This window comes from Salinarimonas ramus, from assembly GCF_014645695.1.
In the GTDB taxonomy this organism is placed as follows: Bacteria; Pseudomonadota; Alphaproteobacteria; order Rhizobiales; family Beijerinckiaceae; genus Salinarimonas; species Salinarimonas ramus.
The window spans coordinates 277,406-333,476 of record NZ_BMMF01000003.1 but is presented as its reverse complement, the minus strand read 5'-3'; the positions used below and the strand labels follow the sequence as shown (position 1 = coordinate 333,476).

The 56,071-nt window shown below is 70.3% G+C and carries 54 protein-coding genes and 1 tRNA gene (2 of these 55 cut by a window edge); 34 read left to right on the top strand and 21 right to left on the bottom strand.

What is annotated here, in order from left to right; translation table 11 throughout:
* The 6 genes from sdhC to IEX89_RS06105 form a co-directional block, all read left to right on the top strand.
* Positions 1–310 carry the 3' portion of a succinate dehydrogenase, cytochrome b556 subunit gene (sdhC, locus tag IEX89_RS06130; RefSeq protein WP_188910708.1) on the top strand. The gene continues 98 nt to the left of window position 1, outside the view, so 310 of the gene's 408 nt are visible here — the last part of the coding sequence; its start codon lies beyond the left edge, outside the window; the stop codon is at positions 308–310.
* 12 nt (positions 311–322) lie between these two features.
* Positions 323–721, top strand: a complete 399-nt coding sequence (gene sdhD / locus IEX89_RS06125; protein ID WP_188910706.1) for a succinate dehydrogenase, hydrophobic membrane anchor protein — start codon at positions 323–325, stop codon at positions 719–721.
* 16 nt (positions 722–737) lie between these two features.
* Positions 738–2,579, top strand: coding sequence for a succinate dehydrogenase flavoprotein subunit (sdhA, locus tag IEX89_RS06120; protein ID WP_188910704.1), 1,842 nt, complete (start codon positions 738–740; stop codon positions 2,577–2,579).
* A 49-nt stretch (positions 2,580–2,628) separates the two neighbouring features.
* Entirely contained in the window at positions 2,629–2,928 is a 300-nt protein-coding gene (locus IEX89_RS06115) for a virulence factor (protein ID WP_188910702.1), read from the top strand.
* A 3-nt stretch (positions 2,929–2,931) separates the two neighbouring features.
* Entirely contained in the window at positions 2,932–3,714 is a 783-nt protein-coding gene (locus tag IEX89_RS06110) for a succinate dehydrogenase iron-sulfur subunit (RefSeq protein WP_188910700.1), read from the top strand.
* Positions 3,715–3,886: 172 nt separating this feature from the next.
* Positions 3,887–4,486, top strand: a complete 600-nt coding sequence (locus tag IEX89_RS06105; protein WP_188910685.1) for an AprI/Inh family metalloprotease inhibitor — start codon at positions 3,887–3,889, stop codon at positions 4,484–4,486.
* A gap of 15 nt (positions 4,487–4,501) precedes the next feature.
* Here IEX89_RS06105 and IEX89_RS06100 read toward each other — a convergent pair whose 3' ends face one another.
* Positions 4,502–6,244, bottom strand: a complete 1,743-nt coding sequence (locus IEX89_RS06100; protein WP_188910683.1) for a sensor histidine kinase — start codon at positions 6,242–6,244, stop codon at positions 4,502–4,504.
* A gap of 194 nt (positions 6,245–6,438) precedes the next feature.
* Here IEX89_RS06100 and IEX89_RS06095 point away from each other — a divergent pair, with 194 nt between their 5' ends.
* On the top strand, positions 6,439–6,951 hold the full coding sequence (locus tag IEX89_RS06095) for a 2'-5' RNA ligase family protein (RefSeq protein WP_188911004.1): 513 nt from the start codon (positions 6,439–6,441) through the stop codon (positions 6,949–6,951).
* A 24-nt stretch (positions 6,952–6,975) separates the two neighbouring features.
* On the opposite strand, the gene mltG is transcribed toward IEX89_RS06095, so the two are convergent.
* From mltG to IEX89_RS06055, 8 genes are all read right to left on the bottom strand, one after another.
* Entirely contained in the window at positions 6,976–8,496 is a 1,521-nt protein-coding gene (mltG, locus tag IEX89_RS06090) for an endolytic transglycosylase MltG (RefSeq protein ID WP_188910681.1), read from the bottom strand.
* Positions 8,497–8,609: 113 nt separating this feature from the next.
* The gene (fabF, locus tag IEX89_RS06085; RefSeq protein ID WP_188911002.1) at positions 8,610–9,872 is read right to left on the bottom strand and encodes a beta-ketoacyl-ACP synthase II; all 1,263 of its coding nucleotides are present in this window, start codon (positions 9,870–9,872) and stop codon (positions 8,610–8,612) included.
* Between the two features lie 65 nt (positions 9,873–9,937).
* Positions 9,938–10,174: an acyl carrier protein gene (locus IEX89_RS06080; protein ID WP_188910679.1), complete on the bottom strand. Its 237-nt coding sequence runs from the start codon at positions 10,172–10,174 to the stop codon at positions 9,938–9,940.
* 323 nt (positions 10,175–10,497) lie between these two features.
* Positions 10,498–11,235 (bottom strand): 3-oxoacyl-[acyl-carrier-protein] reductase, encoded by a 738-nt coding sequence (gene fabG, locus IEX89_RS06075; RefSeq protein ID WP_188910677.1) that lies wholly within the window; start codon positions 11,233–11,235, stop codon positions 10,498–10,500.
* A gap of 11 nt (positions 11,236–11,246) precedes the next feature.
* Entirely contained in the window at positions 11,247–12,191 is a 945-nt protein-coding gene (fabD, locus tag IEX89_RS06070; RefSeq protein ID WP_188910675.1) for an ACP S-malonyltransferase, read from the bottom strand.
* A 318-nt stretch (positions 12,192–12,509) separates the two neighbouring features.
* A complete protein-coding gene (locus IEX89_RS06065; protein WP_188910673.1) occupies positions 12,510–13,418 on the bottom strand; it encodes a flagellin N-terminal helical domain-containing protein in 909 nt (302 codons plus the stop codon).
* 185 nt (positions 13,419–13,603) lie between these two features.
* Positions 13,604–14,731, bottom strand: coding sequence for a DegT/DnrJ/EryC1/StrS family aminotransferase (locus IEX89_RS06060; protein ID WP_188910671.1), 1,128 nt, complete (start codon positions 14,729–14,731; stop codon positions 13,604–13,606).
* A 28-nt stretch (positions 14,732–14,759) separates the two neighbouring features.
* Positions 14,760–15,770, bottom strand: a complete 1,011-nt coding sequence (locus IEX89_RS06055; protein WP_188910669.1) for a Gfo/Idh/MocA family protein — start codon at positions 15,768–15,770, stop codon at positions 14,760–14,762.
* 174 nt (positions 15,771–15,944) lie between these two features.
* On the opposite strand from IEX89_RS06055, the gene IEX89_RS06050 reads away from it, so the two are divergent.
* A complete protein-coding gene (locus tag IEX89_RS06050) occupies positions 15,945–16,484 on the top strand; it encodes a DinB family protein (protein WP_188910667.1) in 540 nt (179 codons plus the stop codon).
* A gap of 37 nt (positions 16,485–16,521) precedes the next feature.
* On the opposite strand, the gene IEX89_RS06045 is transcribed toward IEX89_RS06050, so the two are convergent.
* Positions 16,522–16,737: a hypothetical protein gene (locus IEX89_RS06045; RefSeq protein WP_188910665.1), complete on the bottom strand. Its 216-nt coding sequence runs from the start codon at positions 16,735–16,737 to the stop codon at positions 16,522–16,524.
* A 170-nt stretch (positions 16,738–16,907) separates the two neighbouring features.
* Between IEX89_RS06045 and IEX89_RS06040 the strand changes: the two genes are divergently transcribed.
* Positions 16,908–18,797: an ABC-F family ATP-binding cassette domain-containing protein gene (locus IEX89_RS06040; RefSeq protein WP_188910663.1), complete on the top strand. Its 1,890-nt coding sequence runs from the start codon at positions 16,908–16,910 to the stop codon at positions 18,795–18,797.
* Positions 18,798–18,900: 103 nt separating this feature from the next.
* Here IEX89_RS06040 and rnr read toward each other — a convergent pair whose 3' ends face one another.
* Positions 18,901–21,264: a ribonuclease R gene (gene rnr, locus IEX89_RS06035; protein ID WP_188910661.1), complete on the bottom strand. Its 2,364-nt coding sequence runs from the start codon at positions 21,262–21,264 to the stop codon at positions 18,901–18,903.
* A 193-nt stretch (positions 21,265–21,457) separates the two neighbouring features.
* On the opposite strand from rnr, the gene IEX89_RS06030 reads away from it, so the two are divergent.
* On the top strand, positions 21,458–23,179 hold the full coding sequence (locus IEX89_RS06030) for an AMP-binding protein (RefSeq protein ID WP_188910659.1): 1,722 nt from the start codon (positions 21,458–21,460) through the stop codon (positions 23,177–23,179).
* A 106-nt stretch (positions 23,180–23,285) separates the two neighbouring features.
* Here IEX89_RS06030 and IEX89_RS06025 read toward each other — a convergent pair whose 3' ends face one another.
* From IEX89_RS06025 to IEX89_RS06005, 5 genes are all read right to left on the bottom strand, one after another.
* Positions 23,286–23,996: a helix-turn-helix domain-containing protein gene (locus IEX89_RS06025; protein ID WP_210317583.1), complete on the bottom strand. Its 711-nt coding sequence runs from the start codon at positions 23,994–23,996 to the stop codon at positions 23,286–23,288.
* 188 nt (positions 23,997–24,184) lie between these two features.
* Entirely contained in the window at positions 24,185–24,523 is a 339-nt protein-coding gene (locus tag IEX89_RS06020) for a response regulator (protein WP_188910657.1), read from the bottom strand.
* A gap of 327 nt (positions 24,524–24,850) precedes the next feature.
* Complete coding sequence (locus IEX89_RS06015; RefSeq protein WP_188910655.1) at positions 24,851–25,471, bottom strand: response regulator transcription factor; 621 nt, start codon at positions 25,469–25,471, stop codon at positions 24,851–24,853.
* On the bottom strand, positions 25,468–26,739 hold the full coding sequence (locus IEX89_RS06010) for a two-component system sensor histidine kinase NtrB (protein ID WP_188910653.1): 1,272 nt from the start codon (positions 26,737–26,739) through the stop codon (positions 25,468–25,470). The genes IEX89_RS06015 and IEX89_RS06010 overlap by 4 nt, the downstream gene beginning before the upstream one ends.
* A 136-nt stretch (positions 26,740–26,875) precedes the next feature.
* Positions 26,876–28,051: a pyridoxal phosphate-dependent aminotransferase gene (locus IEX89_RS06005; RefSeq protein WP_188910651.1), complete on the bottom strand. Its 1,176-nt coding sequence runs from the start codon at positions 28,049–28,051 to the stop codon at positions 26,876–26,878.
* A 323-nt stretch (positions 28,052–28,374) separates the two neighbouring features.
* Between IEX89_RS06005 and IEX89_RS06000 the strand changes: the two genes are divergently transcribed.
* The 7 genes from IEX89_RS06000 to IEX89_RS05970 all read left to right on the top strand — a co-directional run bounded on the left by IEX89_RS06000 (position 28,375) and on the right by IEX89_RS05970 (position 36,195).
* Positions 28,375–29,388 (top strand): thiamine pyrophosphate-dependent dehydrogenase E1 component subunit alpha, encoded by a 1,014-nt coding sequence (locus IEX89_RS06000; protein WP_188910649.1) that lies wholly within the window; start codon positions 28,375–28,377, stop codon positions 29,386–29,388.
* Positions 29,389–30,381 carry an alpha-ketoacid dehydrogenase subunit beta gene (locus tag IEX89_RS05995; protein WP_188910647.1) on the top strand — a complete coding sequence of 331 codons (993 nt, stop codon included), beginning with the start codon at positions 29,389–29,391 and terminating at the stop codon, positions 30,379–30,381.
* Between the two features lie 39 nt (positions 30,382–30,420).
* Positions 30,421–31,449, top strand: a complete 1,029-nt coding sequence (locus tag IEX89_RS05990; RefSeq protein WP_188910645.1) for a DctP family TRAP transporter solute-binding subunit — start codon at positions 30,421–30,423, stop codon at positions 31,447–31,449.
* 207 nt (positions 31,450–31,656) lie between these two features.
* On the top strand, positions 31,657–32,196 hold the full coding sequence (locus tag IEX89_RS05985) for a TRAP transporter small permease (RefSeq protein ID WP_188910643.1): 540 nt from the start codon (positions 31,657–31,659) through the stop codon (positions 32,194–32,196).
* Positions 32,196–33,494, top strand: a complete 1,299-nt coding sequence (locus IEX89_RS05980; RefSeq protein WP_188910641.1) for a TRAP transporter large permease — start codon at positions 32,196–32,198, stop codon at positions 33,492–33,494. Before IEX89_RS05985 ends, IEX89_RS05980 begins: the two co-directional genes overlap by 1 nt.
* Positions 33,495–33,671: 177 nt before the next feature.
* Positions 33,672–35,393: a thiamine pyrophosphate-binding protein gene (locus tag IEX89_RS05975; RefSeq protein WP_188910639.1), complete on the top strand. Its 1,722-nt coding sequence runs from the start codon at positions 33,672–33,674 to the stop codon at positions 35,391–35,393.
* The gene (locus tag IEX89_RS05970) at positions 35,383–36,195 is read left to right on the top strand and encodes a hypothetical protein (protein ID WP_188910637.1); all 813 of its coding nucleotides are present in this window, start codon (positions 35,383–35,385) and stop codon (positions 36,193–36,195) included. The genes IEX89_RS05975 and IEX89_RS05970 overlap by 11 nt, the downstream gene beginning before the upstream one ends.
* A 21-nt stretch (positions 36,196–36,216) precedes the next feature.
* Here IEX89_RS05970 and IEX89_RS05965 read toward each other — a convergent pair whose 3' ends face one another.
* Positions 36,217–37,185, bottom strand: coding sequence for a LysR substrate-binding domain-containing protein (locus IEX89_RS05965; protein WP_188910635.1), 969 nt, complete (start codon positions 37,183–37,185; stop codon positions 36,217–36,219).
* Between the two features lie 232 nt (positions 37,186–37,417).
* On the opposite strand from IEX89_RS05965, the gene IEX89_RS05960 reads away from it, so the two are divergent.
* The 11 genes from IEX89_RS05960 to IEX89_RS05910 all read left to right on the top strand — a co-directional run bounded on the left by IEX89_RS05960 (position 37,418) and on the right by IEX89_RS05910 (position 47,851).
* Positions 37,418–38,365, top strand: a complete 948-nt coding sequence (locus tag IEX89_RS05960; protein WP_188910633.1) for a DMT family transporter — start codon at positions 37,418–37,420, stop codon at positions 38,363–38,365.
* 160 nt (positions 38,366–38,525) lie between these two features.
* Positions 38,526–38,978 (top strand): cupin domain-containing protein, encoded by a 453-nt coding sequence (locus tag IEX89_RS05955; protein ID WP_188910631.1) that lies wholly within the window; start codon positions 38,526–38,528, stop codon positions 38,976–38,978.
* Positions 38,979–39,007: 29 nt separating this feature from the next.
* Entirely contained in the window at positions 39,008–40,528 is a 1,521-nt protein-coding gene (locus tag IEX89_RS05950) for an acyl CoA:acetate/3-ketoacid CoA transferase (RefSeq protein ID WP_188910629.1), read from the top strand.
* A gap of 184 nt (positions 40,529–40,712) precedes the next feature.
* Positions 40,713–41,303, top strand: a complete 591-nt coding sequence (locus tag IEX89_RS05945) for an FAD/NAD(P)-binding protein (protein ID WP_188910627.1) — start codon at positions 40,713–40,715, stop codon at positions 41,301–41,303.
* Positions 41,304–41,680: 377 nt separating this feature from the next.
* Complete coding sequence (proS, locus tag IEX89_RS05940) at positions 41,681–43,006, top strand: proline--tRNA ligase (protein ID WP_188910625.1); 1,326 nt, start codon at positions 41,681–41,683, stop codon at positions 43,004–43,006.
* Positions 43,007–43,020: 14 nt separating this feature from the next.
* The gene (locus tag IEX89_RS05935; RefSeq protein ID WP_188910623.1) at positions 43,021–44,289 is read left to right on the top strand and encodes a lipoprotein-releasing ABC transporter permease subunit; all 1,269 of its coding nucleotides are present in this window, start codon (positions 43,021–43,023) and stop codon (positions 44,287–44,289) included.
* 29 nt (positions 44,290–44,318) lie between these two features.
* Positions 44,319–45,065 carry an ABC transporter ATP-binding protein gene (locus IEX89_RS05930; protein WP_188910998.1) on the top strand — a complete coding sequence of 249 codons (747 nt, stop codon included), beginning with the start codon at positions 44,319–44,321 and terminating at the stop codon, positions 45,063–45,065.
* 227 nt (positions 45,066–45,292) lie between these two features.
* Positions 45,293–45,430 (top strand): hypothetical protein, encoded by a 138-nt coding sequence (locus IEX89_RS05925; protein ID WP_188910621.1) that lies wholly within the window; start codon positions 45,293–45,295, stop codon positions 45,428–45,430.
* Between the two features lie 84 nt (positions 45,431–45,514).
* Positions 45,515–45,730, top strand: a complete 216-nt coding sequence (locus IEX89_RS05920) for a hypothetical protein (protein ID WP_188910619.1) — start codon at positions 45,515–45,517, stop codon at positions 45,728–45,730.
* A 156-nt stretch (positions 45,731–45,886) separates the two neighbouring features.
* Positions 45,887–45,962, top strand: a tRNA-Phe gene (locus IEX89_RS05915).
* 491 nt (positions 45,963–46,453) lie between these two features.
* Positions 46,454–47,851 (top strand): VWA domain-containing protein, encoded by a 1,398-nt coding sequence (locus tag IEX89_RS05910; RefSeq protein ID WP_188910617.1) that lies wholly within the window; start codon positions 46,454–46,456, stop codon positions 47,849–47,851.
* An 80-nt stretch (positions 47,852–47,931) separates the two neighbouring features.
* Here the strand turns inward: IEX89_RS05910 and IEX89_RS05905 are convergent, their stop codons facing one another.
* On the bottom strand, positions 47,932–49,230 hold the full coding sequence (locus IEX89_RS05905) for a PQQ-dependent sugar dehydrogenase (protein WP_188910615.1): 1,299 nt from the start codon (positions 49,228–49,230) through the stop codon (positions 47,932–47,934).
* Between the two features lie 211 nt (positions 49,231–49,441).
* Here IEX89_RS05905 and IEX89_RS05900 point away from each other — a divergent pair, with 211 nt between their 5' ends.
* From IEX89_RS05900 to IEX89_RS05880, 5 genes are all read left to right on the top strand, one after another.
* The gene (locus tag IEX89_RS05900) at positions 49,442–50,470 is read left to right on the top strand and encodes an ABC transporter substrate-binding protein (protein ID WP_188910613.1); all 1,029 of its coding nucleotides are present in this window, start codon (positions 49,442–49,444) and stop codon (positions 50,468–50,470) included.
* A gap of 14 nt (positions 50,471–50,484) precedes the next feature.
* A complete protein-coding gene (locus IEX89_RS05895) occupies positions 50,485–51,252 on the top strand; it encodes an ABC transporter ATP-binding protein (RefSeq protein WP_188910611.1) in 768 nt (255 codons plus the stop codon).
* Entirely contained in the window at positions 51,245–52,069 is an 825-nt protein-coding gene (locus IEX89_RS05890; RefSeq protein WP_188910608.1) for an ABC transporter permease, read from the top strand. Before IEX89_RS05895 ends, IEX89_RS05890 begins: the two co-directional genes overlap by 8 nt.
* A gap of 117 nt (positions 52,070–52,186) precedes the next feature.
* A complete protein-coding gene (locus IEX89_RS05885) occupies positions 52,187–53,863 on the top strand; it encodes a fumarate hydratase (protein WP_188910606.1) in 1,677 nt (558 codons plus the stop codon).
* A gap of 9 nt (positions 53,864–53,872) precedes the next feature.
* Positions 53,873–54,310 (top strand): acyl-CoA thioesterase, encoded by a 438-nt coding sequence (locus IEX89_RS05880; protein ID WP_188910604.1) that lies wholly within the window; start codon positions 53,873–53,875, stop codon positions 54,308–54,310.
* 37 nt (positions 54,311–54,347) lie between these two features.
* Here the strand turns inward: IEX89_RS05880 and IEX89_RS05875 are convergent, their stop codons facing one another.
* Positions 54,348–54,614 (bottom strand): hypothetical protein, encoded by a 267-nt coding sequence (locus IEX89_RS05875; RefSeq protein WP_188910602.1) that lies wholly within the window; start codon positions 54,612–54,614, stop codon positions 54,348–54,350.
* The gene (locus tag IEX89_RS05870; RefSeq protein ID WP_188910600.1) at positions 54,611–55,123 is read right to left on the bottom strand and encodes a hypothetical protein; all 513 of its coding nucleotides are present in this window, start codon (positions 55,121–55,123) and stop codon (positions 54,611–54,613) included. Before IEX89_RS05870 ends, IEX89_RS05875 begins: the two co-directional genes overlap by 4 nt.
* Before the next feature lie 220 nt (positions 55,124–55,343).
* On the opposite strand from IEX89_RS05870, the gene IEX89_RS05865 reads away from it, so the two are divergent.
* Positions 55,344–55,538 (top strand): hypothetical protein, encoded by a 195-nt coding sequence (locus IEX89_RS05865; RefSeq protein ID WP_188911021.1) that lies wholly within the window; start codon positions 55,344–55,346, stop codon positions 55,536–55,538.
* 48 nt (positions 55,539–55,586) lie between these two features.
* On the opposite strand, the gene IEX89_RS05860 is transcribed toward IEX89_RS05865, so the two are convergent.
* Positions 55,587–56,071, bottom strand: the final stretch of a protein-coding gene (locus tag IEX89_RS05860) for a M20 family metallopeptidase (RefSeq protein WP_188910598.1). 922 nt of this gene lie beyond the right edge of the window; only the last 485 of its 1,407 coding nucleotides appear in the window; its start codon lies beyond the right edge, outside the window — the gene reads right to left on this strand; the stop codon is at positions 55,587–55,589.

Below are 56,071 nucleotides of genomic sequence, written 5' to 3'. Positions count from 1 at the left end.
CCACCGCGCGACGGCGATCGTGCTCTACGTCGGCACGGTGTTCCTCGCGTTCTGGTTCGTGTCGCTGGCCTCCGGGCCCGAGTCCTACGCCTCCGCCGCCTGGTTCTTCGGCTCGCCCATCGGATATCTGCTGCTCTTCGCCTACACCTGGGCCCTGATGCACCACATGCTCGGCGGCGTGCGCCACTTCGTGTGGGATTTCGGCCAGGGCTTCGAGCCCTCGCAGCGCTTCCTGCTCGCCAAGCTCACCCTCGTCGGCTCGATCTCGCTGACGCTGGTGATCTGGCTCGTCGCCCTGATCGCGCGCTGAGGAGGAGACCCGATGGCCACGCGCAACTCCATCCGCACCCCGCTCGCCCGCGCCAAGGGTCTCGGCGCCTCCGGCGGGGGCACCGACCATTTCTGGCATCATCGCATCACGGCGGTGTCGAACCTGCTCCTGGTGCTGCCCTTCGTGGTGATCGTGGCGCTCGTGGCGGGCCAGCCCTACGCCGAGGCGGTCGCGATCGTGTCGCACCCCCTTGCCGCGATCCTGCTCGCGCTCTTCGTCATATCGGTCACGGTCCACATGCGGCTGGGCATGCAGATCGTCATCGAGGACTACGTGCACGGCAAGGGCGCGAAGATCGCCGCCGTGATCGCGAACACGTTCTTCGCGATCGTCATCGGCGCGGCGAGCCTCTTCGCGATCGCGAAGGTCAGCTTCGGCCCCTTGCTCTGAGGGAGTATACGAGACAATGGCGAACGACGCTTCCCCCGCGGCCGACGGCGCCGCTCCGTCCGTCAACGGCGCGGCCTATCCGATCACGGACCACACGTTCGACGTGGTGGTCGTCGGCGCCGGCGGCGCGGGTCTGCGCGCGACGGTCGGCTGCTCGCAGGCGGGCCTGCGCACGGCCTGCGTGACCAAGGTCTTCCCCACGCGCTCGCACACGGTGGCGGCGCAGGGCGGCATCTCCGCCGCGCTCGGCAACATGGGCGAGGACGATTGGCGCTGGCACATGTACGACACCGTGAAGGGGTCGGACTGGCTCGGCGACCAGGACGCCATCGAGTACCTGTGCCGGCACGCGCCCGCCGCCGTCTACGAGCTCGAGCATTGGGGCGTGCCCTTCTCGCGGACCGAGGCCGGCAAGATCTACCAGCGGCCCTTCGGCGGCATGACGACCCGCTTCGGCGAGGGCACCGCCCAGCGCACCTGCGCCGCCGCCGACCGCACGGGCCACGCCATCCTGCACACGCTCTACGGCGCGGCGCTGAAGAACGACACGAACTTCTTCATCGAGTACTTCGCCATCGACCTGATCATGGACGAGGAAGGGCGCTGCCGCGGCATCGTCGCCCTCGACATGACGACGGGCACGATCCACCGCTTCCGCGCCCAGATGGTGATCCTCGCCACCGGCGGGTACGGCCGCGCCTATTTCTCGGCGACGTCCGCCCATACCTGCACCGGCGACGGCAACGCCATGGTGCTGCGCGCCGGCCTGCCCCTGCAGGACATGGAATTCGTGCAGTTCCACCCCACCGGCATCTACGGCGCGGGCTGCCTGATCACCGAGGGCGCGCGCGGCGAGGGCGGCTACCTGACGAATTCCGAGGGAGAGCGCTTCATGGAGCGCTACGCACCCTCCGCGAAGGACCTCGCCTCGCGCGACGTCGTCTCGCGCGCCATGACGATGGAGATCCGCGGCGGTCGCGGCGTCGGCAAGGAGGGGGACCACATCCACCTCCACCTCGACCACCTCGATCCGAAGATCCTCCACGAGCGCCTTCCGGGCATCTCGGAGAGCGCCAAGATCTTCGCCGGCGTCGACGTGACGAAGGAGCCGATCCCGGTCCTGCCGACCGTGCACTACAACATGGGCGGCATCCCGACGAACTTCTACGGCGAGGTGCTGACCAAGAAGAACGGCGATCCGGATTCGGTGGTGCCGGGCCTGATGGCCATCGGCGAGGCGGCCTGCGTCTCCGTCCACGGCGCCAACCGGCTCGGCTCGAACTCGCTGATCGACCTCGTCGTCTTCGGCCGCGCGGCGGGCCTGCGCTGCGCCGAGATCGTCAAGGCCGGCGAGAGCCAGGCGCCGCTGCCGGCGGGCTCCGCCGACAAGGCGCTTTCGCGCCTCGACCGCTTCCGCAACGCCAACGGCGCGACGCCAACCGCCGAGCTGCGCCTGCAGATGCAGAAGACCATGCAGAACAATTGCGCGGTCTTCCGCACCGGCGAGGTGCTCGACGAGGGCAAGTCGCTGATCCACGAGGTCTGGGGCGGCATCGGGGACGTGTCCACCAAGGACCGCTCGCTGATCTTCAACACCGACCTGATCGAGACGCTCGAGTTCGACAACCTGATCACCCAGGCGGTGGTGACGATGGAATCGGCCGCGAACCGCACCGAATCCCGCGGCGCCCACGCCCGCGAGGATCATCCGGATCGCGACGACAAGGAGTGGATGAAGCACACTCTCGCCTGGTGCGACGAGGGCAAGGGCCAGGTCACGATCGACTACCGCCCGGTCCACACCTACACGCTCTCGAACGAGATCGAGTACATCGCGCCGAAGGCGCGGGTGTACTGAGGACATGACGGTGGCCGGGATCGGGCACAATCGCAGACGCGGAGGCAGCATGTACGCGATCGTGTTCGATCTCGACCAACAAATGCTCAGCGAGCTTTACCACGGCAACAATGCGAACAATGCTTATGCGGACATACGGCGCTTTCTTACTGCAAGAGGCTTCGAATGGAAGCAGGGCAGCACCTATTTCGGTGACGATACCGTAGATGCAGTTCGTTGCGTGACCGTCGTCCAGAAGCTCGCGAAGAAGTATGATTGGTTCACGCCGGCCGTCCGGGACATCAGGATGCTGCGGATCGAGGAGAACAACGATCTGAAGATCGCCCTCGAAGATGAAGACGCGGAGTAACACGTGGCCGAATTCTCCCTCCCCAAGAACTCCCAGTATCGCGAGGGCAAGGTCTGGCCGAAGCCCGTCGACGGGAAGCGGCTGCAGGAGTTCCGGATCTATCGCTGGAACCCCGACGAGACCGAGAACCCGCGCATCGACACCTACTACGTCGACCGCGAGGATTGCGGGCCGATGGTTCTCGACGCCCTCATCTGGATCAAGAACAAGGTCGACCCGACGCTGACCTTCCGGCGCTCGTGCCGCGAGGGCATCTGCGGCTCGTGCGCCATGAACATCCAGGGGCAGAACACCATCGCCTGCACCCGCGGCATCGACGAATGCGGCTCGGGCGCGGTGAAGATCTATCCCCTGCCGCACATGCCGGTGCTGAAGGACCTCGTTCCCGACCTGACGCAGTTCTTCGCCCAGCATGCCTCGGTGGAGCCCTGGCTGCAGACGCAGACCCCCGCGCCGGAGGCCGAGTGGCGCCAGACGCCGGAGGATCGCGTCCAGCTCGACGGGCTCTACGAGTGCATCCTGTGCGCCTGCTGCACCACGGCCTGTCCGTCCTATTGGTGGAACGGCGATCGCTTCCTCGGCCCCGCGGCGCTGCTGCACGCCTATCGCTGGCTCGCCGACAGCCGCGACGAGATGACGGGCGAGCGCCTCGACAAGCTGGAAGACCCCTTCAAGCTCTATCGCTGCCACACCATCATGAACTGCGCCAACGCCTGCCCGAAGGGGCTCAACCCCGCCAAGGCCATCGCCGAGGTCAAGAAGATGATGGTGACGCGCCACGTCTGAGGCGTCACCCTCGCGAAAGAGGAACTCGGCCGCGTGGGCGAACCCTGCGCGGCCGTTGCCGTTTCCCGAACCGCCACATTCGTGCTTCACTCTCTCGCAACCAAGATCGGCTAGGACGATGAACCTCGACCCACGGCGCGAAATCCGCGCCCTCGAGCCCCGGATGGACCCGATGACGTCGCAGAAAGCCACCCGCCTCGTCCTCCGTACGACGGTGATCGCCGCGAGCGTGCTGGCGCTCGCCGCCTGCCAGTCCTCGCGCTTCGCAGGAGGGAGCCCGCAGCCGGCGGTCGCCGCCTCACCCGGAATCATCACGACGACGCCTCTGGAGCCTGGGCTCGCCGCGCCCACCGGCGTCGTCGAGGCGGAGCCGCTCGCGCCCCCGCCGCTCGACAGCACGCAGATCGTCGCGACCGACCAGATCGTGTCGGACGTCCCCACGTCCCCGCAGGTCGCCGCGATCCAGACGCCGACCCAGGCGGCACCGCGGGTGTCGCGCACGACCTTCGTGGGCACCTGGCGGGCCAGCGAGCCGGGCGGCGGCTCCTGCCGCGTGACCCTGTCCTCGACGCCCTCGCTCGATCTCTACCGCGCCTCGAGCGCCGGCTGCCAGAACGAGGATCTCGGCCGCGTCTCGGCCTGGGATCTGCGGGGCGACCAGATCTATCTCTACCGTCAGGGCGGTGCCGTGGCGGCGCGGCTCAGCGCCAGCCCCGGCTCGATGTCGGGCGCGCTCTCGCGCTCCGGCGCCCCGGTCGCGCTCGCCCGCTGAGGGCGAGCCGTCCCTTCAGCCCGGGGAGGGCGACGTCGCGACGTCGCCCGTGTCCCTGCCGGTGCCGTGGGCCGTCGTCTCCCGCGGAGCCGACGCCTGGCGCGCCGCGGCCGCGGTGAAGCGCACGGCGAAGCTCGTCCAGCCGCCTTCCGATTCGATCTCCAGCGAACCGCCCGCCTGGTCCGCCATGGCAGCCACCATGCGCAAGCCGAAGCCCGTCGCCGTGCGCGGCGTGAAGCCCGCCGGGAGCGGCGGGCCCTGGTTGCGGATCGTCAGGCGCCAGGCCGTGTCGTCCGGCGCGAGGATCACCTCGACGTCCTCACCGCCGCCGTGCTTCACCGCGTTGGTGAGGAGCTCGTTCGCCGCGAGCGCGATGGGCATCGCCGTCTCGGCGTCGAGGACGAGGGGCATGGCGGTGACGACGCAGCGCGAGCCCTCCGGCATCAGGCCGCCCTCGACGCTCGTGCACAGCTCTTCGAGCAGGCGCGCGAAGTCGACCGAGCCCCCGCTGCTCCCCGAGCGGTGGAGATTGCGATAGGCCGCCGCCATCGCACGCACGCGCCCCGCCGCTTCGTCGAGCTCGCGGCGCGCGGTCTCGTCGCCGACGCTCTTGCGCTGGAGCGTCATCAGCGAGCCCAAGACCTGGAGATTGTTCATCGTGCGATGGGCGAGCTCGCGCAGCAGCATCTCCTTGCGCCCGAGCGTCGCCTGGAGGTCCTCCGCCAGCGCGTCGAAGGCGCGCCCGAGAGCCGCGATCTCGCCGCGGCCCGTGAGACCCGATCGCGCGTCGAGATCGCCCGCGCGCCACCGCTCCGCCGTGTCGAGGACCCGCTGCACCGGGCGACGCACGGCGCGCTGCGCCACGAGCCAGGCGGCGGCCGCGGCGACGATGCCGGCGAGCAGCATGACGAGGAGGCCGCGCCAGTTCGCCTGGTCGAGGATGGCGTAGGCCTCGTCGCGGCTGACGCCGATGCCGACGTAGAACGAGCCGAGATTGGCCGCCGGCGGCACGTAGCCGAGGATGCGCGGCACGCCGTCGACCGTCTCCGTCACGTCCGCCGTGCCCGGCGCGGCGTCGTCGAGGAGGGCGAGGAGGGCCGGCGTCATGCGCTGGCCGGTATAGGCGTCGTTGTCGGGATGACGCAGCAGGATCGTGCCCTCGCGATCGGCGACGCGCGTCGCGTGATCGGAGTTCCAGCGTCCGCGGTCCAGCCGCTCGCCCAGGGCGGCGAGGTCGATCGCCGTGATGATGGCGCCTTGGAAGCGGCCGAGGTCGTCCTGAATGGGGCTGGCGAAATGCACGACCGGCACGCCGGTCGAGCGGCCGACCGCCCAGGTCCCGATGGCGAACTCCCCCGTGCGGCGCGCCTCGCGAAAATAGTCGCGGTCGGCGACCGAATAGCTCGATAGGTCTTCCGGCTGGTGGACACCGTCGCAGACGAGCCGACCCGCCCGGTCGGCGACGAGGACGTTGTTCAGCAGCGCATCGCCGGCGACGACCCGATCGAGGATCCCCGAGCAGGACTCGCCGTCGCCCTCTCGGATCGCGGGAATCTCGACGAGGACGCTCTGCACCTGCCGGATGCCGTCGACGATCTGCGACAGCTCTCCCGAGAGGAACCGGACCTGGTGGAGCGCCTCGGCGCGGACATCCGCCTCCTGGTCGCGATAGAGCCCGCGCTGAGCCAGGGCGAGCGCGGCAATGAGCGGAAGGATCGCGGCGAGGACCAGCGCGGCGAGGCGCGCAGCGAGAGACATCGTTCTTCTTTCGGCGGACGCGAGCGATCCGCACGGGCCGCGCAGGTGCACAGCCGGCATTCACATCGTAGGCCTATTTGCCGCCCCTCGATAGGGGTGCCCCAGAATTGCCCCAAGATGGGCGGTGCGAGGCAGTGGGAGGCGGTGCGAGGCAGCGCCTTGCCCCGGGGGAGGCGCGCTCCAGCTTGCAAGGCATGGACCCGCTGATCCTCACCCTCGCCCTCGACGAGGCCTCCTTCGCGCGCTTCGACGGGGAGCGACACGCCCACTTCCCGCGAGAGCGCAATCTCATCCCCGCGCACGTGACGCTCTTCCACAAGCTGCCGGGCGAGGAGGAGACGGCGATCGCAGCCGTCCTCACGGAGGTCGCCGGGGGGCGCGGGCCGCTGCTCCTCGCCTGCACGGGCGTGCGCTTCCTCGGTCGTGGCGTCGCCTACGTCCTGGAGGGGGGCGGGTACGGCGCCCTGCGCGGCGAGCTCGCGCTCCGCTTCGCGCCCTGGCTCGGCGCGCAGGACAAGCAGGCGATCCGCCCGCACGTGACGATCCAGAACAAGGTCACGCCGCAGCGCGCCAGGGACCTCGCCGCGCGGCTCGAGGCGCGCTTCGAGCCCTTTCCCGTGAGCGGGGAGGGGCTCCTGCTCTGGCGCTATCGCGGCGGGCCCTGGGAGCCGGCGGGGCGTTTCGACTTCAACGGCGGCGCCGCTTGAAACCGACGCCCGACCCGAAAACGCTCACAGAGACGGGCGCGGGGGCGGCAGCGGCACGCCGCTGGCCGGCGCAGCGCTCGACGTGACGGCACCGTCTTCGCCGAAAGCCGGCAGGTCGGGGACGACCTGCGTGTTGGTGAGGTCGAAGGTCGTGTTCGCCAGAGGATCGAGGGGCGTGCCCTCGGAGGCGTCGATCGTACCCCGCACGGGTACGAGGGCGGCCGCGTTCGGCGTCGCGCCGGGAACGCCGCCGCTCGGCAGGCTGCCGGGTGCAGCACCGCCGGGAAGCGCTCCGCCGGGAAGCGCGCCACCGGGAAGCGCGCCGCTTTGGGGCGCCTCGTCGGGGATGTCCTCCGGATCGACCATGTCGGTTTCGCCCGAGCCGCGGCTCGCCTCGATCTCGCGCCAGCGCGAGACCGCGCGGCGGTGCTCGTCGTAGGTCTCGGAGAAGGCGTGGCCGCCGGTTCCGTCCGCGACGAAGAACAGGTCGTTCGTGCGCGAGGGGTTCGCCACCGCCTCCATGGCCGCGCGGCCGGGATTGGCGATGGGGGTCGGCGGCAGGCCGTCGATGACGTAGGTGTTGTAGGGCGTCGGCTCGCGGATCTCGGTGCGCAGGATGCCGCGACCCAGCGTGCCGCGCCCGCCCACGAGGCCGTAGACGATGGTCGGGTCGGATTGCAGGCGCATGCCCTGGCGTAGGCGGTTGATGAACACGCCGGCGACCCGCGGCCGCTCGTCGGCGCGCCCGGTCTCCTTCTCGACGATGGAGGCGAGGATCACGAGCTCGTCCGGCGTCTCCAGCGGCAGCCCCTCGGCGCGGCGCGCCCAGATCTCGGCGAGCGCGCGCTCCTGCGCCCGGCTCATGATCTCGACGACCTGCGCGCGGGTGGTGCCGCGCTCGAACTTGTAGGTGTCGGGCATCAGCGAGCCCTCGGGCGGGATCGTCTCGATCTCGCCCGTGAGCACCTCGTCGCGGCGCAGGCGCTCGACGATCTGCAGGCTGGTGAGGCCCTCCGGGATCGTCACCTGGTGGAGGACGGCGCGGCCTTCGGTCAGCGTGTCGATGGCATCGGCGATCGAGACGTTGGCGCGAAAGGCGAACTCGCCGGCCTTGAGGTTCGCCTGCTCGCGGTTGAGCACCGCGTAGAGCTGGAACAGCAGCGGCTGGGTGATGACCCTCTCGCGCTCGAGAATACGCGCGATTCCGCTCATCCCCGTGCCCTGCGGGATGGCGACGACGGTGTCGGCCTGGAGCGGGCCCGGCTGGTTCGCCTGGCGCGCCAGCACGACGAGGCCGACGAGCGCGATCAGCGCCACGACGGCGAGCATGCTGAACAGGCCCGACAGGGTAGACAGCAGGCCGCCGCGCGGGCGGCTCAGGCGCCGCGGCGGGGGAGGCGAGGCCATCTCGGGCTTGATCGCCTCGTGCGGGCTCTTGGGCGCGAGGCGCGGGGCCTCGCTCGTGCCGGCGTGCGGCGGCGCGTCGGGCGTCGCCGCTTGATCTTGTTGCCGATCCTGGCGCGTGTCTCTGCTGCGACCGAACATGGCTCACGTCTGGCGAAGGGGGCTGCGGGAGCCTCGCGGCGACCGCTGCCCGAACTGACCCAGCAATATGGCGAAAACGCGTGCCGTCGCGCCGGAAGCGCTCGTCGCGCGCGTCAGGAGACGCGCGCGAAGACCAGGGACGCGTTCGTGCCGCCGAAGCCGAACGAGTTCGAGAGAGCCACGTCGATCCGCTTCTCCTTGGCCGTATGCGGCACGAGGTCGATGGCGGTCTCGACGGACGGATTGTCGAGGTTGAGCGTCGGCGGCACCTTGCCGTCGCGCATCGCGAGGATCGAGAAGATCGCCTCGATGGCGCCGGCGGCTCCGAGCAGATGACCCGTGGCCGACTTCGTCGAGGACATGGTGAGGCCCGATGCCGCATCGCCCATCAGCCGCTCCACCGCGCCGAGCTCGATCTCGTCGCCGAGCGGCGTCGAGGTGCCGTGAGCGTTGACGTAGTCGAGGGCGGAGGGCTCGAGGCCCGCGCGCTTCAGCGCGGCCTTCATGCAGCGATAGGCGCCGTCCCCGTCCTCGGAGGGCGAGGTGATGTGGAAGGCGTCGCCCGAGAGGCCGTAGCCGACCACCTCCGCGTAGATCTTCGCGCCGCGGGCCTTGGCGTGCTCGTACTCCTCGAGCACGACGACGCCCGAGCCCTCGCCCATGACGAAGCCGTCGCGGTCCTTGTCGTAGGGACGCGAGGCGCGCGCGGGCTCGTCGTTGAAATGCGTGGATAGGGCACGGCAGGCCGCGAAGCCGGCGATGGAGATGCGGCTGATCGGCGATTCGGTGCCGCCGGCCACCATCACGTCGGCATCGCCGAGCGCGATCAGGCGGGCGGCGTCGCCGATGGCGTGCGCGCCCGTGGAGCAGGCGGTGACCACGGAGTGATTCGGGCCCTTGAGCCCGTGCTCGATGGACACGTAGCCGGAGGCGAGATTGATCAGGCGCCCGGGGATGAAGAACGGCGAGATCCGCCGCGGCCCCTTGTCGCGCAGGACGAGCGCCGTGTCGGCGATGCCCTCGATGCCGCCGATGCCCGAGCCGATCAGCACGCCGGAGGCGGCCTGATCCTCGTAGCTCTCGGGATGCCAGCCGGCATCGTCGAGCGCCTGCTTGGCGGCGGCCATGGCGTAGACGATGAAGTGGTCGACCTTGCGCTGGTCCTTGGGATCCATCCAGGCGTCGGGATCGAACGTGCCGTCCGAGCCGTCGCCCCGCGGAATCCGGCAGGCGATCCGGCAGGGGAGATCGTCGACCTGGAACGTGTCGATGCGGGACGCACCGCTGCGTCCGGCGAGAAGGCGTGCCCAGGTCTCTTCCACGCCGCATGCGAGCGGGGTGACCATGCCCAGGCCGGTGACGACGACGCGACGCATCTTCATGACGAGAATCGAGGGACGCGCCCGGGGCCCCGCTCGCGCGGAGCCCGGGCGCGGGCCCCTCAGCCGGCGTTCTTCTCGAGGAACTTGATGGCGTCGCCGACCGTGACGATCGTCTCGGCGGCGTCGTCCGGGATCTCGACGTTGAACTCTTCCTCGAACGCCATCACGAGCTCGACGGTGTCGAGGCTGTCGGCGCCGAGGTCATCGATGAAGTTCGCGTTCTCGGTCACCTTGTCCGCTTCCACGCCCAGGTGCTCGACCACGATCTTCTTCACGCGCTCAGCGATGTCACTCATCGTTCGTGTCCTCGTATCCACTCGTCGATCTGCGGCGGGCGGTGAAGAGGGGCCGCCCCCGCGGGGATGTCCGGTGCGCGCGGCGTATCGCCGGGGTGATCGTGCCGACCTGGACGCGTGCTGCAAAAGCCTCATTCGCGTCCGCGGTCAAGCCCCCCAGAGAAGCCGACGACCAAATCGTCGAAGCCGGCGACCAAATTGTCGCGGATTTCGTAACACACGGCTCGCGCCGTGGCGAGAGCCGCGCAGGGCCCGTACGCACCCATTCGCCGCGTCGTCCCCGCGATTTAACGGGTGTGTCGCCGGCGCCACCTGGGCGGGCGTCAGAGCATGGCCATGCCGCCGTTGATGTGCAGCGTGTGACCGGTCACGTAGCCGGCTTCCTCGGAGGCGAGGTAGACGATCGCCGCCGCGATCTCCTCGCCGCGCCCCAGCCGTCCCGCGGGCACGGTCTCGAGGATGGCGGCGCGTTGCTTCTCGTTGAGCGCGTCGGTCATGGGCGATTCGATGAAGCCCGGCGCCACCGCGTTGACGGTGATGCCGCGGCTCGCGACCTCCGCCGCGAGCGCCTTCGACATGCCCACGAGCCCCGCCTTCGAGGCCGCGTAGTTGCCCTGGCCGGCATTGCCGGTGGCGCCGACGACGGAGGAGACGTTGACGATACGCCCGTAGCGGCGGCGCATCATGCCCTTCACCGCCGCGCGGGAGAGGCGGAAGGCGGCGGTGAGGTTCACCGCGAGCACCGTGTCCCAATCCTCGTCCTTGAGGCGCATGAACAGGCCGTCCTTGGTGATGCCGGCATTGTTCACGAGAATGTCGAGCCCGCCCATGGCGGCCTCGGCCGCGGGCACCAGCGCCTCGACGGAGGCCTTGTCGGCGAGGTTCGCCTCCTCGACGTGGACGCGCTCGCCGAGCTCGCCCGCGAGCGCATCGAGCGCCGCGCGGCGCGTGCCGGAGATCGTCACGGTGGCGCCCTGGGCGTGCAGCGCGCGGGCGATGGCGCCGCCGAGGCCGCCGGTCGCGCCGGTGACGAGGGCCTTGCGGCCGGTCAGATCGAACATGGTCGGGTTCCTCAGCTGAAATCGGCCGTGACGGCCGCGACGTCGTCCGGCGTGCCCACGGCGCGCGCCTGCGCGCCCGACGCGATGCGCTTGACGAGGCCGGAGAGCACCTTGCCCGCGCCCACCTCGTAGAACGCGTCCGCGCCCGCGCCGGCCATGAAGGCCACCGATTCGCGCCAGCGCACCGTGCCGGTCACCTGGGCGACGAGTGCCTCGCGGATCGCCTGCGGGTCGGCGATGGGCGCCGCCGTCACGTTGGCGACGACGGGCGCGCGCGGTGCGTTCACGACGACGTCGGCGAGCGCGGCGCGCATGGCCTCCGCCGCCGGCGCCATGAGCGCGCAGTGGAAGGGCGCGGAGACCGGCAGCAGCACGGCGCGCTTCACGCCCTTGGCCTGCGCCACCGCGATCGCCCGCTCGATCGCCGGCTTGTGGCCGGACAGGACCACCTGCCCGCCGCCATTGTCGTTGGCGACGTCGCAGACTTGGCCCTCCGACGCCTCGCGGGCGATCTCGGCCGCCTGCTCGATCTCGACGCCGATGAGAGCCGCCATGGCGCCTTCGCCCACGGGGACGGCCGCCTGCATGGCGTCGCCGCGAATGCGCAGGAGCCGCGCGGTGTCGGCGACGGAGAGGGCGCCCGCCGCCGCGAGGGCGGAATACTCGCCCAGCGAATGGCCCGCGAGGAAGGCGACGTCGCGCGAGAGGTCGAGCCCGGCCTCGGCTTCCAGCACGCGCAAAGCCGCGAGGCTCGTCGCCATGAGCGCGGGCTGGGCGTTGGCGGTGAGCGTCAGCGTCTCGATCGGGCCCTCGAACATCAGGCCGGAGAGGTCCTGCGAGAGCGCCGCGTCCACTTCCTCGAACACGGCACGCGCCTGCGGGAAGGCCTCGGCGAGCGCCTTGCCCATGCCGACGGCCTGGCTGCCCTGTCCTGGAAACACGAGTGCGCGGCTCATGGACGCTCCTTCCCCCGACGACGACGTTCTCGAGAACGGCCTGCGGCTTCGCAAAGGGCGGGGCGGGTGTCAAGCGAGCGAGGGAAGGAGCTTGCGTTCGCAGGTTGCTGATCGCTCTCGGAGGAGGCATGCTGATGGCGCGCGTGACACGGTGAACCTCCAGGCCGTGGCTGGCCGGCTCGTCCGGACATGCATGATGCGGGTGTCGTGGAGTCCCCGCCGCGCACCGTCTTTCGAAACGAAACAGACCCCGCTCCCGAAGGAGCGGGGTCCGGCGGGCCCCCGGGAGGGGACCGGTCCCGATAGCCGGGCCGCCGATCAGCGGAACAGCGAGAGGATGTTCTGGCTGTTGGAGTTCGCGATCGTGAGCGCCTGGATGCCCAGCTGCTGCTGCGTCTGCAGCGCCTGCAGGCGGGTCGATTCCGCGTTCATGTCCGCGTCCACCAGCTGTCCCACGCCGCGATCGATCGAGTCCATCAGGGCCTTCACGAAGTCCTGCTGGAGGCCGATACGGTTCTTGATCGCGCCGAGGTTGGTGGCCGCGTCCGTGATCTGGCCGAGGGCTGCGTCCACTTCCGAGATGTAGGTCTCGAGCGTGGTCAGGTCGGCCGGAGCATCGGTGAGCGCGGAGATGTCGATGGTGGCGACCGACTGGCCGCTGCCGCCGACGGTGTCGAGGATGCCGGACTGGTCGGCGTCGTCGTAGAGCTCGATCGAGGTCAGATCGATGGAGATCGTATCCACCGCAACCGCACCGCCGGCACGCGAGAACGAGGCGACGATCGTCTTGGTGGTGTTGTAGGCCGGGTCGCTGGAGTCGTAGGCGAGCCAGTTCTCGCCGTTGAACACCGCCGAATCGGCCGTGTTGCGCAGCTGCGACTGCAGCTCGCCGATCTCGCTCTGGATCTTGCCGCGATCGACGCCGGGCGTACGCGCGGCGACGAGCTTGGCCTTGATCTCGGAGACGACGTCCACGGTCGCGTTGAGAGCGGTGTACATGGTGTCCACCGTCGCGGCGCCGAGGCCCAGAGCGTCCTGGACGGCGCTGAGCGCCTTGTTGTCCGAACGCATCGTGGTCGCGATCGACCAGTACGCGGCGTTGTCCGCCGCGGACGACACGCGCATGCCGGTGGCGATGCGGTTCTGCGTGGCGTCCATCTTCTTGTTCGTCGCGGTGAGGGTCTGGAGGGCCGTCATCGCGGACGAGTTGGTGAGCAGGCTCGACATGTGATGTCCCTTTCGGAAGTTCGATGAAGAGGGACATCCCGGGCTTGCACCGGGATGACGGAGCGGCGTCATGCCTCGGAGCTCTCGGGTTCACGCTCCGTCCGTCATGAGAAGGATCGTCGCCCCGCGAGCTTGCGCGGGGCTTGCGCCGATGCCGGGATCGGCGAAAGCCCGATCTCGCGCCGTCAGAGCGCGGCGCGCACCGCCTCGATCACCCGGTCCTGCGTCGCCTCGTCGAGATAGGCGTGCATGGGCAGGCTCACGACCTCGCGGGCGAGCCGCTCGGAGACCGGCACGCCGTTGCCGGCGCTGGGGAAGCGGGCGTAGGCCGGCTGCTGGTTCAGGGGCTTGGGATAGTGCACGGCGGTGGGCACGCCGCGCTCCTGCAGGGCGGCGCGGAAGCCGTCGCGGGCGTCGGGCGCGATGCGCAGCGTGTATTGCGCCCAGACGGAGGGCTCCTCCTCCGAGATCGCGGGCGTGCGCGCGACGCCCGAGAGGCCTTCGTTGTAGCGGGCGGCCACGCGGCGGCGCGCGGCGATCTCGTCGGGGAAGATCTTGAGCTTCTCCACCAGGATCGCGGCCTGCATGGCGTCGAGCCGGCCGTTCATGCCGATCTCGACATGGTCGTAGGCGGCCGCGCCCATGCCGTGCATGCGCATGGAGATGACGGTCGTGGCCAGCGCCTCGTCGTCGGTGAAGAGCGCGCCCGCGTCGCCGTACGCGCCCAGCGGCTTGGATGGAAAGAAGCTCGTCGCGGTGGCGAGCCCGATCGTGCCGACCGTGCGGCCCTTGTAGGTCGTCCCGAAGCTCTGCGCGGCGTCCGTGAGGAGCCACATCCCGGCATCCGCGACGATGGGCTCGATGCGGTCGTAATCGGCAGGGCGGCCGTAGAGGTCCACCGCGATGACGCCCACGGGGCGCAGGTTCATGGCGCGCGCGGTCTCGATGCCGCGCACGAGGCTGTCGGGGGAGAGGTTGAACGTCTCCTCCTCCACGTCGCAGAAGATCGGCGTCGCGCCGAGCCAGACCACGACCTCCGCCGTCGCGGCGAAGGTGAAGGCCGGCACCAGGATCGCGTCGCCGGGGCGCACGCCCTTGGCCATGAGCACGAGCGCCAGCGCGTCCGTGCCGCTGGCCACGCCCAACGCGTAGCGCGCGCCGGTGAACTCGCGCAGGGCACTCTCGAAGGCGTCCACCTCGCGGCCGAGGATGAAGCCGCAATGGTCCATGACGCGGGCCACCGCCTCGTCGAGGGCGGGGCCGAGCCGCCGGCGCTGGGCCGGCAGGTCGATGAAGGGGATCGGGTTCGTCATCTCTCGCCGGGGAGCGGGGTGTTTCGCGTCAGGCGCTGGCGCGGGCGGGCGCGGGATGCGCCTGGTGGTCGATCATCGAGCCGGCGGCGCGATGCAGCACGTCCATCACCGCGAGCGCCTCGGTGGCGCCGGTGATCGGCTCGGCGCCCGTGATGCAGCACTCGAGGAAGTGCGCGCATTCCGCCAGCAGCGGCTCCGCCTGCTCGATGGCGACGGGCACGGGATCGGCGCGCACGACGGTCGGCGAGCCGCCGTCGAGGGAGACCTGGTGGGGATAGATCTGCACCTTCTTGTCCCAGGGCAGGCAATCGTCGAACACCGCCATGGCCTGCGAGCCGATGACGGAGAGGCGATGCTCCTTGAACGGGTGCAGCCAGGAGACGTGTATCATCGCCTGCGGGCCGCCGGCGAAGCCCAGCCGCATGGTCACCGCGTCCGCGGTGTCCTTGCGCAGATGCCCTTCGCCGAAGGCCTCGACGCTCTCGGGCGAGCCGCCCATCAGGGCGAGCACCATGGAGACGTCGTGGGGCGCGAGGCACCACAGCGCGTCCTCCTCCTTGCGCACCGCGCCGAGGTTCAGCCGGTTGGCGTGGATGCGCTTGACCTCGCCCAGGCGCCCGGAGGCGACGAGCTGCTTCAAGGCACGAAAGCCGTTGTGGAACTGGAGGATGTGGCCCGTCATCAGGATGCGGTCGGCGCCGCGCGCCGCCTCGACCACGGCGAGCGCGTCGGGATGGTTCAGCGTCAGCGGCTTCTCGACATAGACGTGCTTGCCCGCGGCCAGCGCCGCCTCCGCCACCTCACGGTGGAGGGAGGGCGGGGTCGCGATGGCGAGCGCGCCGATCCCGGGATCCGCCAGCACCTCGTCGAGCGTCGCGCCGCGGCAGCCGAACAGCGCCGTGAGCGATTCGACGGTCTGCCGGTTGGGGTCGACCACCGCTTCGAGCACGCCGAGGCTCGAGAAGCAGCGCGCGATGTTGCGTCCCCACGCACCGCAGCCGATGACGGCGATACGCGGCTTCTGGTTCTGCGCGTCCATGAAGTCCTTTCCAGCCGCGCGCTCCCCGCGGGGAGCGTCGGGGCCCGCACGTGATCGTTCCCGCGTGTAGCGCATCTTGGCGCGCGGTGCCATACGCTAGGCGAGGCGCGGCGTGCCACCCGGCGCATGCCCGGGTGACGCCGAGCCGCACGACGAGTGGAAGGAAAAACCGCGATGAACGCTCTCGACCGCTACCGCGACCTCGCCGCCTACAATGCGTGGGCGAACACGCGCCTCTACGATGCCGCCGCCGCGCTGCCGGACGACGCCTATCGCTCGGAGCAGGGCGCCTTCTTCGGCTCGATCCACCGCACGCTCAACCACGTCCTCGTGGGCGACACGATCTGGATGGGGCGCTTCACCGGGGACGGGACGCCGCCGCCCGCCCTCGACGCCGTGCTCTACGACGACCTCGTCGCGCTGCGCGCCGCACGCGAGGCGATGGACGCGCGCATCGTCGGCTTCGTCGCGGGCCTCGACGACGCGGCGCTGGCGCGCCCCTTCACCTACCTGACGATCGTGAACCCGTCGCGCGTGGCGCAGCCCCTGGCGCCGGCGCTCGATCATTTCTTCAACCACCAGACCCATCATCGGGGCCAGGTGCATGCGCTCCTGACGCGCCTGTCCGGGACGGCGCCCTCCCTCGACCTCATCAACTACCAGCGCGAGAGCGGCCGCGGCGGCGCGGAGGTCACGCCCCTCTCCGCCGCGTGAGCGGGAGCGCGCCGCGCACTACGCAAGTCGCGCGGGTTCAGCCGCGCCGCAGCGGATGGAAGGTCGGCTCGCCCAGCCCCGCCGCCGTCGGCGGGACCAGGGACGCGTCCGCGCACGCCTCGACCATCGTGGCCAGCGGAGGGCAGCCGCGTGAAGATCCGATCGCGTCGAGGGCGACGGCGATGCCGACGACGAGCGTGAGCAGGGCCACGATCGTCGCTTGCGTGCAGAAACGGTAAGCGATCTCGGACATGGGGGCGTAACGCGAATCACCTATGTTGGTTCCCACCATCAGGGGGCCGCGTCTGGGACGCCGCGAAGGCGCGAATGAGGCGATACCGTGACGACGCTCACGCGGTCGCGAGGCCGTCCCCGTTTTCCACACCGCTTGTCAACGACCGTCGCGTGGGGGAGATAGGGCGCATGCTGCACGTCAACGATCTCACCTATCGCCTCGGCGAGCGCGTCCTCCTCGACGCCGCCTCCTTCTTCGTTCCCGGCGGCGCGCGGGTGGGGATCGTGGGGCGCAACGGCGCGGGCAAGACGACGCTGTTTCGTATCCTCATGGGCGAGATCGCGCCGGAGGGCGGCTCGATCGGCATGCCCAAGGGCGTGCGCATCGGCACCGTGGCGCAGGAAGCGCCGGGCGGGCCCGAGAGCCTGATCGAGGTCGTGCTCGCCGCCGACACCGAGCGCGCGCGCCTGCTCGCGGAGGCGGAGCACGCCGACGGCATGCGCCGGGCCGAGATCGAGATGCGGCTCAACGACATCGGCGCGCACGCCGCGCCCGCGCGGGCGGCGACGATCCTGCACGGGCTGGGCTTCGACGCGGCGGCGCAGGCGCGGCCCTGCTCGGACTTCTCCGGCGGCTGGCGCATGCGCGTGGCGCTCGCCGCCGTGCTGTTCACCGAGCCCGACCTGCTCCTCCTCGACGAGCCGACGAACTACCTCGACCTCGAAGGCACGCTCTGGCTCTACGACTATCTCGCGCGCTATCCGCACACGGTCCTCGTCATCAGCCACGACCGCGAGCTCCTCGACGAGGCGGTGGACCACATCCTCCATCTCGACCGCGGCAAGCTCACGATCTATCGCGGCGGCTATACGTCGTTCGCCCGCCAGCGGGCGGAGAAGGCGATGCTGCAGATGAAGGCCAAGGCGAAGCAGGAGGAGGAAGCCAAGCACCTGCAGGCCTTCGTCGACCGCTTCCGCGCCAAGGCCTCGAAGGCGCGCCAGGCGCAGTCGCGCCTCAAGCGGCTCGAGAAGATGACGCCGATCGCGGGCGTGGTCGAGGAGGAGACGTTGCCCTTCGATCTGCCGAGCCCCGACCGCCCGCTCTCCCCGCCGCTCGTGCGCATCGATCGCGCGGCGGCCGGGTACGGCGAGCGCACGGTGCTCAAGCGCCTCGACCTGACGCTTCTGCCCGACGATCGCATCGCGCTGCTGGGCGCCAACGGCAACGGCAAGTCCACCTTCTGCAAGCTCGTGGGCCGCCGGCTCGACCCGCTGTCGGGCGAGGTCGTCGCCTCGCCCAAGCTCGACGTCGCCTATTTCGCCCAGCACCAGCTCGACGAGCTGCGTCTCGCCGACACGCCCTACGGTCACGTGGCCGAGCGCATGAAGGGCGCGCCGGAAGCGAAGATTCGCGCCCGCTGCGCGCGCTTCGGCTTCTCGGGCGCGAAGGCGGACACGCCGATCGCGAAGCTGTCGGGCGGCGAGAAGGCGCGCCTCCTCATGGGGCTCGCCGCCTTCGACGGCCCGCACCTCCTCATCCTCGACGAGCCGACGAACCATCTCGACATCGAATCGCGTCAGGCGTTGGTGGAGGCGATCAACGATTACGAGGGCGCCGTCGTCATCGTCAGCCACGACCGCTTCCTCATCGAGGCCTGCGCCGACCGGCTGTGGCTCGTCTCCGACGGCACGGTGAAGCCCTTCGACGGGGACATGGACGATTACCGCCGTCTCGTGCTCTCGGGCGGGCTCGATCCGGCGAAGGAAGCCGCCAGGGGTGGGGACAAAGCGTCCGACAAGGGTGGCGAGAAGGCGGGCGAGCGCCGCGCCGCCGCCGAGAAGCGCGTGGCGCTCGGGCCCTTGCGCAAGCAGCGCGACGCGCTCGAGGGCCGCATCGAGAAGCTCGGCGAGCTCATCGCCAAGATCGACACGGCGCTCGCCGACGGCAGCGCCTTCCAGAAGGACCCCGCCAAGGCGGCCGATCTCGCCAGGAAACGCGCCGAGGCCGCCGACGCGCTGGCCCGCGTCGAGGAGGATTGGCTCGCGGTGTCGGGGGAGCTCGAAGCCGCGGGCGGCTGAGGGCGAAACCTCCCCGCAGGGGGCGGGCCGGCCCGCGGAACTCCCGAAACGTCCCCACCGTCCGCGCAGAGCGCGGACTCCTCCCCTGCGGTGCCGCGCACGCTCACCGCTTGCGCTTCACCTTCACCTTGGTCGCCCCGCCTTTCGGGCGATCGCGGAACCCCTTCTGCTTGGGTCCCTTCGAGCGCCGCGGGCCGCCGTCGCGAAGGCCGCTGGCGCCGCGCCCGCGCGATCCGCCGCGCGGCGGCGTGCCGGCGCGGCCGTCCGAGAGCAGCTCGAAGCGCAGCGCGCCGGCGATGGGCGCGGCCTCGACGAGCTTCACCTCGACATTGTCGCCGAGGCGGAAGGTCTCGCCCGTGCGCTCGCCGACGAGGGCGTGGCTGCCCTCGTCGTAGCGGTAGAAGTCCGCGCCGATCGTGGCGGCGGGGACGAAGCCGTCGGCGCCGCTCTGGGCGAGCTTCACGAAGAGCCCCGCCTTGGTCACGCCGGAGATGCGGCCCATGAAGGTCTCGCCCACGTGCTCGGCCATGTGGTGGGCGATCAGGCGATCGATCGTCTCGCGCTCGGCCACCATGGCCCGGCGCTCGGCCGCCGAGATCTTCGCGGCGATCTCCGCGAGCGCCGCCCCGTCCATCTCCGCCGGCAGCCCGCCGGAGCCGAAGCCGTGGGCGCGGATCAGCGCGCGGTGGACGACGAGGTCGGCATACCGGCGGATCGGCGAGGTGAAATGCGCGTAGCGGCGCAGGTTGAGGCCGAAATGGCCGTAATTCTCGGCGGTGTACTCGGCCTGCGCCTGCGTGCGCAGGATCACCTCGTTGATGAAGGTCTCGTGCTCCATCCCGTCCACCGCCTTGAGGATGCGGTTGAAGAGCGTCGCGCGCACCGGCCCGGACTTGGGCAGCTTCATCGCGATGGAGGCGAGCACCTCGCCGAGCGCGTGCATCTTCTCGAGCGAGGGCTCGTCGTGGGCGCGGTAGACGAAGGGGACACGCGCCTTCTCGAGCGCCTCCGCCGCGGCGACGTTGGCGAGGATCATGAACTCCTCGATGAGCTTGTGCGCATCGAGCCGCTCGGGGGTGAGCACGCGGTCCACGGTGCCGTCGGGCTTGAGCAGGATCTTGCGCTCGGGGAGATCGAGGGCGAGCGGGTCGCGGGCCGTGCGCGCCGTCGAGACGCAGGCATAAGCCTCCCAGAGCGGGCGCAGCACGGGCTCGAGCAGCGGCCTCGTCGTCTCGTCGGGCGCGCCGTCGATCGCGGCCTGAGCCTGGGCGTAGGCGAGGCGTGCGGCCGAGCGCATCGCGATGCGGTGGAAGGAATGGCGCAGCTTGCGCCCGTCCTTGTCGACCGTGATGCGTACCGCGAGCGCCGGGCGATCCTCGTGCGGGCGCAGCGAGCACAGGTCGTTCGAGATGCACTCGGGCAGCATCGGCACGACGCGGTCGGGGAAGTAGACCGAGTTGCCGCGAACCGCCGCCTCGCGATCCATCGCCGTGCCGGGCCGCACGTAGGCGGCGACGTCGGCGATGGCGATGGTCAGCACGTGGCCTCCCGCATTGTGCGGATCGTCGTCGGGTCGCGCGTGGACGGCGTCGTCGTGGTCCTTGGCGTCGGGCGGGTCGATGGTGACGAGGGGCAGCGCGCGCCAATCCTCGCGCCCCTCGCTGTCGAGGCGCACCGGCTCGATGGCGGCCGCCTCGTCGAGGACGCCCTTGGGGAAGACGTGCGGGATGCCGTGGGCGACGAGCGCGATGAGGCTCACCGCTTTCTCGGACTTCACGGAGCCCAGCCGCTCGCGCACCTTGGCGGTGGGCACGATGGCGCGCGGGCTCGAGGTGAGCGTCGCCGAGACGAGATCACCCTCGCGCGCCTCGCCCTCGTCGCCGGGACGGATGGCGATCTCCTGGCCCTGGCCCTTCTTCTCGATGGAGACGAGGCGCCCGCCACCGTCGGGCAGCGGCCGGAAGATGCCGAGCACCTGGGCGCGGCTCTTCTCGAGCACCTTGATCACGCGCCCGGCATAAGGCGGTCCCTCGGGATCGCCGGTCTCCGCCACGCGCACGAGGACGCGGTCGGCGAGCCCCGGCGCCGGCTGGCCCGGGCGCGGCCGGCGCTGCGGCTCGATCAGGATCTTCGGCGCCGGCCCGAGCGTGTCCGCGTCCCATTCCGCAGGCGTCGCGATCAGCTCCCCGTCGGCGTCGCGGCCCACGATCTCCGCGAGCGTCACCGGCGGCAGCCCGCCGGCCTTGAACAGGCTCTTGCGCCGGCGATCGACGATGCCGTCCTCCTCGAGGTCCTTGATCAGCTGCTTGAGCCAGATCTTGTCGCCCCCCGCGATGCCGAAGGCGCGCGCGATCTCGCGCTTGCCCACCTTGCCCGGCTGGGAGCGGATGAAGGCGACGACGTCCTCGCGGGAGGGGAGGGCGCCGGGGGCGCCCGCGGCGTTCGTCGGGTCCGTGCGTCTAGGCAATCTATGATTTCCGTCGGATGCGTGCGATGATCGACGCCGCAAGGCGCCTAAGAACAGGTTCCTGCTGTATATAAACGACGATCTCCCGATTTTCGATGCGGCCGCTCGACAAATCGGACGGTTGTGGCACTAAAGAGCCGACGCCAAATTTAAAAGAAGCGGCCTAAAGGACCGCGCTTCGAGGAGGACGCCCGTGGCATCGAGCACCGCACCCCTTCCCCATTTCGACGAGGGTCGGCCCTGGCACGAACATTATCCGCCCGCGATCCCGCCGGCCATCGACGTGACCGCCGCCGGCACGCTGGTCGACCTGTTCCGGGACGGGGTGGCGCGGTTCTCCGGGCGCCCGGCGCTGGAGAGCTTCGGCAAGGAGATGAGCTATGCCGAGCTCGGCCGTGCCGCCGAGGCGGTCGCCGCCTGGCTGCAGGCGCGGGGCCTGAAGAAGGGCGATCGCGTCGCGATCATGATGCCCAACGTCATGGCCTATCCGTCGGTGCTCTTCGGCGTGCTGCTCGGCGGATATGCGGTGGTCAACGTCAATCCGCTCTACACCCCGCGCGAGCTCGCGCACCAGCTCGAGGATTCGGGCGCGAAGGCGCTCTTCGTGCTCGAGAATTTCGGCCACACCGTCCAGGAGGCGGCGCCCTCGCTCACCACGCTCGAGACGATCGTTCTCGTCGCGCCGGGCGATCTCCTCGGGCTCAAGGGGCACCTGATCAACTTCGTCTCGCGCAAGGTGAAGAAGGCGGTCAAGCCGTTCTCGCTGCCGCAGGCGGTGCGATTCGCGCAGGTGGTGAAGGAGGGGTCGCGTCGCCCGCTCGCGCCCGTGGACGTCTCCTTGGACGACGTCGCCTTCCTGCAATATACCGGCGGCACGACGGGCGTCGCCAAGGGCGCGACGCTGCTCCACCGCAACGTCGTCGCCAACGTGCTGCAGGCGGAGGCGTGGCTTCGCCCCTATGCCGGGGAGCGCGCGGACCACGTGATGGTCACGGCGCTGCCGCTCTACCACATCCTCGCGCTCACGGCCTGTGGGCTGTTCATGGTGCGGCTGGGCGCCAAGCAGATCCTCATCGCCAACCCGCGCGACATCGAGGGCTTCGTGAAGACGCTGAAGTCGCGGCGCTTCACCATGCTGGTTCTCGTCAACACGCTCTACAACGCGCTCGCCAACGCCAAGGGCATCGAGGAGGTGGACTTCTCCCACCTCTCCTTCTGCATCTCGGGGGGCATGGCGACGCAAGCCGCGGTCGCCAAGCGCTGGAAGGCGCTCACCGGCAAGCCCATCGTCGAGGGATACGGCCTGTCCGAGACCTCTCCCGTCGTGTGCGTGAACCGGCTCGACGTCGAGGAATTCACCGGCACGATCGGCATGCCGCTGCCCTCGACCGACGTGCAGGTCTGCTCGCCGGACGGCGAGGTGCTGCCCTACGGCCAGACGGGCGAGCTTTGCGTGAAGGGCCCGCAGGTGATGGCGGGCTACTGGAACCGCGCCGACGAGACCGCCAAGGTGATGACGCCCGGCGGCTTCTTCCGCACCGGCGACATCGCCGTGCTCCAGCCCGACGGGCAGGTGAAGATCGTCGACCGGATCAAGGACATGATCCTGGTCTCGGGCTTCAACGTCTATCCCAACGAGGTGGAGGACGTGCTCGCCGCCCATCCGAAGGTGCTCGAGGCCGCGGTCATCGGCGTGCCCGACGCCCATTCCGGCGAGGTGCCGGCGGCCTACGTCGTCAAGCGCGACGAGAGCCTGACGGCCGAGGAGCTGCGCGCCTTCTGCAAGGAGAACCTCACCGGCTACAAGGTACCGCGCCACATCCACTTCCGCGACGCGCTGCCGAAGACGAACGTCGGCAAGATGCTGCGCCGGGCGCTGCGCGACGAGGTGCTGGGCCCGCGCAAGGACGCGTGAGCCCGGCGGCTGACAGCTGCCGAGAAAACGAAAGGCCGCCTCGCGAGAGGCGGCCGGAAGGTGGGGACGGGCGCGGCGCGCTGTCCCTCGGGAGGAACGGGAATATTCAGTGCGAGCCGGTGAGCCGGCACAGGCGGCAGACGTCGCCGATGGCCACCGCGTCCTGCTTGTCGTAGGCGATGATGCCGGTGCGGCGCAGCGCCGAGAAGGCGCGGCTCACCGTTTCGATGGTGAGCCCGAGATAGTCCGCGATCTCCTGGCGCGTCATGGCGAGGTCCACGCGGGTGGCGCCCTCGCCGGGCTTGGGGCCGGCGCAGGCGAAGCCGCCGCGATCGGGCACGAGACGCATGATGAAGGTCGCCACGCGCTCCTGCGCCGACTTGCGGCCGAGCAGCAGGGCGTGGTCGTGCAGCGCGCACATCTGCTGGCGCAGCCGCGCGAAGAGCCGGTCGCGCAGGGCCGCGTCCGAATCGATGACGCGCTTGTCGTAGACCGCGACCCGCACCTGCGTCAGCGCCTCGGCGGCCACGTCCGACACGTCGGTCGCCGACAGGCCGAAGACGTCGCCGACGCCGAGCACCTCGATGATCTGCCGGCGCCCGTCGGGGAGGAGCTTGAACAGGATGACGCCGCCCTCGAGCACCTCGAAAACGGAGCTCGCCTTGTCGCCCTCCTCCAGGATGAGCGCGCGATGATGGTAGGAGAAGAGCTTCGCCCGCTCGGGCTTGTGCATCGCGGGCTCGGCGGAGAAGCGCAGGCTCCAGCCGGAATCGAACTTCGCGTTCGAGAAATCGGAGCGGTCGTGGCGCGCATCCATGTGACAGATCCTCGTCAGGGTGCCCGGGGGAACGGAGCGTCGTCTGTGGGGCGAGGATTAGAGCCGGGGCCTTATCTGCGCATCGGGACATGTGCTTAAGCACGATGCCGTGGGGAAGAGCCCGCATGCGGATTTCGCCGGATTCGAGAGCCGGTTCGCGCAAGGTTCCGCGCGATCCCTCGGGCTGATCACAGATAGGCGGCGATCGCGTCCGCTTCGAGGGGCTTGCGCAGGAGCGGCGTCGCCGGCAGCTCGCGCAGCATCATCTCGATGTCGCCGAGCGGCTTGCCCGAGATCGCGACCACGCGCGCGGCGCGCTTCTGCGCCGCGATCCAGCGGATCACGTCGGTGCCGGACATGCCAGGGAGGCCGAGGTCGACGAACACGATGTCTCCCGCCGCCGGCGGGCCCGCGCTGAGGAAGCTCTCCCCGTCCGCATAGGCGCGCGCGGCGAAGCCGAAGGCGGACACGAGCTCGATGAGCGAGTCGCGTACGCCGAAATCGTCTTCGACGATGTGGATTCTCACAACGGGCCTCGCGCCTTCGAGCGACAGTCTACGCGACCATTCGGTACGGCTACCCGCATCATGTCGAAATCGCCTCGATCGGGTTCAAGTAAGCAGTTTTCCGTCGCGGCAGCGGGCGAAGGCGGGGGATACGAGGCGACTATGGCGGAGGCGCGCGGGCGGGCTCAAGCGCGCACAAGCACGTATCAGCGCTCTCCCGTAGAGGAAGCTACGTGCGACGGGCCCTGCGCGCGATGCCGCGCGCGACGAGGCGATCGGCGCGGGTGCGCCGTTTCGGGACGGCTCGCGGCGGTGCCGCAGCCCTGGTCGCGGTGTCGAGGAGGGGGCTCAGGCTCCTCCGGCGCCGTCCGTGAAGACGATGCGCACGAGGTCGGCGGTGTTGCGCGCGCCGAGCTTCTCCATGATGCGGGCGCGGTGGACCTCGATGGTGCGCGGCGAGATGCCGAGCTCGCGCCCCGCTTCCTTGTTCGAGGCGCCGTGAGCGATCTGCTCCAGCACGTCGCGCTCGCGCGGCGTGAGGAGCTCGGCGCCGCTGAAGCGGATGCCGAGCTTCGAGCCGGCCTGCGCCGACTTGCGGCGCTTGGCGACGGCCTCGCGCACGCGCCCGATCACCTCCTCCGCCTCGAAGGGCTTCTCGAGGAAGTCGTGCGCGCCCGCCTTGATGGCGTTGACCGCCATCGGGATGTCGCCCTGTCCGGAGATGATGAAGATCGGCGCGCCGTAGGAATGGCCGCCGAGCGCCTCGAGCACCTCGAGCCCCGAGCGGCCGGGCATGTGCACGTCGAGGAGCAGGCAATCGACCTTGGTGCGCTTGGCGTCGGCGAGGAACGCGTCGCCGTCGGCGAAGGAGCGCACGCGCCAGCCCTCGAGATCGAAGATCGTCACCAACGAATCGCGCACCGCCGGATCGTCGTCCACCACCGCGATCTCGAGTGTCTCGTCGCTCATGCTCTGCCCCATTCCTGTTCGCCGCGGCTCGTCTCGGCCGCATCCTCCCCGGCCCGCTCGTCCTCGGGCGCGCGAAGGGGCAGGCGCACCACGAAGCGTGCGCCGCGCCCGTCCCCGCCGGGATCCACCGACAGGTCACCGCCGTGATTCTGCGCGATGGTGCGCGAGATGGCGAGGCCGAGCCCCATCCCGCTGCTCTTGCCGCCGCCGGCGCCGCCGCCGGTGGTCTTGAAGGCCTTGAACAGGTCGGTGAGCACCTCGCGCGGGATGCCCGGGCCGCTGTCCTCGACGGAGACGAGGAGGTGGCGGTCGTCGAGGCTCGTCGAGACGACGATCCTGCCGCCGCGGCGCCCCTTCACCGCCTCGTAGGCGTTGCGCACCAGGTTGACGACCACCTGCTGGATCTGGACCGGGTCGACCCGCAGCGGCGGCAGGCCGGCCTGGTAGTCGCGCACCAGCGCGACGTTGCGGTCCTGGCCGATGACGGTGAGCTCCAGCGCGTCGTCGACGATGGCGTTGAGATCCACGGGCTTGCGCTCGGGCGCGCGCTTCTCGACCAGCGAGCGGATGCGCTGGATGATGGAGCCGGCGCGATGCGCTTCGCGCCGGGCCTTCTCCAGGATGGCGTCGGCCCGCGCGTCGGCCTCCCGGGTGTGGCCCATCTCCTTGGCGCGGGCGAACTCGCGGCCCACCGCCTGGAGGTAGAGCATGATGGCGGTCAGCGGCTGGTTCAGCTCGTGAGCGAGAGCCGATCCCATCTCGTCGAGCGCCGAGACGCGCGCGAGGCGGATGAGGTCGGATTGGAGGTCGTTCAGCCGCCGTTCCGCGTCCTTGCGGGAGGTGAGGTCGCGCAGGATGCCGACGAACTGGCGTCCGTCCGGCGTCTGCGCCTCGCCCACGGAGAGGTCGATGGGGAACATCGTCCCGTCGCGGTGGCGTGCGCGCACCTCGCGGCCGATGCCGATGATCTTGCGGTGGCCCGTGCGCATGTAGCGCTGGACGTAGGCGTCGTGATCGCCGGAATGCTCCGGTGGCATCAGCATGGCGACGTTGCGGCCCACCACCTCCTCGGCGGCGTAGCCGAACATCCGCTCGCAGGCGCGGTTGAAGATCATCACCCGCGCCCGCTCGTCGATGACGATGATCCCGTCGACGGCGGTGTTGAGGATGCTCGCCCAGCGCGCATCGGAGGTGGACCCGAGCACGGGAGGCGTGCCGGCCGGTATGCCGGGGCGCCCGTCGCCGTCGCCGGTCGTGCTCTCGTCCATGGCGTCCCCCGCCGAGCCGTTGGAGCGCTCGGTGTATTCACTAGGGTGAAGGTAACGCCGCTTGCGACCGGGATGCAAGACAAACCTCCGGAAGACTGCGTATTGCATGCCACCGGAGATGGGTTCTCTGCGGCCCTCAGCCGCGCAGGACGGGCACGAGCCGCCCCATGGCCGCGACGAGGTCCTCGTCCTTGCGTGCGAAGCACAGCCGCATGCCGTCCTCGCCCCCCGATCCGAAGGCGCTTCCCGGCGCGAGACCCACGTTCGCCTCGTCGACGAGGCGCCGCGCGAGCGCCCGCGAATCGGCGCCGGGCACCCCGAAGAAGGCGTAGAAGGCGCCGGGCGGCGGCGCGAAGCGCACGGCGTTCAGGGGCGCCAGCGCCTGCGAGACGATCTCGCGCCCGCGCCGTGCCCGCGCGATCTGATGCGCGACGAAGCCCTCCCCGTGCTCGAGCGCCGCGATCGCCGCGCGCTGCACGAAGACCGGCGAGCCGGAGGAGGAATACTGGACGAGGTTCTCGATCGTCTGCCCGAGCTCGGGGGACGCCTCGAGCCAGCCCACGCGCCAGCCGGTCATGGCGTAGTTCTTCGACAGCGTCTGCACGAAGAGCACGCGATCGCCCTCGCGCATCACGTCGTGGAAGGAGGCCGCGCGGCCCCCCACCGCCACGCGCTCTTCCCAGACGAAGCGCTGGTAGATCTCGTCGGAGACGATCCACAGGTCCCGTGCGCGGGCGATCTCGAGGATCGCCGCGAGCTCCTCGCGCGTCGCCGTCCAGCCCGTGGGATTTGCGGGCGAGTTGATCACGATCGCCTTCGTGCGCGGGCCGATCGCCGCCTCCAGGCGGGCGAGGTCGAGGGCGAAGCCCGTGTCGCTCGGCGTCATCGCGACCTCGACGATGCCGGCCCCGCTGGCGGTGAGCGCGCCGCGGAAATTGGGCCAGGCCGGGGTGGGCACGATCACCTCGTCGCCCGTCCCGGCGACGAGCCGCATGGCGATCTGCACGGCGTGCATGCCCCCCGTCGTCACGAAGAAGCGCTCGGGGGAGAGATCCTTCCCGAGCAGCGCGCTCTGGCGCTTCGCGATGGCGGCGCGCAGCTCGGGGATGCCGCGCTGGTAGGTGTAGAAGGTCTCGCCCGCCGCGAGCGCGCGCGTCGCCGCCTCCGCGATGAAGGCGGGCGTGGCGAGGTCGCCCTCGCCGACCCAGAGCGGGATCAGCCCCTCGCGGGTGCGGCCGTAATTGACGGTGTCGACGATGCCGCTCGTGGGCGCGGCCGCGGCTTCGGGGCGGATCGGGTAGGTGTCGGTCATCGAGGGCTCGTGTCGCGAAGGTTCTTCCGGTTCGTGGGCGGGACCATAGGAGGAACGGCGCGCCGCGTCGCCGCGAAAGATCGCGCGCGGGGTCTTCGTGCATCGCATGGCGCATCCCAGGGCTTCCCGAGCGGAAATGCGCAGGCGGGACTCCCCCTTGCCGCGCTCGCGAAAACGGGTCTAGTCTCGTCGTCAAACGCCCGTGAGAGGCGATCCGGAGCGCAAATCGCTCCGATACGAGGGAGGAACGGCATGACCGGGGCGACGGGCGCCATCGGGCCGGGGACGCGTGCGCGGCCGGCAGCGGCGTCGGGGCGGGTGGCATGAACGGGCCGGCCGACGGCGGCCCGCCGCCCAATCTCGATCGCGAGCGGCTCCTCCACCATCTCGATACGATGTGGCGCATCCGCGCCTTCGAGGAGGCGGCCCTGCGCGGCCTCGCCGACGGGCACGTTCGCGGCGCGATCCATCCATCGATCGGCCAGGAGGCGGTGGCCACCGCCGTGTGCCTCAACCTCGCACGCGCCGATCTCCTGCTCTCCACCCATCGCGGCCACGGCCACACGCTCGCCAAGGGCGCGGATGCGCAGGCGATGATGCGCGAGCTGTTCGGGCGCGAGGGCGGCACCTGCGGCGGCAAAGGCGGCTCCATGCACATCGCCGACTTCTCCGTGGGCATGCTCGGCGCCAATGGCGTCGTCTCGGCGAACATCCCCATCGCGGTGGGCGCCGCGCACGCGATCCGGCTTCGCGGCGGGACGGAGATCGTCGCCTGCCTGTTCGGCGACGGCGCCATCAATCGCGGGCCGTTCCTCGAAGGGCTGAACTGGGCGAAGATCTTCCACCTCCCCGTCCTGTTCGTGTGCGAGGACAATGGCTGGTCGGCGACGACGCGCACCGCCGATCTCACGGCGGGGGAGGGCGCCGCGGCGCGGGCGCAGAGCCTGGGCATCCCCGCGCAGATCCTCGACGGCAACGACGCCCTCGCCCTCGACGAGGCGGCACGTGCCGCCATCGACGACGTGCGGGCGGGGGAGGGGCCACGGCTCCTGCACGTGCGCACCTACCGCATCACCGGCCACACCGCGGCGGATGCCGCGCCCTATCGCGACGCCGCCGAGGTGGAGGCCTGGCGCGGGCGCGACCCGATCCGGCGCCTCGCCGACGCGCTCGCGCATGCCGGCGTCGATGCGGCGCGGCTCGAGGAGGCGCGCACTCGTGCCGAGGCCGAGATGGCGGACGTGCTGGCGAACGCCGCCGCCGCGCCCTGGCCGGCGCCGGAGGCGGCCTATGCCGACGTGCAGGACATCGGCGACCCCGCGGTGAGGGCCTTCTAGATGGCGATCACGACCTATCTCGCGGCCTCGACCCGCGCGCTCGCCGAGGAGATGGAGCGCGACCCCGCGGTCTGGGCGCTCGGCGAGGATCTCGGCCGCGGCGGCGTCTTCGGCCAGTACAAGGGCCTGCAGCAGCGCTTCGGCGCGGCGCGCATCGCCGACACGCCGATCTCGGAGGCCTGCATCATGGGCGCCGCCGTCGGCGCGGCGCTCGCGGGCACTCGGCCCGTGGTGGAGATGCGCTTCTCGGACTTCGCGCTGTGCGCGACGGACGAGCTGATCAACCAGGCGGCGAAGGCGCGCTTCATGTTCGGCGGACAGGCGAAGGTGCCCCTCGTCGCGCGCCAGCCCGTGGGCATGTGGCGCTCCTCCGCCGCCCAGCACTCGCAATCGCTCGAGGCCTGGTACGCCCACGTGCCGGGCCTCGTCGTGGTGGCGCCGGGCACGCCCGCGGACAATCTCGGCCTCCTCAAGAGCGCCATCCGCGCCGACGACCCGGTCGTCTATCTCGAGCACAAGGACCTCTGGGCCGCGGAAGGCGAGGTGCCGGACGCCGAGCACCTCGTGCCGATCGGCGTCGCCGACACCGCGCGGGAGGGGCGCGACCTGACGATCGTCACCTGGTCGGGCATGCGCCGGCGCTGCCTCGAGGCGGCGGGGACGCTCGCCGCGGAGGGGATCGAGGCGGAGGTGATCGACCTGCGCACGCTCTGGCCCTGGGATCGCGACCGCGTTCTCGCCTCCGTCGAGCGCACGCGCCGCCTCCTCGTCGTGCACGAGGCGGTGACGGTCGCGGGCTTCGGCGCCGAGATCGCGGCCTTCGTCGCCGAGCATCTGCACGCACGGCTCGCGGCGCCGGTCCGGCGCCTCGGCGCGCCGCGCATCCCCGTCGCCTACGCGCCGCCCCTCGAGGACATGGCGCGGGTGAGCCCCGAGGCGATCGTCGCCGCCGCGCGCGCCACGACCGCGCCGGCCGCCGCGATCGCATCGTGAGGAAAACGAGAGAAGAACACCAAGGGAGGACCTGAGGCCATGCGTATCTGGAAGCCGATCGCGGTCATCGCCGCCGCCGCCGCGCTCGTCCTGCCGCTCGCCGGCGGCGCGAGCGCGCAGGACTACAAGGACGAGTACCGCGTCTCGACGGTGGTGCCGCCGCCGTTCCCGTGGGGCATCGCCGCCCAGCGCTGGGCCGACCTCGTGGCCGAGCGCACGGACGGGCGCATCGTCATGAAGCTCTATCCGGGCGCCCAGCTCGTCCAGGGCGAGCAGACCCGCGAGTTCACGGCCATGCGCCGGGGCATCATCGACATGGCGGTGGGCTCGACCATCAACTGGTCGCCGCAGATCCCGGAGATGAACGTCTTCGCGCTGCCCTTCCTCATGCCGGACTACGCCGCCCTCGACGCCCTGACGCAGGGGCCCGTCGGCGAGCGCATCTTCGAGCTGATCGAGGAGAACGGCGTCGTGCCCCTCGCCTGGGCCGAGAACGGCTTTCGCGAGGTGACGAACTCCCAGCGCGCCATCCGGACGCCCGCCGACATGGAGGGGCTGAAGATGCGCGTGGTCGGCTCGCCGATCTTCAACGACATCTTCTCCGCGCTCGGCGCCAACCCGACGCAGATGTCCTGGGCCGACGCCCAGCCGGCGCTGACGACGGGCGCCGTCGACGGGCAGGAGAACCCGCTGACCATCTACACCGTGCTCAAGATGCACGAGCTCGGGCAGACGAACGTGACGCTCTGGCACTACGTCGCCGACCCGCTGATCTTCGCGGTCAACCAGGAGGTCTGGGACTCGTTCACCGCCGAGGACCAGGAGATCGTCCGCCAGGCCGCGCTCGACGCCGGCGCCCACGGTATCGAGGTCGCCCGCAAGGGTCTCACCGACGGTGACGAGAGCCTGATCTCCGAGATCGAGGGCTACGGCGTGAACGTGGTGCGCCTCTCGGACGAGGAGCGCCAGGCCTTCGTCGACGCCACCCGCCCGGTCTACGAGCAGTGGACGCAGACGATCGGCGCCGACCTCGTGAAGACGGCCGAGGAGTCCGTCGCCAACCGGTGACGCGAGAACGATCACGTGCGACGGCGCGGGTCGTCACCTCCCCGCAGGGGAGGTCGGCGGCTCGGCACGAGCCGACGGGTGGGGGCGAGCCCAGGGCTTCGCCTCCACCCCATCGCCCCCACCGGTCCGCTTCGCGGCCCACCTCCCCTGCGGGGAGGTATCGGCGTCGCGCTTGCCGCCAGCGCCTTCGAGCGACGACGAGCTTCCATGTCTCACGACGATCCCCTCACCGACGTGCGCGACACGACCCGTACCGAGGCGCCCGAAAACCTCGCGCCGCACGCGCGCGTGCCGGTGAAGATCGAGGAGGCGCTCGGCGCCGCCGCCATGGCGCTCATCGTGGCGATCTCGTTCGGGAACGTGGTGGTGCGCTACCTGACGAACGTCTCCTTCGCCTTCACGGAGGAGTTCTCGGTCTTCCTCCTCGTCTTCATGACCTTCGTGGGCGCGTCGGCCGCCTTCGCGACGAACGAGCACATCCGCATCACCTTCTTCCTCGAGCTGATGGGCCCGCGCACGCGCCTCCTCGCCGAGGCCGCGACGCTTCTCGCGACGACGGCGATGTTCGCGCTCATCGTCTATTACGGCGCGCAGGTGACCTGGGACGAATGGTACTGGGAGGAGACCTCGCCGGGCCTCGGCTACCCGGCCTGGATCTACACGGTCTGGCTCCCGCTCCTGTCGCTCGCCATCCTCGGGCGCGTGATCGGGCGGGCGATCGCGGTCTTCCGGGGGCGGGTGCGCTGATGGATCCCAACCTGATCCTGCTCCTCGCCTTCGCTGTCCTGCTCGTCGTCGGCACGCCCATCGCGGTGGCGCTCGGCGTCGCCGGCGCCATCGGCATCGTCGTCGGCCTCGACCTCACCGCGCTGGCGATGGTGGGGACGAACACCTACAACGCGGTGGCGAAATACCCGCTCATCGCCATCCCGCTCTTCATCCTCACGGGCATGGTGTTCGAGCGCTCGGGCGTCGCGACGCGCCTCGTCGTCTTCGCGCAGGCGATCGTCGGCCCGCGGCGGGGCGGGCTCGCGCTCGTCGCGATCCTGGTCTGCCTGATCATGGGCGGCATGTCCGGCTCCGGCGTCGCCGACGCCGCGGCGGTGGCCACCGTGATGGTGCCCTCCATGCTGAAGGCGGGCTACCCGAAGCCCTTCTCGGCCTCCGTCATCGCGGCCTCCGCCGCGACCGCGATCCTGATCCCGCCCTCCATCGCGCTCATCGTCTACGCCATCATGGTGCCGGGCGTGGACCTGCGCGCGCTCTTCGCGGCGGGGCTCTTTCCCGGGCTCCTGGTCGGCCTCGCCATCGCCGTGCCCACCATGATCCTGTCGCGAAAGCACGATTTCGGCGCGAACGAAGGCTTCGCCCGCCCGCCGTTCTGGGAGAGCCTCTATCGCGCGCTGCCCGGCCTGATGGCGCCCGTCATCATCCTCGGCGGCCTGCGCTCGGGCCTGTTCACGCCCACGGAGACGGCGGTCGTCGCCGCCGTCTACGGCCTCCTCGTCGGCACGCTGTTCTACCGCACGATGGGCGTCGCGGAGGTGTATCGCTGCTTCGTCGACGCGGCGAAGATCTCGGGCGTGCTGATGCTCATCATCTCGCTCGCGGGCCTCTTCGCCTGGGCCGGCTCGACCATGGGCGCCTTCCGCGCGGCGGCGGACCTGATCATCGCGCTCTCGGCCTCCGAATGGGTGACGCTCGCCGTGGTCATGGCGCTCCTGCTCTTGGCCGGCATGGTGCTCGACGGCGTGTCGATCTTCCTCATCACCCTGCCGCTGCTCGTGCCGGTGATGCAGACCTTCGGCTGGTCCCAGGTCTGGTTCGGCGTCGTCATGGCGATCAACATCGCCATCGGCCAGGTGACGCCCCCCGTCGCGGTGAACCTCATGGTGACGGCCAAGGTCGCCAACGTGCCCATGGAGACGACCTTCCGCTGGGTGTTCTGGCTCGTCGGCGCCATGGTGGTCGCGCTCGTGCTGGTGATCGCCTTCCCCGAGATCGCGCTGTGGCTGCCGCGCGTGCTCGGGTATCGGGTGACGTGAGCTCCCCTTTCCCGTGAGGGAGAGGGGTCGGGGGTGAGGGAATGCCGTCTGCGGGAGAGGCTCGACCTCGCCCGCTGCAGTCCGCTTCGGAGCTTCGACTCGATGCCGGACACCCTCACCCACGGCCCCTCTCCCATCCGGGAGAGGGGAGAACGGTTGAGAGAAGGAAAGGCCGAGATGACCAACGAGATGACCGGCGGCGAGGTGCTCGCGCGGATGCTGCAGGCGCACGGGGCGGGGCCGATCTTCGGGATGGGGGGCTTCCAGCTCCTGCCCTTCTACGACGCCTGCCGGCGGCTCGGGCTGTCGCATTCGCTCATCAACGACGAGCGCTGCGGCGCCTTCGCGGCGGACGCCTACGCCAAGGTGTCGGGGCGCGTCGGCCTCGTCGACGCGACGCTGGGGCCGGGCGCGACGAACCTCGTCACGGGGCTGGTCGAGGCGCTCAACGCCGGCTCGCCCATCGTCGCCATCGTGGGCGACACGCACCGCGCCCATTCCTGGAAGAACATGACGCAGGAGGCGCATCAGGCCGAGATCCTGCGCCCGGCGGTGAAGGAGGTCATCCGCGTCGAGGTGACGGCGCGCCTGCCCGAGCTCGTGCGCCGCGCCTTCGCGGTCGCGACCACGGGCCGGCCGGGACCGGTGGCGCTGATCGTGCCCGAGGACGTGTGCCACGACACGATCGCGCTCGATCCCGAGAGCCTGACCGCGAACGCCCGCTACCAGATGGCGCCGGCGCTGCGCGCGCGCCCGGACGCGCACGCGCTGGCCGAGGCCGCCGCGCTGCTCGCCGGGGCCGAGCGCCCGCTGATCCTGGCGGGAGGCGGCGTGCACATCTCGCGGGCCGCGCAGGCGCTCCAGACCTTCGCCGAGCGCTTCCAGATCCCCGTCGCGCACACGATGTCCGGCAAGGGCGCCGTCGCGTGCTCCTCGCCGCTCTCGGCGGGCCTGTTCGGCCGCTACGACCGCATCGCCAACGGCATGATCGCGGAGGCGGACGTGCTCCTCGCGGTGGGCTGCAAGCTCGGCGAGATCGCCACCAAGCGCTACACCGTGCCGCCGCCGGGCAAGACGCTGATCCATCTCGACATCGTCGCCGAGGAGATCGACCGCACCTATCCCGCCGCCGTGGCGTTGTGGGGCGACGCCAAGGCCGGTCTCAACGCGCTCAACGACGCGCTCGCCGGCAAGTCGCCGCCGGCCGCGCGCTCCGCCTGGAGCGACGAGGTCGTCACCCGCATGGCCGCCTGGCGCGAGAGCGCCCGCGAGCGGCTCGAGAGCGAGGAGGTGCCGGTCTCGATGGGCCGCCTGATCGGCGAGCTCAACCGGCTGCTGCCGGGCGACGCGATCCTCGTCGCCGACGGCGGCTTCGCGGCGCATTGGGGTGGGCTGCTGTTCGACCAGAGGCAAGCGGGGCGTGGCTTCCTGCCCGATCGCGGCTTCGCCTCCATCGGCTACGGGCTCCCCGGCGCCATGGGCGCGAAGCTCGCCGCGCCCGAGCGACCGGTGATGGCGATCACCGGCGACGGCGGCTTCAACATGGTGCTGGGCGAGCTCGAGACGGCGCGGCGCATGGGGCTCGCGGTGACGATCATCGTCGTCAACAACGCCGCTTCCGGCTACGTCAAGGCGCTCCAGCACCTGATGTACGGCGAGGGCGCCTACCAGTCCTCCGACCTCGCGGAGACGAACTACGCCCGCGTCGCCGAGGCCATGGGCTGCAGGGGCGTGCGCGTCGAGACGCCGGACGCGCTCGCGCCCGCGCTGAAGGAGGCGCTGGCGAACAAGGACGGACCCTTCGTCATCGACCTCGTCGTCACCCGCGATCCGGCAAAGATGCTGCCGGCCGCCGACAGCCGCGCGGTGCAGGTGAAGAAGGGCGACCGTGTCGCCTGAGATCCGCCCCCCGGGGCCGCTCCTGGCCGACACGATCACCCGGCTGCCGGAGGGTGCCGCTGGCGCGGTCGTCGTCACGGGCTCGCACGGGGGCGTCTACGCGGCCTACGTCGCGCGGCGCGACGGCGTGCGGGCCGTGATTCTCAACGATGCCGGAGTCGGCAAGGACGATGCCGGCATCGGCGGGCTCGCCTGGCTCGACGCCGCCGGCATGGCGGCGGCGACGGTGGCGGCCGCCTCCGCCGACATCGGCGACGCCGCCGACATGGTCGCCCGGGGGATCGTCTCGCACGCGAATGCGCGCGCCGCCGCTCTCGGCGTACGGCCCGGGCAGGCCTGCGCCGAGGCCGCCGCCCTCCTGGAGGCGGCCGCGATGCCGGAGGCGCCCTTCGCGCCCCTCGACGAGACGCGCCGGGTCGAGACGCCGCCCGGCGCGCGCCGCCCGCTCGTCCTCGTCGACAGCGCCGCGCTCGTGAAGGCGGACGCGGATCGCGGCGCGGTGGTCGTGACGGGCTCGCACGGGGCTCTGTTCGGGGGCGATCCGAGGAACGCGCTCAAGGCGGATGCGGCGCTCGCCCTCTTCAACGACGCCGGCGGCGGCATCGGCACGACGCGGTTGCCGGCGCTCGAGACCCGCGGCATAGCCGCCGCGACCGTCGCGGCGTCGAGCGCGCGGATCGGCGATGCTCGCTCGACGCTGGAGGACGGGATCGTCTCCGCACTCAACGCCCGCGCGGCGGCGCTCGGCGGGCGCGTGGGGATGCGGGCGCGCGATCTCGTGGGGCTCGCGCTGCACGCGTGAAGCCGAGGCGCGTGAGCCGCCTCAATGGGCGAGGCCGATCGCCGCCGGCGCCGCGATGGTCACCGGTGCGGCGATCGCCGGCGGCTGCGGGATCGGTGCCGCCGGGCTCGAGCGGAAGGCGTCCCACAGCTCGACGACGAGCGCGTCGAGGCCCTGGGCCGAGCGCGGGCGCCAGCTCGGGCGCCGGCGTAGCGACACCGCGATGTCGGGAAGCGGCGGCAGGCCGGCGACGTCCGTCAGCGGGCGAATACCCGCATAGGCCTGGAAATTCGGCAGCACGGTCAGCCCGAGATTGACGCGCACGGCCGCGCGCAACGCCGAGAGATCCTCGCTCTCGTGCACGCAACGCCACGGCACCGCGTCGCGCTCCAGCGCCGCGACCGCGAGCTGGCGGATGCCGCAGGGTGCGCGGAAGAGCACGAGCGGCAGGTTCTCGTCGACGGCTGTGCGTCGGTTGTCGGTCTCGCTGGCCTCCGCGCCGAACCAGGCGAGCGGCGCCACCTGCAGGCGCGTCGTTCCCGGACCCTCCAGGGGCTCGCCCACGAGGAGCGCGAGATGGAGGCGCCCGTCGTCGACCTGCTCGGCCAGGGACTGGCTGCGGCCGACCTTCACCACGAGCTGGACGTTCGGATAGCGCTCGTGCACCGCCGCGATGACGAGGGGCAGCAGCGCCTCCGAGAAATGCTCGGGCATGCCGAGATTGACGATCTCGCGCGGCTCCTCCTCGACGAAGCGGCGATAGAGGTCGTCGTTGAGCTCGAGCATGCGTCGGGCGTAGCCGAGCAGCAGCTCGCCCTGCGCGGTGAGGACGAGGCTGCGCCCCTCGCGCCGGAAGAGCGGGCGCCCAAGCGTCTCCTCCAGCCGCTTCATCTGCTGGCTCATCGCAGGCTGCGTGATCGCGAGCGTGTCGGCGGCGCGGGCGAAGCCGCCCGTCTCGACCACCGCGACGAAGCTGCGCAGGAGCTGGGTGTCGATGTTGACCCGACGCATGGCGGCCGCCTCCGGACCGATTCAACGGAAGGTTTTTCCGTCACGCATGACACATGGTCGCAGGCACCGCGTCAACAATAGGGGAAAGCGCGTAGTCGGCTCGACGGGAAAACGATAAGCGCGAGGCATGTCACGAATAGGGAGAACTCGTTTTCGAATTCCTCGGCTCGGGCGCAGGCTCCACCCATCGAAAAACGGGAGACGAGCCGTGAAATCGCACGCGACACCAAGCATGGCCTCGATGCAGGCCTCCTCCTTGCCGATGATCTTCATCGTCCTTTGGAGCTCCGGCTACATCGGCGGCGCCATCGGCATCCTCTATGCCGAGCCCTTCACCATGACCTTCCTGCGCTTCGCGCTGGCGGGCCTCATCATGCTCGGCTTCGCCTTGGCGACCCGCACGCCGATGCCGTCGAACCTCAGCCAGCTCGGGCACATGGCCGTTGTGGGCTTCTTCATGCAGGCCCTGCAGTTCGGCGGCCTCTACGCCGGCATGAAGGCCGGCGTGCCCGCCGGGCAATCTGCCCTCATCGTCGGGCTCATGCCCGTCGTCGTCGGTCTCCTCGCCGGCCCGCTGCTGGGCGAGCGCGTGGGCTGGCGGCAGTGGATCGGGCTCGCGCTCGGCCTCCTCGGCGTCGTCTTCGTGCTCTACGAGAAGGTCGGCGTCGGCATGGCCGCGCTGGGCGGCTACGCCTATACGCTGGCCGCACTGTTCGGCATCACCGCCGGCACGCTCTACCAGAAGAAGTTCTGCGGCGGGTTCGACCTGCGCACCACCGGCTTCGTGCAGATGACGATCGGCGCGGTCGTCATGCTCGGCGCCGCCTGGTTCACCGAGAGCATGGTCATCGACTGGACGCCGACCTTCATCGCCTCCGTCGTGTGGCTCGCCGTGATGAATTCCATCGGCGCGCTCATGCTGCTCTACCTCATGATCCGCTGCGGCGAGGCGACCAAGGTCGCGAGCCTCTTCTTCCTGATCCCGCCGGTCACCCAGATCATGGCCTCCGCCATGCTCGGCGAGATCCCCACCCCGCTCGCTATGGTCGGCTTCGGCCTCGCCTCGCTCGGCGTGTGGCTCGCCAACCGGCCGATGCCGAAGGCTGCCGCGCCGAAGGTCGCCATGCCCACGCCCGAGCCCGACATGACGCCCGCCGTGGCGCCCCGCCCGGTCGCCTGAGGCGGACCCCGCCTCACGCTGCCCACCACGTGTCGAGCGTAAGGAGGCGCCCCGATCCCGGGGCTCCTCCACCCCGAACCCGATGATTCCATCCAGCCCATCGATGAGACCCCCGCAGGGCGCCGCAGCGCGTCCCGCGACATCCAGAAGGAGCATTCCCATGCGCGGTCCCCAGATCATCTCCGACGTCCTCTCCGGCGGCCTCGACCACCTCGTCTTCGAGACCTACGACCAGCCCGGCCGCGAAGGCGTCGAGATCCACCGCCTCTACGACACGACGGACACGGGCCCCGTCGGCCCCGCGGCGGCCATCGTCCGCTACCGTCCCGGCGCGAAGGTCCAGCGTCACATCCATCCCGGCTACGAGCTGATCTTCGTCATCGAGGGCGAGCTCATCAACGATGCCGGACGCCACCCGGCGGGTACCCTCGAGATCTGCCCGCCCGGCTCCAGCCACGCGCTCGGCTCGGAGAAGGGCTGCACCTTCCTCGTGATCTGGGAGCAGCCGGTGCTGCTCGCCAAGCACGCCGCGGAGAAGCATGCGGCCGAGAAGGAGGCCGCGGCGCGCACGCTGCCCGCCGTCGACACCAACGCGCTCGTCGCGGCGCACTGAAGCATCGAGCGAGAAGAGGGGGCGAGACCATGCGCATCGTGACCGCGACGCAAGCAGCCGGCCTCGTCCCCGACGGGGCGACGGTCATCCCCGGGGGCTTCGGGTGCTGCGGCAACCCGGAAGCCGTCCTCAAGGCGCTGGGCGCGCGCTTCCGCGCCGAGGGCCGGCCCCGGAACCTCACCCTGCTCTTCGCGGCGGGGCCGGGGGACCGGGGCGAGCGGGGCCTCAACCACCTCGCCCAGGAGGGCCTCGTCGCGCGCGCCATCGGCGGCTTCTGGGGCTTCGCTCCGAAGCTCGGCCGCCCGGCCGAGGCCGAGGCCATCGAGGCGCACAATTGGCCGCAGGGCGTGGTGAGCCATCTCTTCCGCGCCATGGCGGCGCGCCTTCCGGGCATCGCCTCGCGGGTCGGGCTCGAGACCTTCGTCGATCCGGACCAGGAAGGCGGGCGCATGAACGCTCGCGCCGAGCCGGGCCTCGTGCAGAAGACCCGCATGCAGGGGCGGCCCTATCTGCTCTATCCCGCGCTGAAGGCGGACGTCGCGATCATCCGCGGCACCCGCGCCGACGCCAACGGCAACATCTCCATGGACCGCGAGGTCTCCTTCCAGGACGCCCTCTCCCAGGCCCAGGCGGCGCACAATGCGGGCGGGATCGTCATCGCGCAGGTGGCGGAGCTGACGCGAGCCCGGCTCGACCCGCACGCGGTCTCCGTCCCCGGCTGCCTCGTCGACTACGTGGTCGTGGCCGAGCCCGAGGACCACATGCAGACCTGGGCGGAAGCCTTCAACCCGGCCTATGTCGGTGCGGATACGGCTGCGCCCGACGGCGAGCCGCCGCTCTCGCCCCTCGTGCGGCGCATCGTCTCCCGGCGCGCCGCGCGCGAGCTCGCGCACCATCCCGGCGCCATCGTCAATCTCGGGATCGGCATCCCGGCCGAGATCGGCCGCGCGGCCGAGCAGGCGGGCCTGCGCGACTTCACGCTGACGGTGGAATCCGGCCAGTTCGGCGGGGTGCCGGCCTCGGGGCTCTCCTTCGGCGCGGCGGCGAACCCGCAGGCGAAGATCGACCAGGCCGCGCTCTTCGATCTCTACGACGGCGGCGGCATCGACGTGGCCTTCCTCGGCTTCGCCGAAGCCGACAGCCGCGGCAACGTCAACGTCAGCCGCTTCCAAGGCCGCATGCCCGGCATCGGCGGCTTCGCCAACATCTCGGGCGCCGCCAAGCGCGTCGTCTTCTGCGGATCCCTCACCGCCGAGGGGCTCGACGTCGAGGCCGGCGGCGGCCGGTTGCGGGTGCGTGCGGAGGGGCGGACGCGCAAGCTCCTGCGGCGGCTCTCGACCATCAGCTTCAACGGCCCGCTCGCCGAGGCGGACGGGCGCCGCGTGACCTTCGTCACGGAGCGCGCGGTGTTCGAGCTCGTGCAGGGTTGCCTGCGGCTCACCGAGGTGGCACCGGGGATCGACGTCGGCCGCGACGTGGTCGAGCAGATCGAGGCCGGCATCGTCATCGGCGAAGAGCTGAAACCGATGGATGCGGATCTCTTCCACTGATCCGGCAGATTTCAAGCAACGTATAGTTAGGCAGAAGCGGTCGGCATCGCCGGCCGCTTCGCGCTTTTCCGGATAGAGGTCTGATTCCGTAGCGAAATGCCTACCGCTTATGAACGGAATAAGATCATCATCAGTTGTTTTACGTACCGCCTCGGGTTTCAATCCCTCGTCAACCAAGGAGGGTATGATGAAAGAATGCGTGATCGCCATCATCGGCGCCGGGGCGACGGCCGTGTCCTTGCTCCAGGCCCTCGTCGACGAGGCCAGAGCCGAGCCCCGCTGTCCGCGCCTCGTCGTCTACTTGATCGAGACCCGCCGCCTGCGCGGGCGCGGGCTCGCCTACGAGGACGACCTCGCGTCGAACCTCCTCAACACGCGCGCGGGCTTCATCACGCCCTTCCCGCAGCGGCCGGGCCACTTCTTCGCCTGGCTGCAGGCGAACGAGGCCGCCTGGCGTCACGAATTCCCCGGGCTCGTCGTCGAGGCGGACACGTTCGTGCCGCGCCCGCTCTTCGGGCTCTACCTCGAATGCATGATGGGCGAGCTCGCCGGCGAGCTCATGCGCATCGGCGGCACCCTCGTGCCCGTGACGGCGGAGGCGACCGATCTGGAGCCGACCCCCGAGGGCCGCGTCGTCGTGAGCACCGACACGGCGCTCGCCATCCGCGCGGACAGGGTCGTTCTTTCCTGCGGCAACCTGCAGGCCCGCGAGGAGGGCGGCTGCGCAGGCTGGGCCACAAAAGAAAAAAGCAAGGCTCTCGCCTTGCTCGTGTAGGATCTCTCGTTTTCGAGATTTTGGCCGGTCTCTGGCGAACCGCCGCCCGATGAGCTGTGTCGCCCGCGGGCTTGTGCCTCGTTTCCTCCCAGACTTAGGGCCGCACCCCTCGAACACGTCGAGAACGCGTGTCTTGGTGGACGCGTTGTAGCGCGTCGTTATCGCTTTGTCACGTCCTTGTGCACTCCCTGCTCGGACTTTTCGCAGATGGGTATTCCCGCGCCACCGGTCACGGAAGCGCCATCTCCCGTGCAAGGGCGCCCGAAAAGCGCCGGAAACCCTTGTCATCGGCGTCTCATCCGTATTGTGTGCGACACGCGCGTTCGCGTCGGTGGAGCCGGCCGCGAGCGCGCGAAGCGCCCACGCCCGAGGACGACATGCGTCTTTCCCGTTACTTCCTGCCCACCCTCAAGGAGACGCCCCGCGAGGCGGAGATCGTCTCCCACCGCCTGATGCTGCGCGCCGGCCTGATCCGCCAGCAATCCGCCGGGATCTTCTCCTGGCTGCCGATCGGCAAGCGCGTGCTCGACCGGATCAGCGCCGTCGTGCGCGAGGAGCAGGACCGCGCGGGCGCCGTCGAGATCCTGATGCCGACGATCCAGTCCGCCGACCTCTGGCGCGAGAGCGGGCGCTACGACGCCTACGGCGCGGAGATGCTGCGCATCAAGGATCGGCACGACCGGGACATGCTCTTCGGGCCGACGAACGAGGAGATGGTCACCGACATCTTCCGCTCGTACGTGCGCTCCTACAAGGACCTGCCGCTCAACCTCTACCATATCCAGTGGAAGTTCCGCGACGAGATCCGCCCGCGCTTCGGCACGATGCGCTCGCGCGAGTTTCTGATGAAGGACGCCTATTCCTTCGACCTCGACGAGGCCTCGGCGCGCCATGCCTACAATCGCATGTTCGTGGCCTACCTGCGTACCTTCGCGCGGCTCGGCCTGAAGTCGATCCCGATGCAGGCCGATACCGGGCCGATCGGCGGCAACCTCTCCCACGAGTTCATCATCCTCGCCGAGACCGGCGAGAGCGAGGTGTTCTGCCACGCGGACTATCTCGACTTCGACACGCCGCCGGCGGACACGAATTTCGAGGACGTCGCCGGGCTGCAGACCATCGTCGACCGCTGGACCTCGCTCTACGCCTCCACCGACGAGAAGCACGACGAGGCGGCATGGGCGCAGGTCCCCGCCGACAAGCAGGTCGCCGCGCGCGGCATCGAGGTCGGGCACATCTTCTATTTCGGCACGAAGTATTCCGAGCCGATGCGCGCCGTCGTCACCGGACCCGACGGGCGCGAGCATCCGGTCCACATGGGCTCCTACGGCGTCGGTCCCTCCCGTGTCGCCGCCGCCGCCATCGAGGCGGGCCACGACGAGGCGGGGATCGTCTGGCCCGACGAGATCGCGCCCTTCGACGTGGCGCTGCTCAGCCTCAAGGCGGGCGATTCCGCGGTCGATGCGGCTTGCGAGGGCCTCTACCGCGATCTCCAGGCGGCGGGGCTCACCGTGCTCTACGACGACACGGACGATCGCCCGGGCGCGAAGTTCGCGGCCGCCGACCTCATCGGCCTGCCGTGGCAGGTGATCGTGGGGCCGAAAAGCCTCGCGGAGGGCAAGGTCGAGCTCAAGCGCCGGCGCACCGGCGAGCGCGAGCTCCTCGCGATCGCGGACGTGATCCCGCGGCTGACGGGACGTTGAGAACGGAGCGGGCGATGGCGGACGCGGGCGGCACGCGCCCCTTCTCGGGCTTCGAATGGATGCTCGCCGGGCGCTACCTGCGCACCCGGCGGCGGGAAGGCTTCGTCTCGGTCATCGCCGGCTTCTCCTTCATCGGCATCATGCTCGGCGTCGCCACGCTGATCATCGTGCTCTCGGTGATGAACGGCTTTCGCAACGAGCTGCTCTCGAAGATCGTGGGCATGAACGGCCACGTCTTCATCGCGCCCATCGACATGCCGCTCACCGACTACGTCGACGTCGCGAACGCGGTGGAGGGCCTGCCCGGCGTGATCCGCGCCGTGCCGACGGTGGAGGGCCAGGCCTTCGCCTCCTCCACCGTGCAGGGCGGCGGCGTGCTCGTGCGCGGCGTGCGTCCCGACGACCTGCGCCGGCTCGACCAGATTTCGCGAAACGTCAACCAGGGGTCGCTCGACACGTTCGGGGAGGAGGAGGGCGTCGCCATCGGCGCGCGGCTGGCGAGCTCGCTGGGGCTGTTTCCCGGCGACACGCTGACCCTCATCTCCCCGCGCGGCGCGGCCACGCCCTTCGGCACCGCGCCGCGCATCAAGGCCTATCCGATCCTCGCGATCTACGAGGTCGGCATGACGGAGTTCGATGCCGCCTTCGTCTACATGCCGCTCGAGGAGGCGCAGGCCTATTTCAACCGCGCGGGCGACGTCTCCGTCGTGGAGGTCTTCCTCGACGACCCCGAGGACGTGCTCGAGGCCCGCACCGCCATCGAGGACGTGGTCCAGCGCCCGATGTTCCTCACCGACTGGACGCAGCGCAATTCGAGCTTCTTCTCCGCGCTCCAGGTGGAGCGCAACGTCATGTTCATCATCCTCACGCTGATCGTGCTGGTGGCAGCGCTCAACATCGTGTCGGGGCTGATCATGCTCGTGAAGGACAAGTCCGCCGACATCGCGATCCTGCGCACGATGGGCGCGACGCGCGGCTCTGTGATGCGCGTCTTCCTCATCACCGGCGCCTCGATCGGCATCGTGGGGACGATCGCGGGCCTCGCGCTCGGCGTCGTGTTCACGCTCAACATCCAGGCGATCCAGAACATCGTCGCGACGATCACCAACCAGACGCTCTGGGACCCCACCGTGCGCTTCCTCTCCGAGATCCCAGCCGAGATCGATTGGGCCGAGGTCGGCGCCGTGCTGGGCATGGCCATGGGCCTGTCCCTGCTCGCGACCCTCTACCCGTCCTGGCGGGCGGCGCGCCTCGACCCCGTCGAGGCGCTGCGCTACGGATGAGCCGCTCTGGAAGCACGATGGACGACAGCATGGACGCCGCGGGAGAGGGCACGACGACGGGCGACGCCGCGGGCGCGGGGACCGATGCGCCGGCGCTCTTCCTCTCGCAGGTGGAGCGCTGGTACCCCCAGCGCGAGGGGCGCCTCGAGATCCTCACCGGCGTCGACTTCGCGGTCTGGCCCGGCGAGATCGTCGCCCTCGTCGCGCCGTCCGGCACGGGCAAGTCGACGCTGCTCCACGTGGCGGGCCTGCTCGAGCGCCCGGATGCGGGCGAGGTCTATGTCGGCGGCGCGCCCACCGCGCACATGGACGACACGGGCCGCACGCGGCTGCGGCGCGAGGAGATCGGCTTCGTCTACCAGTTCCACCATCTCCTGCCGGAATTCTCGGCGCTGGAGAACGTCGTCATGCCGCAGATCATCCGCGGCCTGCCGAAGGCGGAGGCGCGGGCGCGGGCGAGCGAGCTCCTCGCCTTCCTGGGTCTCGCAGACCGGCTGACGCATCGCCCGGCGGAGCTCTCCGGGGGCGAGCAGCAGCGCGTCGCCATCGCCCGTGCGGTCGCCAACGCCCCGCGGGTGCTGCTGGCGGACGAGCCGACCGGCAACCTCGATCCGCACACCTCCTCCCACGTCTTCCAGACGCTGGTCTCGCTGGTGCGCGCGTCGGGCCTCGCCGCGGTGATCGCGACGCACAATTACGACCTCGCACGGCGCATGGACCGCTGCGTCTCCATCCGCGACGGCCGCGTCGTGGAGCTCGCCCTCGACGGGGCCTGAGGGCGCCGACGCGCCGCGCCGTGTGATCACATTATCTACACATCGAACCTGGTGATTTCTGCCTGACGGAACAAGTCGTGCTTCCGTGTCCGTTAACCTTGACGGTAAGGCGTACGAAAAGAGAACTTTTGTTCCGAACGAAGATGGAACAGAGTGGAACGATCTCGAAGCGCCGAGAAAGAGCCCCGACGAGGGGCGCGGCGCCAACGCCAGAGGGAGGCCGCACCATGTCCCGTCTCGTGATCCTCACCCGCCGTGCTCGCGTGCCGCTGCGCGCCACCGCGGAGACCGCCATGGAGGTGGTCTCGCTCGCGCTCTTCGTGGGCATGATCGCCGCCTGGGCGAGCATCGGCATCCCCGGCTGAGAGGAAGAGGCGCTGAAACGCGATCCGTCGCCGTGCGTTGTCCTGCCGCGGGGGGCGTCTCGCTCGAACACGGAGGAACGCGCGGTGAGATCCTGGGGAGACGTGAACCGGGTGATGAACGGCATGGTGCGCGAGGGGCGGATCGCCTCCTTCCGCTCCAACGCGGCGGAGGCGCGCCAGACCGGCACGCTCGAGATCGCCATCACCCCCGCCGACGGCGGCGACAAGGAAGCCGCCCGCCGCGAAGCGCTGCGCGAGCTCGCCCGCCTGGGCATCACCGCGCAGGTCCACGCGGAGTGACCACGCGGAGTGATGGAGCGAGGGGAGCCGGGCCGAGGGCGCCGGCTCTCGGGAGCCGGCTCGCGAATTGCGCGGGACGCCCCAAAAAGCGGTTGCGCGGCCCCGCGCTCCTGGCTATACCCCCTCCACCAACACGGACGGCCCGCCGTCCGGAGCGCCCAGGTAGCTCAGTTGGTAGAGCATGCGACTGAAAATCGCAGTGTCGGCGGTTCGATTCCGTCCCTGGGCACCATTACTGAAAAACACCCTTGAGATCATTGCGCTTTTCTCCCGAAAGGTCCCGCCGGGTCGGTCCTATCGGCGAAAGTTGGACCCGGTGTGTTCCTAGTTTGATCGAGGAGTGCGAGCCGAACGAGGCCCTCCTCGCTGTTTGGAACGGCTGGTATGCTGTCCGCCGAGGCGCCAACGGCGGCCCGCTGGCCTGCGCTGCGCGGCGCTCCTGATGTCGCCACCTCGTGCGCCAAGAGCCGATCTCGTTTCACCTCAACATGCTGCTACGAATCCGACGCGCAAAGTCGCAGAGGAAGCAGCACTATCCTCTTGGCGCGATTTGTCGGCAATTGTTCTAAACATACGTTTACTATCAATTTGACGAGATGCTCTCTGTCATTTCGAATCAATAAATCCGAAACGAACCGCCCCCAATGGTCTTCCGAAGACCTCCCATAGGGGTGAGCCATGCGTCATTCAGTGAAGACATTCGTTCGGGACCGTCGCGGCGGCGTGGCGATCGCGTTCGCGCTCGCGCTCATCCCGTTGATCGGCGCCGCCGGCGCGACCGTGGACTATTCGCGGGCGACGAGCCTTCGGGCGGAGCTGCAGAAGGTGGCGGATTCCGCCGCCCTCGTCGCGGCGGCCGGCACCGAGGATTTCGACGTCCGCAAGGAGGAGGCGCTGCTCGTCGTCGAGAGCCAGCTGCGCGCCTATCCCGGCGTCGCCTACCGCCCCGAGATCACGCCGGTGATGGAGAACGGGCGCGAGGTGGCCGTGCGCGTCACGCTCGCGGCCGATACGCCGACGAGCTTCCTCGGCGTCGTCGGCGTGCGCGACATGGACGTCTCCGTGGAATCACGCGCGACGAGCGGGCGCGAGGAAGTCTTCGACATCGCCTTCGTGCTCGACACGACCGGCTCGATGGAGGGCGCGCGCCTCGACGTCCTCAAGGAGACGACGACGCAGCTCATCGACGACATCACCGCGCGCCGCGGCGCGACGGACCAGGTCCGCGTCTCGGTCGTCCCGTTCGGGCAATACGTCAACGTCGGCCTCGGCAACCGCATGCAGCCCTGGCTCGACGTGCCGTCGGACTACGAGCGGCCGAGCACGCGCACCTGCGAGATGGTGCGCGAGGTCGTCGGCCGGCAATGCCAACGCGTGCTCCAGCCCGCGCGGCCCGCACGCCCGCGGACCTGCTACGACGACGGGCGCGCCTACCAGTGCGGAAGCGAGGCGCGGCCGGCCCGTTGGGTCGAGCAGTGCACGCCGATCCACGGCGATGGCATGGTCGAGCAGTGCCGCACGCGCGGTGGCGGATGGGTGCGCTGGAACGGCTGCGTCGGCTCGCGCAACGCGCCGAACGACACGCAGGACGGCAATTACTCGATCCGCGTGCCCGGCCTCATGAACGTTTCCTGCGGCTCGCCCATCCTCGAGCCGACGACGAACCTCGCGAGCGCCAAGGCGCACATCCGCAGCCTGCGCACGGACGGCGAGACCTACATCCCGGCGGGCCTGATGTGGGGCTGGCGGACGCTGACGCCGCATGCGCCGATCGCCGCGCGCGAGAGCCGCCCGGGTGCGGTGGTGGAGCGCTACATGGTGCTCGTCACCGACGGCCGGAACACGCGCTCGGCGACCTATCCCGAGCATGGCGGCCAAGACAGCGAGGATGCCGACGACGTCCTGCGGGCGACCTGCCGCAACATGGCGGCGGACGAGGCCTCCGACATCACGCTCTACACCATCGCCTTCGAGGTGACGGACGTCGACGTGAAGGAGCTCCTCGAGGAATGCTCGTCGATGAACGGCGGTGCCTTCTACGACGCCGCCAACGCGGCCGAGCTCGGGGAAGCGATGAAGCACATCGGCGGGCAGATCTCCCGGCTGCGCCTGACGCATTGAGAAACCGCCGCATCGAAATACGAAAACGGCCCCGCAGCCTCCCGGCCGCGGGGCCGTCGCGCGTCCTGCGCGCGGGCGGATCACATGCCCGGCGTGAGCTTGTGGATCATGCCCTCGTCCACGGCGGCGTAGAGGCTGCCGTCGGGACCCATGACGAGGGAGCGGAAGCGCCCCTGCGGCATGGGCAGCGTCATCTCGGTGACGTCCTCCACCGCCGTGCCGCTCTCGTCGAGCTGGACCACGTCGATGCGCTGGCCGATGGGCGTGCCGCCGAAGCCGATGCCCATGATGCCGACGACGAGCGCGTTCTCCCACTCGCCCCAGGCCTCGCCTTCCAGGAAGGCGGCGGACGCCGAGCCCTGGGACCAGCCGTTGTTCTCCCAGATCGGCGGCATGGCGTCGGGATAGGTCTCGAAGTCGGTCATCGGCATGAAGGCCGCGCGCTCGAACCGGTTCATCCCCTCCATCTGGTTGGGCATGTAGCCGCAATAATCGTCCGGGCAATCGCCGCGCCCGGCCATGTTCGGGCGCGGGTCCCAGCCGCCGTTGCCGCCGTTCGCGAGGACCGTGATCTCGTCGGAATGCCACGGGCCGTGCTCGACGATGAGCGCGGCGTTCGTCTCCGGGTGGAAGGCGATGCCCTGCACGTTGCGGTGCCCGTAGGTGTAGGTGCGTGGGTCGAAGCCCTCGGGCGGGGCGTTGTCGGGGGCGGCGTTGCCGTCGGTGTCGATGCGCAGCACCTTCGAGCCCATCATGGTCGGGCTCTGGGGAATGGCGCTGTTGTGGTTGTCGCCCGTCGTGACGTAGAGGTAGCCGTCACCGGGATTGAAGCGGATGCGCCCCCCGTTGTGCGCGCCCGGGCTGCCGAACGGATGATCCGTCGCCGCCACCTTGAAGGGGATGTCGTCGACGATGTCGGTGCGGTCCGAGACGCCGGTGAAGTCCTCGTTCACGGTCAGGCGCAGCACGCGGTTCGTCTGCGGGTCCGACATGTTCGACGCCGCATAGACGTAGATGCGCCGGTTCTCGGCGAAGCTCGGATCGACGGCGACGCCGTTCATGCCGGCCTGCCCTTCGCAGAACAGGTCGTCGGCGTTCTGGGGGTAGCCCTCCGTGTCGCCCATACCGAGGAGCGCGTTCACCTCGCCGGAGGGGAGCCTCACGGAGAGGCCTTCGCAGAACTCGGTGAAGAACATGGTCCCGTCGTCGAGGAAGGCCATGTCCCAAGGGATGTTCAGGTCGGACAGGACGACCTCGTGGGCGAGGCTCGTCGTGTTCATGCCCGCCTGCTGCGCGAGAGCCGGGGCACCGGCTACGAGGCTGCCTGCGACGAGGGCGCCGACGGCGGTCGCCGTTCTCGTGATCGCTCGATTGTGCATTGCGTCCTCCCGTGTCCGCGATCGGCCGGCGGCGCGCTTTCGGCGCGTGCGTTCTCTGCCGGTACATCGCCGACGAGAAACGGCCGAGCTCCGGCCGCGGTTCCGTCGCGCGCAGACGATCCTCGCGTAACCCACGCGAAAAACGGGGGTGTGAACCCAGCGTCATCAGGGCTAAGCTCCCGCGCCCGAAAGACAAGACGAGGAAACGTCCGTGACCACGCTCGCCACCACCCGCCGCTCGGTCCTCGCCGGGATCGGCGCCGCCTCGACGCTGCCCTTCCTGCCGCGCCGCGCCCGCGCCGCGACCCCGCTCAACCTGGGCGTCCTGCGCCTCACCAGCCACGCGCCGAACTACATCGCCTACGAGCGCGGGTACTTCGCGGAGGAAGGCTTCGAGGTCGAGCTCGTGTTCTTCGAGGCGGCGCAGCCCATGGCGGTGGCGATCGCGTCCGGCGACGCCGATTTCGGCGTGACGGCGATCTCGGGCGGGCTCGTCAGCCTCGCCCAGCGCGGCGCGGTGAAGGTGATCGGCGGCGCGCTCGCCGAGGAGCCGGGCATCCCCGGCCAGGTCGTCCTCGCCTCGAACCAGGCCTACGATTCGGGCCTGACGACGGCGGCCGCGCTGCCCGGGCACACGTTCGGCATCACGACGGCGGGCTCGTCCTTCCACTACATGCTCTCGCGCGTCGCGCGCGGTGAGGGCTTCGATATCGCGCAGGTGGAGATGCGCCCGCTCCAGAAGGTGGGCACCATCGTCGCCGCGCTCGGGTCGGGCCAGATCGACAGCTGGGCCATCGTGCCCTCGATCTCGAACCGCCTCCTCGCCGAGGGCCAGGCGAAGAAGATCGCCGACATGTCGCAATACGCGCCCGACTACCAGGTGACGACGGTCTTCACCTCGAGCGCCATCGCCAACGACGATCGCGCCCGTGCGGAAGCCTTCCTGCGTGCGCTCTCGCGCGGCGTGAACGACTACAACGCCGCCTTCGTCGACAAGACGGCGAACGCCGAGGAGCAGGCGGAGCTCGCCGCTCTCGTCGGCCAGTACGTCTCCCCCGACGTGCCGGCGGAGCGCTTCCTCGAGACGATGACGACGACCTCGATGCGCATCAACCGCGACCTCGGCCTGTCCGTCTCCTCGGTGCGCGACCAGCTCGACTGGTTCAAGGCCGAGGGCATGGTGCCGGCCGACGTGACGGAGGAGATGCTGATCGACCCGTCCTTCGTCGCGACCTTCTGAGCGAGCGCCGCACCTTGGACATCCGCGTTCGGCACGCGAGCCACGCCTATGGCGGGCTCGCCGTGCTCTCCGACATCGATCTCGTGGCGCCGGCGGGGAAGATCCTCTGCCTCGTCGGCCCCTCCGGCTGCGGGAAGTCGACGCTGCTGCGGCTCATGGGTGGGCTCGAGCGGCCGACCTCGGGCGCGATCGAGCTCGTCGGCGCCCCGCCGTCGGGCTGCCTCAACGAGCTGACCTTCGTCTTCCAGCACTTCGCGCTCCTGCCCTGGGCGAGCGTCGAGGGGAACGTGCGCTTCGTCCTCGACCACCATCGCCTATCGGAGGCCGAGCGCGCGGAGATCGTCGCCGACGTGCTCGCCCGCACGGGGCTCGCCGACTTCGCCGAGGCCTGGCCGCGCCAGCTCTCGGGCGGCATGCGCCAGCGCGTCGCCATCGCCCGGGCGCTCGCCGTGCGCCCGGCGGTGCTCCTGATGGACGAGCCGCTCTCGGCACTCGACAGCCAGACCCGCGAGATCCTGATGGAGGATCTCGTGGGCTTATGGACCCGCGCGCCGTTTACCGCGGTCTACGTCACGCACAATCTCGCCGAGGCCGTGCGGCTCGGCCATGCCGTCGCCGTCATGTCGCGCCGGCCCGGCCGCATCCGCGAGATCGTCGCCATCGACACGCCGCTTTCCGAGCGCCGGCCGGACGATCCGGAGCTCGAGCGGGTGCAGGCGCGGCTCTGGTCGCTCCTGCGCGACGAGGCGATCGACGCCGACAGGGAGCTCGTCGATGGTTGATCTCTCGCCCGCCCGCCAGCCCCGCGAGGCGGATGCGCGCCCCGTGCCCTTCCGCGGCGGCGGCTTCGCGCCGGGGCGAAACCGCTGGGCGGGGCTCGTCGTCTTCGTGGCGCTGATCGCTTTCTTCGAGGTCGGCACCCGCACGGGCGTGATCTCCTCGCTCACCATGCCGCCGCCCTCGGCGGTGGCGCAGACGCTGTGGCGGCTCGTTGAGACGGGGCTCTTGTGGCAGAATCTCGGCCCCTCGCTCTACCGCCTCGCCATGGGCTCGCTCGTCGGCTGCGGCGCGGGCATCCTCGTCGGCTTCGCCATCGGGCTGTTCACGCTGGCGCGCGCGGGGCTCGTGCCGCTGGTCTCGGCGCTGTTCCCGATCCCGAAGATCGCGCTCCTGCCGCTCTTCGTCATCTGGTTCGGCATCGGCGAGGGCTCGAAGGTGGCGCTCATCGCCTTCGGCACCTTCACGCCCACCGTCGTCGCCACCTTCGGCGCGGTGGACGGCGTCGATCGCGGGCTCATCCGCATGGCGCAGAGCTTCGGCGTGCCGTGGCTGCGCATCGTCACCCGCGTCGTCCTGCCGGATGCGCTCGCCGGCATCCTCTCGGGGCTGCGTGTCTCGCTCGCCATCGGCATCGTGCTCCTGGTGGCCGCCGAGATGCTCGGCGCGCGCTACGGCATCGGCGCCTACATCCTGGAGGCGGGAGCGCTCTACGATCTCGAGCGGCTCTTCGCGGGCGTGGTGATCCTCTCCGTGCTCGGCCTCCTGGTGAGCGCCGGCATCGGCGCGCTGGAGCGGCGGCTCCTGCGCTGGCGCGGATGAGCGGGGCGCATCGGCGCGCCTCAGCCCTTTCGCCGGCTTGGAACGAGACCGAGAAAGCTCTAAGACGCGTCGAGACAGGCGGCCGCGCCGGCCGCGACGAGAACGAACGCGAGAGCCATGGCCGTCGAGACCGCTTCCCGGGACATCCCCTCCGCCACCGATGCGACCGCGCACGGCGCACCGGCGGGCAAGAACGACCTCTTCCCGCTCGGGCCCGACACGACGCCCTATCGCAAGCTGACGGACGAGGGCGTGCGCGTGGAGCGCATGGGCGAGCGCGAGATCCTCGTCGTCGAGCCCGACGCCATCCGCCGGCTCGCCGAGCAGGCCTTCATGGACATCAACCACCTGCTCCGTCCCGGCCACCTGAAGCAGCTCGCCTCGATCCTCGAGGATCCGGAGGCCACGTCGAACGACCGCTTCGTCGCCTACGACCTCCTCAAGAACGCCAACATCGCCGCGGGCGGCGTGCTGCCCATGTGCCAGGACACGGGCACCGCCATCGTCATGGGCAAGAAGGGCCGCCTCGTCTGGACCGAGGGCGGCGACGAGGACGCCATCGCCGAGGGCGTGCTCGGCGCCTACGAGAAGCGCAACCTGCGTTACTCGCAGCTGGCGCCGGTCTCGATGTTCGAGGAGAGGAACACCAAGACGAACCTGCCCGCGCAGATCGACATCTACGCGGAGGGCGAGGACGCCTACAAGTTCCTCTTCGTCGCCAAGGGCGGCGGCTCGGCCAACAAGACCTTCCTCTACCAGGGTACGCCCTCGCTCCTGACCAAGGACCGGATGACGGCCTTCCTGAAGGAGAAGATCCTCACGCTCGGCACGGCCGCCTGCCCGCCCTACCACCTCGCCATCGTCATCGGCGGGACGAGCGCGGAGCAGACGCTCAAGACCGTGAAGCTCGCCTCGACCCGCTATCTCGACGCGCTGCCCACGCAGGGGTCGGAGGCCGGCCACGCCTTCCGCGATCTGGAGATGGAGCGCGAGATCCACGCGATGACGCAGTCGCTCGGCGTCGGCGCGCAATTCGGCGGGAAGTATTTCTGCCACGACGTACGGGTGATCCGCCTGCCGCGCCACGGCGCCTCGCTGCCCATCGGGCTCGGCGTGTCCTGCTCGGCCGACCGCCAGGCGCTGGGCAAGATCACGAAGGACGGCGTCTTCCTGGAAGAGCTCGAGACCAACCCGGCCAAGTACATGCCGGAGGTGGACGAGGCGTCTCTCGGCGGCGACGTCGTGCACATCGACCTCACCCGTCCGATGCCGGAGATCCTCGGAACGCTGACGAAGCACCCGATCCGCACGCGCCTGTCGCTCACGGGCCCGATGATCGTCGCCCGCGACCTCGCCCACGCCAAGATCCGCGAGCGGCTGGAGAGGGGCGAGCCGATGCCGGACTATTTCAAGAACCACCCGGTCTACTATGCCGGCCCCGCGAAGACGCCCGAGGGCTACGCGTCGGGCTCCTTCGGCCCGACGACGGCGGGGCGGATGGACAGCTACGTCGACCAGTTCCAGGCGGCGGGCGGCTCCATGGTGATGCTCGCCAAGGGCAACCGCTCCTCGCAGGTGCGGGAAGCCTGCCAGAAGCACGGCGGCTTCTATCTCGGCTCCATCGGCGGCCCGGCGGCGCGGCTCGCGCAGGACTGCATCAAGAAGGTCGAGGTGCTCGAATATCCCGAGCTCGGCATGGAGGCGATCTGGAAGATCGAGGTGGAGAACTTCCCCGCCTTCATCGTCATCGACGACAAGGGCAACGACTTCTTCCGCGAGCTGAACCTCGGCTGAGCCGCGCGCATGACCGACACTCCCGACATCGCCGCTCTGCGCGCCGACCCGCGCGTCGCGCACGCCCGCGACGTGCTGCGCTTCTCCGATTGCGACGCGCTGGGCCACGTCAACAACGTGGTCTACGCGACCCTGTGCGAATCGGGCCGCGTCACCTTCCTGCGCGAGCGCCTGCCGAGCGTCGAGCGGCGGGGCGTCGCCTTCGTCATCGTCAAGCTCGTGATCGAGTTCGAGGCCGAGCTGCACTATCCCGGCGAGGTCGAGACGCTGACCTGGCTCTCGCGGCTCGGCCGGACGTCCTTTACGCTCTCCCAGGCGATCCTCTCCGGCGACACGCGCGCCGCGAAGGCCGAGGGCGTGTGCGTCGCCATCGACGAGGCGACGCGAAAGCCGATCGCGTTCGAGGGGGAGACGCGGGCGATGATGGAGGGGTTGGTTGTGGGGTGACCGGGGTCGGGGAGCAGCAGGCTCAGCGCGGGAAGGTTCAGCCGCGCTCGTCGTCGCCGAGAACCTCGGGGCCCTCACCGGGCCATGGCTGCCCCGTACCGACCCAGCTCAGGAAGTCGTCGGGCGCGGCATCGAGACGGGCGAGAGCGCCCGCCAGCGCCGGCGAGCGGGGAGCATCAGGCTTCTTCCGGAGCTTCGGGCGCGGCGGAACAGAAGAAACATGGGACGACGTCATGCGTCCGCCGCGCATGCCACGCATGCGCTTCGCCGCTCGACCGGTCACTTTCTTCGTCGCCTTCGTCATACCTTGCGCCTCTCTTTTACAAGATAACGCGTCAGCTCGGGCTGCGCCACTCGCTCGTATCCGAACCGGCGGTACCATTCGATGAGGTTCGGATCCGGGTCTTGCAGCAGAGTTCGCGGAGCCTCGACGGCGAGAGAGACGGCTTCGAGCAACGCTATCGCCAAGTCCGTTACATATCCCTTGAGTGGGTGGTTCTCACGTGGACTGCCTTCCAAGCGTGTCAATGTCGCTCCGCGCGACGTGACGAGCCCGTAGCTCAGTCCGCACAATTCTTCATCCACCCAGAAAGCAGCATCGATTCGCTTGGTTTCGCGATTCTTCGTGATGCCCTTCCAATCCCAAGTGACGCGACGCTCCAATCGGGGCCACGTCCGCGCTGCAGCCGTGGTCGCCTCATAATCGATCGGCCCGACCTGAAGCCCAGGGAATCGCGTCTGGCTTCGGACCGCTACGAAGTGGCGAGCGCTCCGTCGCAATTCCTGCCAATCAGCGTAGCTGAGGTCTTCCACTTGGCTTCCTGGCTCTCGGCACCGGAAGCCGGTGTAGCTGTGGGAGCGGGCATTCTCAATCAAAAATGCAGCCGGTGATGTCTTTCGACGCGCGCACGCATCCTCCAAAACCCGCCTTCGCGCATCCTCGCGAGATCGTGCGAAACCCCGGCCCCGTCCTCGCGCGTTGTCGTTCCACACGCCGCGTCGCGCGGCGCTCACCCGCGGAAGGGGAGATTACATGACCGACGACAAGCCCACCAAGCCCGGCGGCGAGCCGGACCCGAAGGACAAGCCCGCTCCCGATCGCCAGCAGGCGGGGCTGACGCCCGAGTCGCATACGCGCAAGGAGCAGGAGGACATGATCGACGAGGCGATGGAGGAGAGCTTCCCCGCCTCCGATCCCCCGGCCTACACGGTCAGCACCAAGGACTGACGGTTCCGAGCCCGCGCTCTCCCCGGAGGAGAGCGCGGGCTCTTCTCGTCAGGCCGTGCCGCGGATGCGCTCGCGGGCGCCGGGCTCGCCGAGGTCCCAGTAGAGCCCCGCCATCAGCATGAGCCCCTCGCGGGCGATCGACGTGGGCAGGTGCTCGTTCGGCGCGTGCTGCGAGCAGCCCGGATAGGAATGCGGCACCCACACGGTGGGCATGCCGAGGAGATCGGCGAAGACGTCGTTGGGCAGCGATCCGCCGAGGTTCGGCAGGATCGCCGGCGGCGCGCCTGCGGTGCGCGCGAGGCTCTGCGCGCAGAACGCCACCGCGGGGTGGTCCGGGTCCGTGCGGGTCGCCGGGAACACCTCCTCGCGGGCGCGCGAAACCGCGACGCGCTCGAAGCCGTGCGCATCGAGATGCCGGCGCAGCGCCGGGATCACCCCGTCCGGATCGACGCCGACGGGGAAGCGCAGCTGCCCGCGCGCCCACGCCCGGCCGGGGATCGCGTTCACCGGCGCCTCCGGCACGCCGGCATGCA

What these genes read in the sequence shown, in the direction of transcription:
- IEX89_RS05885 (WP_188910606.1), top strand. Translation starts at nt 52,187, where the DNA reads ATGGCCGTCGAGACCGCTTCCCGGGACATCCCCTCCGCCACCGATGCG.
- IEX89_RS06105 (WP_188910685.1), top strand. Translation starts at nt 3,887, where the DNA reads ATGACGTCGCAGAAAGCCACCCGCCTCGTCCTCCGTACGACGGTGATC.
- IEX89_RS05995 (WP_188910647.1), top strand. Translation starts at nt 29,389, where the DNA reads ATGGCGATCACGACCTATCTCGCGGCCTCGACCCGCGCGCTCGCCGAG.
- IEX89_RS05925 (WP_188910621.1), top strand. Translation starts at nt 45,293, where the DNA reads ATGTCCCGTCTCGTGATCCTCACCCGCCGTGCTCGCGTGCCGCTGCGC.
- IEX89_RS05965 (WP_188910635.1), bottom strand. Translation starts at nt 37,185, where the DNA reads ATGCGTCGGGTCAACATCGACACCCAGCTCCTGCGCAGCTTCGTCGCG.
- IEX89_RS06115 (WP_188910702.1), top strand. Translation starts at nt 2,629, where the DNA reads ATGTACGCGATCGTGTTCGATCTCGACCAACAAATGCTCAGCGAGCTT.
- IEX89_RS06055 (WP_188910669.1), bottom strand. Translation starts at nt 15,770, where the DNA reads ATGGACGCGCAGAACCAGAAGCCGCGTATCGCCGTCATCGGCTGCGGT.
- IEX89_RS06060 (WP_188910671.1), bottom strand. Translation starts at nt 14,731, where the DNA reads ATGACGAACCCGATCCCCTTCATCGACCTGCCGGCCCAGCGCCGGCGG.
- IEX89_RS06015 (WP_188910655.1), bottom strand. Translation starts at nt 25,471, where the DNA reads ATGAGCGACGAGACACTCGAGATCGCGGTGGTGGACGACGATCCGGCG.
- IEX89_RS05950 (WP_188910629.1), top strand. Translation starts at nt 39,008, where the DNA reads ATGCGCATCGTGACCGCGACGCAAGCAGCCGGCCTCGTCCCCGACGGG.
- IEX89_RS05935 (WP_188910623.1), top strand. Translation starts at nt 43,021, where the DNA reads ATGGCGGACGCGGGCGGCACGCGCCCCTTCTCGGGCTTCGAATGGATG.
- IEX89_RS05945 (WP_188910627.1), top strand. Translation starts at nt 40,713, where the DNA reads ATGATGAAAGAATGCGTGATCGCCATCATCGGCGCCGGGGCGACGGCC.
- IEX89_RS06065 (WP_188910673.1), bottom strand. Translation starts at nt 13,418, where the DNA reads ATGTCGAGCCTGCTCACCAACTCGTCCGCGATGACGGCCCTCCAGACC.
- IEX89_RS05930 (WP_188910998.1), top strand. Translation starts at nt 44,319, where the DNA reads ATGGACGCCGCGGGAGAGGGCACGACGACGGGCGACGCCGCGGGCGCG.
- IEX89_RS06080 (WP_188910679.1), bottom strand. Translation starts at nt 10,174, where the DNA reads ATGAGTGACATCGCTGAGCGCGTGAAGAAGATCGTGGTCGAGCACCTG.
- sdhD (WP_188910706.1), top strand. Translation starts at nt 323, where the DNA reads ATGGCCACGCGCAACTCCATCCGCACCCCGCTCGCCCGCGCCAAGGGT.
- IEX89_RS06100 (WP_188910683.1), bottom strand. Translation starts at nt 6,244, where the DNA reads ATGTCTCTCGCTGCGCGCCTCGCCGCGCTGGTCCTCGCCGCGATCCTT.
- IEX89_RS06000 (WP_188910649.1), top strand. Translation starts at nt 28,375, where the DNA reads ATGAACGGGCCGGCCGACGGCGGCCCGCCGCCCAATCTCGATCGCGAG.
- IEX89_RS05905 (WP_188910615.1), bottom strand. Translation starts at nt 49,230, where the DNA reads ATGCACAATCGAGCGATCACGAGAACGGCGACCGCCGTCGGCGCCCTC.
- IEX89_RS06045 (WP_188910665.1), bottom strand. Translation starts at nt 16,737, where the DNA reads ATGTCCGAGATCGCTTACCGTTTCTGCACGCAAGCGACGATCGTGGCC.
- IEX89_RS05875 (WP_188910602.1), bottom strand. Translation starts at nt 54,614, where the DNA reads ATGACGAAGGCGACGAAGAAAGTGACCGGTCGAGCGGCGAAGCGCATG.
- IEX89_RS05960 (WP_188910633.1), top strand. Translation starts at nt 37,418, where the DNA reads ATGGCCTCGATGCAGGCCTCCTCCTTGCCGATGATCTTCATCGTCCTT.
- mltG (WP_188910681.1), bottom strand. Translation starts at nt 8,496, where the DNA reads ATGTTCGGTCGCAGCAGAGACACGCGCCAGGATCGGCAACAAGATCAA.
- IEX89_RS05980 (WP_188910641.1), top strand. Translation starts at nt 32,196, where the DNA reads ATGGATCCCAACCTGATCCTGCTCCTCGCCTTCGCTGTCCTGCTCGTC.
- IEX89_RS05985 (WP_188910643.1), top strand. Translation starts at nt 31,657, where the DNA reads ATGTCTCACGACGATCCCCTCACCGACGTGCGCGACACGACCCGTACC.
- fabD (WP_188910675.1), bottom strand. Translation starts at nt 12,191, where the DNA reads ATGAGCCGCGCACTCGTGTTTCCAGGACAGGGCAGCCAGGCCGTCGGC.
- fabF (WP_188911002.1), bottom strand. Translation starts at nt 9,872, where the DNA reads ATGCGTCGCGTCGTCGTCACCGGCCTGGGCATGGTCACCCCGCTCGCA.
- IEX89_RS05880 (WP_188910604.1), top strand. Translation starts at nt 53,873, where the DNA reads ATGACCGACACTCCCGACATCGCCGCTCTGCGCGCCGACCCGCGCGTC.
- IEX89_RS05865 (WP_188911021.1), top strand. Translation starts at nt 55,344, where the DNA reads ATGACCGACGACAAGCCCACCAAGCCCGGCGGCGAGCCGGACCCGAAG.
- IEX89_RS05955 (WP_188910631.1), top strand. Translation starts at nt 38,526, where the DNA reads ATGCGCGGTCCCCAGATCATCTCCGACGTCCTCTCCGGCGGCCTCGAC.
- IEX89_RS06025 (WP_210317583.1), bottom strand. Translation starts at nt 23,996, where the DNA reads ATGGATGCGCGCCACGACCGCTCCGATTTCTCGAACGCGAAGTTCGAT.
- IEX89_RS05975 (WP_188910639.1), top strand. Translation starts at nt 33,672, where the DNA reads ATGACCAACGAGATGACCGGCGGCGAGGTGCTCGCGCGGATGCTGCAG.
- IEX89_RS06040 (WP_188910663.1), top strand. Translation starts at nt 16,908, where the DNA reads ATGCTGCACGTCAACGATCTCACCTATCGCCTCGGCGAGCGCGTCCTC.
- IEX89_RS06050 (WP_188910667.1), top strand. Translation starts at nt 15,945, where the DNA reads ATGAACGCTCTCGACCGCTACCGCGACCTCGCCGCCTACAATGCGTGG.
- fabG (WP_188910677.1), bottom strand. Translation starts at nt 11,235, where the DNA reads ATGTTCGATCTGACCGGCCGCAAGGCCCTCGTCACCGGCGCGACCGGC.
- IEX89_RS05990 (WP_188910645.1), top strand. Translation starts at nt 30,421, where the DNA reads ATGCGTATCTGGAAGCCGATCGCGGTCATCGCCGCCGCCGCCGCGCTC.
- proS (WP_188910625.1), top strand. Translation starts at nt 41,681, where the DNA reads ATGCGTCTTTCCCGTTACTTCCTGCCCACCCTCAAGGAGACGCCCCGC.
- IEX89_RS06005 (WP_188910651.1), bottom strand. Translation starts at nt 28,051, where the DNA reads ATGACCGACACCTACCCGATCCGCCCCGAAGCCGCGGCCGCGCCCACG.
- IEX89_RS06010 (WP_188910653.1), bottom strand. Translation starts at nt 26,739, where the DNA reads ATGGACGAGAGCACGACCGGCGACGGCGACGGGCGCCCCGGCATACCG.
- IEX89_RS06095 (WP_188911004.1), top strand. Translation starts at nt 6,439, where the DNA reads ATGGACCCGCTGATCCTCACCCTCGCCCTCGACGAGGCCTCCTTCGCG.
- IEX89_RS05890 (WP_188910608.1), top strand. Translation starts at nt 51,245, where the DNA reads ATGGTTGATCTCTCGCCCGCCCGCCAGCCCCGCGAGGCGGATGCGCGC.
- sdhA (WP_188910704.1), top strand. Translation starts at nt 738, where the DNA reads ATGGCGAACGACGCTTCCCCCGCGGCCGACGGCGCCGCTCCGTCCGTC.